This window comes from Nitrosomonas sp. GH22, from assembly GCF_009833115.1.
Lineage (GTDB): Bacteria > Pseudomonadota > Gammaproteobacteria > Burkholderiales > Nitrosomonadaceae > Nitrosomonas > Nitrosomonas eutropha.
Map to the genome: position 1 here is coordinate 1 of NZ_QRCA01000003.1, position 44731 is coordinate 44731.

General features: G+C 48.6%; 40 protein-coding genes, 1 tRNA gene and 2 pseudogenes. 18 read left to right on the forward strand and 25 right to left on the reverse strand.

Annotated features, from left to right (window positions below; translation table 11 throughout):
- From ABF86_RS00565 to ABF86_RS00595, 7 genes are all read right to left on the reverse strand, one after another.
- Positions 1-225 (reverse strand): helix-turn-helix domain-containing protein (locus tag ABF86_RS00565; protein WP_193565644.1); only part of this gene is annotated, 225 nt, incomplete at its 3' end.
- Between the two features lie 137 nt (positions 226-362).
- A tRNA-Arg gene (locus tag ABF86_RS00570) sits at positions 363-438 on the reverse strand.
- Between the two features lie 159 nt (positions 439-597).
- A complete protein-coding gene (locus ABF86_RS00575) occupies positions 598-825 on the reverse strand; it encodes a DUF3460 family protein (protein ID WP_011634723.1) in 228 nt (75 codons plus the stop codon).
- 176 nt (positions 826-1001) lie between these two features.
- A complete protein-coding gene (locus ABF86_RS00580) occupies positions 1002-1388 on the reverse strand; it encodes a SirB2 family protein (protein ID WP_011634724.1) in 387 nt (128 codons plus the stop codon).
- Between the two features lie 61 nt (positions 1389-1449).
- Entirely contained in the window at positions 1450-1794 is a 345-nt protein-coding gene (locus ABF86_RS00585) for an STAS/SEC14 domain-containing protein (protein WP_011634725.1), read from the reverse strand.
- 94 nt (positions 1795-1888) lie between these two features.
- Positions 1889-2755 (reverse strand): DMT family transporter, encoded by an 867-nt coding sequence (locus ABF86_RS00590; RefSeq protein ID WP_074685385.1) that lies wholly within the window; start codon positions 2753-2755, stop codon positions 1889-1891.
- A 20-nt stretch (positions 2756-2775) separates the two neighbouring features.
- Positions 2776-3882, reverse strand: a complete 1107-nt coding sequence (locus ABF86_RS00595; RefSeq protein ID WP_074456148.1) for an aromatic ring-hydroxylating dioxygenase subunit alpha — start codon at positions 3880-3882, stop codon at positions 2776-2778.
- Positions 3883-4251: 369 nt separating this feature from the next.
- Between ABF86_RS00595 and ABF86_RS00600 the strand changes: the two genes are divergently transcribed.
- Together ABF86_RS00600 and ABF86_RS00605 are read left to right on the forward strand one after the other, a co-directional pair.
- Complete coding sequence (locus ABF86_RS00600; RefSeq protein ID WP_074685387.1) at positions 4252-5637, forward strand: adhesin; 1386 nt, start codon at positions 4252-4254, stop codon at positions 5635-5637.
- 76 nt (positions 5638-5713) lie between these two features.
- The gene (locus tag ABF86_RS00605; protein WP_083341457.1) at positions 5714-7915 is read left to right on the forward strand and encodes a primosomal protein N'; all 2202 of its coding nucleotides are present in this window, start codon (positions 5714-5716) and stop codon (positions 7913-7915) included.
- A 67-nt stretch (positions 7916-7982) separates the two neighbouring features.
- On the opposite strand, the gene ABF86_RS00610 is transcribed toward ABF86_RS00605, so the two are convergent.
- From ABF86_RS00610 to ABF86_RS00620, 3 genes are all read right to left on the reverse strand, one after another.
- Positions 7983-8429: a universal stress protein gene (locus ABF86_RS00610; RefSeq protein WP_074456150.1), complete on the reverse strand. Its 447-nt coding sequence runs from the start codon at positions 8427-8429 to the stop codon at positions 7983-7985.
- A 118-nt stretch (positions 8430-8547) separates the two neighbouring features.
- Positions 8548-10197 carry a hypothetical protein gene (locus tag ABF86_RS00615; protein WP_074685391.1) on the reverse strand — a complete coding sequence of 550 codons (1650 nt, stop codon included), beginning with the start codon at positions 10195-10197 and terminating at the stop codon, positions 8548-8550.
- An 11-nt stretch (positions 10198-10208) separates the two neighbouring features.
- On the reverse strand, positions 10209-11348 hold the full coding sequence (locus ABF86_RS00620; protein ID WP_011634732.1) for a Do family serine endopeptidase: 1140 nt from the start codon (positions 11346-11348) through the stop codon (positions 10209-10211).
- Between the two features lie 37 nt (positions 11349-11385).
- Here ABF86_RS00620 and ABF86_RS00625 point away from each other — a divergent pair, with 37 nt between their 5' ends.
- Positions 11386-12132, forward strand: a complete 747-nt coding sequence (locus ABF86_RS00625) for a Nif3-like dinuclear metal center hexameric protein (RefSeq protein WP_074685409.1) — start codon at positions 11386-11388, stop codon at positions 12130-12132.
- A 67-nt stretch (positions 12133-12199) separates the two neighbouring features.
- Here the strand turns inward: ABF86_RS00625 and ABF86_RS12655 are convergent, their stop codons facing one another.
- Positions 12200-12496, reverse strand: a complete 297-nt coding sequence (locus ABF86_RS12655) for a hypothetical protein (RefSeq protein WP_240142176.1) — start codon at positions 12494-12496, stop codon at positions 12200-12202.
- Here ABF86_RS12655 and ABF86_RS00630 point away from each other — a divergent pair.
- Positions 12486-13595, forward strand: a complete 1110-nt coding sequence (locus tag ABF86_RS00630) for an MltA domain-containing protein (protein ID WP_256201581.1) — start codon at positions 12486-12488, stop codon at positions 13593-13595. The genes ABF86_RS12655 and ABF86_RS00630 overlap by 11 nt on opposite strands.
- 39 nt (positions 13596-13634) lie before the next feature.
- Here the strand turns inward: ABF86_RS00630 and ABF86_RS00635 are convergent, their stop codons facing one another.
- A complete protein-coding gene (locus ABF86_RS00635) occupies positions 13635-14348 on the reverse strand; it encodes a DsbC family protein (RefSeq protein WP_074685395.1) in 714 nt (237 codons plus the stop codon).
- Positions 14349-14393: 45 nt separating this feature from the next.
- Positions 14394-15560 carry a UbiH/UbiF family hydroxylase gene (locus tag ABF86_RS00640; protein ID WP_011634736.1) on the reverse strand — a complete coding sequence of 389 codons (1167 nt, stop codon included), beginning with the start codon at positions 15558-15560 and terminating at the stop codon, positions 14394-14396.
- 230 nt (positions 15561-15790) lie between these two features.
- On the opposite strand from ABF86_RS00640, the gene acs reads away from it, so the two are divergent.
- Both acs and ABF86_RS00650 read left to right on the forward strand, forming a co-directional pair.
- The gene (acs, locus tag ABF86_RS00645) at positions 15791-17758 is read left to right on the forward strand and encodes an acetate--CoA ligase (protein ID WP_074685397.1); all 1968 of its coding nucleotides are present in this window, start codon (positions 15791-15793) and stop codon (positions 17756-17758) included.
- 17 nt (positions 17759-17775) lie between these two features.
- Positions 17776-18750, forward strand: a complete 975-nt coding sequence (locus ABF86_RS00650; protein WP_074685399.1) for an MBL fold metallo-hydrolase — start codon at positions 17776-17778, stop codon at positions 18748-18750.
- A 103-nt stretch (positions 18751-18853) separates the two neighbouring features.
- Here ABF86_RS00650 and ABF86_RS00655 read toward each other — a convergent pair whose 3' ends face one another.
- On the reverse strand, positions 18854-20134 hold the full coding sequence (locus ABF86_RS00655) for an amidohydrolase family protein (RefSeq protein WP_074685401.1): 1281 nt from the start codon (positions 20132-20134) through the stop codon (positions 18854-18856).
- Positions 20135-20482: 348 nt separating this feature from the next.
- Entirely contained in the window at positions 20483-20707 is a 225-nt protein-coding gene (locus ABF86_RS12660; protein ID WP_049753115.1) for a hypothetical protein, read from the reverse strand.
- 350 nt (positions 20708-21057) lie between these two features.
- Between ABF86_RS12660 and ABF86_RS00665 the strand changes: the two genes are divergently transcribed.
- Both ABF86_RS00665 and ABF86_RS00670 read left to right on the forward strand, forming a co-directional pair.
- Entirely contained in the window at positions 21058-21984 is a 927-nt protein-coding gene (locus ABF86_RS00665; protein ID WP_256201582.1) for a fatty acid desaturase, read from the forward strand.
- A 191-nt stretch (positions 21985-22175) separates the two neighbouring features.
- Positions 22176-22277, forward strand: a pseudogene (locus ABF86_RS00670) (IS982 family transposase); the annotation flags it as partial.
- Between the two features lie 302 nt (positions 22278-22579).
- Here the strand turns inward: ABF86_RS00670 and ABF86_RS12665 are convergent.
- The 3 genes from ABF86_RS12665 to ABF86_RS12675 form a co-directional block, all read right to left on the reverse strand.
- Complete coding sequence (locus ABF86_RS12665) at positions 22580-22753, reverse strand: hypothetical protein (RefSeq protein ID WP_240142172.1); 174 nt, start codon at positions 22751-22753, stop codon at positions 22580-22582.
- Positions 22754-22910: 157 nt separating this feature from the next.
- Positions 22911-23249 carry a hypothetical protein gene (locus ABF86_RS12670; RefSeq protein WP_011634742.1) on the reverse strand — a complete coding sequence of 113 codons (339 nt, stop codon included), beginning with the start codon at positions 23247-23249 and terminating at the stop codon, positions 22911-22913.
- Entirely contained in the window at positions 23249-23527 is a 279-nt protein-coding gene (locus ABF86_RS12675; RefSeq protein ID WP_011634743.1) for a transposase, read from the reverse strand. The genes ABF86_RS12670 and ABF86_RS12675 overlap by 1 nt, the downstream gene beginning before the upstream one ends.
- A 475-nt stretch (positions 23528-24002) precedes the next feature.
- Between ABF86_RS12675 and ABF86_RS00680 the strand changes: the two genes are divergently transcribed.
- Genes ABF86_RS00680 through mnhG form a run of 6 tightly spaced genes read left to right on the forward strand, consistent with a single transcriptional unit; the run spans position 24003 to position 30090 of the window.
- Positions 24003-26921 (forward strand): monovalent cation/H+ antiporter subunit A, encoded by a 2919-nt coding sequence (locus tag ABF86_RS00680; RefSeq protein ID WP_011634744.1) that lies wholly within the window; start codon positions 24003-24005, stop codon positions 26919-26921.
- Positions 26921-27265 carry a Na+/H+ antiporter subunit C gene (locus ABF86_RS00685; protein WP_074456157.1) on the forward strand — a complete coding sequence of 115 codons (345 nt, stop codon included), beginning with the start codon at positions 26921-26923 and terminating at the stop codon, positions 27263-27265. Before ABF86_RS00680 ends, ABF86_RS00685 begins: the two co-directional genes overlap by 1 nt.
- A complete protein-coding gene (locus tag ABF86_RS00690) occupies positions 27262-28908 on the forward strand; it encodes a monovalent cation/H+ antiporter subunit D (RefSeq protein WP_011634746.1) in 1647 nt (548 codons plus the stop codon). The genes ABF86_RS00685 and ABF86_RS00690 overlap by 4 nt, the downstream gene beginning before the upstream one ends.
- Positions 28905-29390, forward strand: coding sequence for a Na+/H+ antiporter subunit E (locus tag ABF86_RS00695; protein ID WP_160803397.1), 486 nt, complete (start codon positions 28905-28907; stop codon positions 29388-29390). The genes ABF86_RS00690 and ABF86_RS00695 overlap by 4 nt, the downstream gene beginning before the upstream one ends.
- Positions 29387-29668, forward strand: a complete 282-nt coding sequence (locus ABF86_RS00700) for a K+/H+ antiporter subunit F (protein WP_011634748.1) — start codon at positions 29387-29389, stop codon at positions 29666-29668. The genes ABF86_RS00695 and ABF86_RS00700 overlap by 4 nt, the downstream gene beginning before the upstream one ends.
- A complete protein-coding gene (gene mnhG, locus ABF86_RS00705; protein WP_074456159.1) occupies positions 29665-30090 on the forward strand; it encodes a monovalent cation/H(+) antiporter subunit G in 426 nt (141 codons plus the stop codon). Before ABF86_RS00700 ends, mnhG begins: the two co-directional genes overlap by 4 nt.
- A gap of 156 nt (positions 30091-30246) precedes the next feature.
- Here mnhG and ABF86_RS00710 read toward each other — a convergent pair whose 3' ends face one another.
- Positions 30247-32751, reverse strand: a complete 2505-nt coding sequence (locus ABF86_RS00710; RefSeq protein ID WP_074685407.1) for an FtsX-like permease family protein — start codon at positions 32749-32751, stop codon at positions 30247-30249.
- A 123-nt stretch (positions 32752-32874) separates the two neighbouring features.
- Positions 32875-33591, reverse strand: a complete 717-nt coding sequence (locus ABF86_RS00715; RefSeq protein ID WP_074685411.1) for an ABC transporter ATP-binding protein — start codon at positions 33589-33591, stop codon at positions 32875-32877.
- Between ABF86_RS00715 and ABF86_RS00720 the strand changes: the two genes are divergently transcribed.
- A complete protein-coding gene (locus tag ABF86_RS00720; protein ID WP_143032859.1) occupies positions 33590-34285 on the forward strand; it encodes an arylesterase in 696 nt (231 codons plus the stop codon). The two genes, ABF86_RS00715 and ABF86_RS00720, sit on opposite strands and share 2 nt — an antisense overlap.
- 39 nt (positions 34286-34324) lie before the next feature.
- Here the strand turns inward: ABF86_RS00720 and ABF86_RS00725 are convergent, their stop codons facing one another.
- On the reverse strand, positions 34325-35311 hold the full coding sequence (locus tag ABF86_RS00725; RefSeq protein WP_074685413.1) for an RluA family pseudouridine synthase: 987 nt from the start codon (positions 35309-35311) through the stop codon (positions 34325-34327).
- A gap of 486 nt (positions 35312-35797) precedes the next feature.
- On the opposite strand from ABF86_RS00725, the gene ABF86_RS00730 reads away from it, so the two are divergent.
- Positions 35798-38347 (forward strand): Rne/Rng family ribonuclease, encoded by a 2550-nt coding sequence (locus tag ABF86_RS00730; protein WP_160803398.1) that lies wholly within the window; start codon positions 35798-35800, stop codon positions 38345-38347.
- Between the two features lie 131 nt (positions 38348-38478).
- Here the strand turns inward: ABF86_RS00730 and xerD are convergent, their stop codons facing one another.
- A complete protein-coding gene (gene xerD / locus ABF86_RS00735) occupies positions 38479-39396 on the reverse strand; it encodes a site-specific tyrosine recombinase XerD (protein WP_160803399.1) in 918 nt (305 codons plus the stop codon).
- A gap of 121 nt (positions 39397-39517) precedes the next feature.
- Positions 39518-40363, reverse strand: coding sequence for a cytochrome c biogenesis protein CcsA (ccsA, locus tag ABF86_RS00740; protein WP_160803400.1), 846 nt, complete (start codon positions 40361-40363; stop codon positions 39518-39520).
- Between the two features lie 142 nt (positions 40364-40505).
- Here ccsA and ffh point away from each other — a divergent pair, with 142 nt between their 5' ends.
- Together ffh and ABF86_RS00750 are read left to right on the forward strand one after the other, a co-directional pair.
- Positions 40506-41855 carry a signal recognition particle protein gene (gene ffh, locus ABF86_RS00745; RefSeq protein WP_160803401.1) on the forward strand — a complete coding sequence of 450 codons (1350 nt, stop codon included), beginning with the start codon at positions 40506-40508 and terminating at the stop codon, positions 41853-41855.
- 971 nt (positions 41856-42826) lie between these two features.
- Positions 42827-43324: a nucleoside deaminase gene (locus tag ABF86_RS00750; RefSeq protein ID WP_160803402.1), complete on the forward strand. Its 498-nt coding sequence runs from the start codon at positions 42827-42829 to the stop codon at positions 43322-43324.
- Between the two features lie 19 nt (positions 43325-43343).
- Here ABF86_RS00750 and ABF86_RS00755 read toward each other — a convergent pair whose 3' ends face one another.
- Complete coding sequence (locus ABF86_RS00755; RefSeq protein WP_160803403.1) at positions 43344-44354, reverse strand: YncE family protein; 1011 nt, start codon at positions 44352-44354, stop codon at positions 43344-43346.
- A 63-nt stretch (positions 44355-44417) separates the two neighbouring features.
- Positions 44418-44731 (reverse strand): annotated as a pseudogene (locus ABF86_RS12680) (transposase); the annotation flags it as partial.

Consider the following 44731-nt stretch of genomic DNA (forward strand, 5'->3'; position numbering starts at 1 on the left):
GGCTTCTATCCATTGCCGAATCTGCGCTTCCTTGTGCGCAATGCGGGATCGCCGATAACCTCCCATCGGCAAACTATGGCGCTGGCCTTCTTCTTTCCATCGCTTGCGTACCTGATACACCCACATGCGACTCACCTCAAAGCGCCGGGCAATTGCCGTTGGACCTTCGCCACGATCCAACGCACCCAGAATACGATCCCGAAGATCTTGTGAATAGGCATGCATAACCTTCCCCATCAGTTGTGATAGAGAATAGTCTATTACATGCATATATTTAAATCAAAAATGCTCTAGCTGGATTCCGGCTTAGTCGGATGACGTCGCTGACGTTCATTGCCAATCAGATTTACTATTGAAAGACATGGCGCGCCCAGCACGATTCGAACGTGCGACCCCCGCCTTCGGAGGGCGGTACTCTATCCACTGAGCTATGGGCGCGTGAGAAAAACGATCTGCTGACATGCCGTTTTATACTCCACCCAATGAGTTCGAAAAACGACAAATAACATTGGATGGAAGGTTATATGCCCGGGCATTATACTATTACCTTCTAATTACCGCTCGAACACATCAGAGATGAAGGCGCCGTAAATAGAATTACTCCTCCGTTTTTTGCTCCTGCCCCCTGGCTGGTTTCGGCCAGGAAAAATAGACATAACTCTTTTGTGGCGTTCTGGCTTCCTTAAAACGTTTTAGCGCTTCTCGATCAACTTCTTTGTCCCACCAGATTGCACGAGCTTCTTTCTGTTTCTCGATAAGGTCAGGCCGTTTTGCAAGCAACTCCCGCATGAATTTTGTATGTTCTGATTCGTAAGAATAATCCATATTGTCTATCCGTAAAATTATTAACTTATGAAATCTGCTCTTTTAATCTCCGGGTTACAGAATATTCTATCCATTATATCTGATTGTCGTACTGCATCCGCCCTGAGACAGATTCATTCACGACAATCCTTCAATAAAATTCCGCAAAGATTCACGATAGGATCATCAACCTGGTATTAAAACAGGAGGAGAGGATTTTTTGTCAGAGCAACTAACACGATATAGACAAACACAATTTGTGCCAGGATCCAGGCAGTTACCTTTCCCCGGCGGGTCTTAGCCAGTCTGAAAGCTGTATAACCCAACACAATATAGACTAGCAAACCAATAATCTTGGCCGCCAGCCAATGTTCAACAAGTGGATTCCTGTGCGCAACCACTGCCATCGTTACAGCACTCAGCAATAAAATTGTGTCGTTAACATGCGGTGCAATTTTCACCCAACGTTGCTGCAACAGCGGTGAAATACGCAACATCCATATTCCACGCAGCAGAAATAATGTGTAACTGGCCACAACACTCGTCACATGCACATATTTCAGCGCCAGATAGTCAATCACCATCCCTGCACCAAATCAGCCATACCTTCACTATCCAATTTTAAATGTGGCCACCCGTATCTGATCAGGCCTTGGCCCAGGCATACGCTTCATTGTAATCAGAAAAAACAACCACATCCGCATCAGTAAACAAATTGGAAACCCATGCACTCCATACTTGCCACTGGCTATCCGTCACTACCGCGACACGATTAATTTTGCTGCCGTGTTCACGCATAAACCGGATCTCTTCCCAGGCAACACCTACTGTGTAAGACACCATATCACGCCAATCCAGCAGTAAATTGGCTTCCCCATTGAAATGAAATTTGTAGAGCACCTCATCTTCAAATTGCTTGAAGTCATCCAGAGTAAATTCCCCGATAATTGCGACAACGATAAGATTGCCGGTCTCTTCAATATTGATCATTGGTCATAAGCTCCGAGTAATGAATGCTAAATCATAGATAAATGGTAGTTCTGATGCAATCAGGCTTTTCAACCAAGTTGTCGGCTACGGGATATCAGTCATCAAGGGTAACAATGTTTGTCCGTCGCGTTGATATTCCTCGAATGCTCAGTAACCCACCCACAACTATCAATCCCATTCCTATCCAGGCTGAAACGGGTAACCGGTCACCCCACAAGAACAGATCCATCAGGCCTGCAAACAATACCGTACTATAGGAAAGTGCCCCGACAATAATAATATTGCTCCTCCGGTGCGCACGAGAAATTGCCAATTGTGCCAATGTTGCCGTTACACCAATACCCAGCGCCAATATTAGGCTCTGCAGATTCACCGGGCTAAACGCAGTAAATGCCAGCCATATACCAGTAGTAATCGTACACACTAGCGTAAAATAGAAAACGATACGCCAATCTGATTCACCCTGTTCATTTAACTGCCTGACATTTAAATGTGCGATACCGCCAAACAGCCCAGAACCGACACCAATCAGCGCCATATACCATTGATCTTCAGCTAGAGTAGGGCGAAGCAGCATGACCACGCCAATAAAACCCACCGCTACTGCCACGATCAATACCCAGCTAAATTCCTTTTTCAAGAATATTACTGTTAAAAAAGCAAGAAATAAGGGCCAAGTATTATTCAGAGAAATAGCTGTTGCCAGCGGCAACTTCAAAATACAATAGAAAAACAGCAGCACCCCACCCAACCCGGCCAAACCCCTCCAAAAATGGGTTTTCCAATGTTTTGTTGCGATGGGTTTGCCATAAAAACGCATAACAGCAAACGTTGAAATCACCCCCACCAGTGAACGGTAAAATACCAGTTCAGCATTGGAAAAAAATGCAGCAGCAAGTTTTACCAGCTCCCCCATGCAGGCGAACATGAATCCCGCCACTAGCATCCATAATGAGGACATTCTGGCTGTAAGATCCAGATTTAGGGTAGATGCTGTTCTAGTTCTCGCCGGAGGAAATGATGAAAATGTTCCATCCCTGCTTCCATTGGCATCTGGTATGGACCTGTTTCATTTATTCCCTGCTGATACAATGCACGCCGGCCAGCCGTAATCCGTTTACATATTTCATCATCTTCCCTGGCGGTCTCCTGATAGGCAGCCTGCTCCCTCTCCACAAATTCTCGCTCAAACAGGATGATTTCTTCAGGGTAATAAAATTCAACCACATTCATGCATTGCTCTATTCCGGTTGGCAAAATGGTACTGACAACAAGGGTATCGGGGTACCATTCAACCATGACATTAGGATAATAAAGCAGCCAAATCGCACCATGTCGCGGCACTTGTTGATTATTATGCTGCAACACCTGCGTATGCCATTCCTGATATATCTCTGAGCCCGCTCGATTAAAATCACGGTTTACGCCGACAGTCTGGACGCTGTACCAGTCACTAAATTCCCATTCAAGCTGACTGGTGTCCACGAAATGACCCAGACCCGGATGAAAAGGATCGACGTGATAATCTTCCAGATAAACCTCAATAAAAGTTTTCCAGTTGCACTGGTAGTGTTCAATTTGCACACGATCCAGTGCATACTTTGAAAAATCCAATTTATCACGAACCTTCATTCCGGCAAGATCCTGATTCACATCACGCTTGCCAGCGAAAATCAGCCCGTTCCAGTGCTGTAAGGCTGTTTTACCCAGATTTAGGCATGGATTTTTGCTGAAATGTGGTGCGCCCAGCAATTTACCATCCATTGCATAAGTCCAACGATGAATCGGACAGACTATATTGCGGGAACTACCACGCCCCTCCAGAATAATTGCCTGGCGATGCCGACAGATATTCGATAGTAGTTCGATCCCGTTTTCATTACGAACCAGAACCTTGGCATTATTCTGCGCAGCCAGCACGTAATAGTCACCTGTTTCCGGCACCATCAGTTCATGTCCAACATAGCCCGGTCCCTGATCAAATAACAGCTGTTTTTCCAGCTCGAATATCCGTGGATCCAGATACCAGTCAACAGAAAGTTGTGGATGCGCAACAGCAATATCAGAAGTATGTACAAAGCCAGACATATATTTTCAGTATCACCCTGCAATCAGAGAATAAACCCTCAATCCAATCAAAAAAGAACCCGATTGATAGTAACAGGGTACCTTAGCAGCGAATATGATCTTTTTCCACAAAATCAAAAGATATTATTCAAACTCGGTAAAACACTCTGTTACAGGCATCACGGCATTGAATAACACCATAAATCTATCGGTCAGAGATTTTAAACCACGCTGCTTTATTCATAGACTATAATCGAATAACAATATTGGACTTACACTCATCTGAACTGTTAAAGCGATACCGCATTATGCTCCTTTGTCGCGGAACACTATTAACAACAGCTTAATTGTCATGCCACAAATGACTTAACTCGCAAAACCTCAAATACAATGAAAACGGATAACAAGCAAACAACTCTTCAGTTGCTCATCACGAGCATATTCGTATTAAGTCTAGCTGCTTGTGACAGCCAGCAAGAAACAGCAACAGCCAAAAAAGCAACTGTCCTTCCCCAGGGGCCTACCACGGGAATACTGGCTGATTCGGCAGTGGAAGGCGTATCCTACTCTGCCTCATCAGGTGCATCAGGTGTTACCGATACAACCGGCCTTTACAAATATACGCATGGTGACAATATTGAATTCAGTCTCGGCAAATTGAATCTTGGCAAAATTACCGGAACGGGGCTTACTACTCCGATTGAACTGGCTGCCGGTGATCAGAACAAACTACTAAATTTGCTGATCTTATTCCAGTCACTTGATGCTGACAATAATCTCTCAAACGGCATCTCCATCCCCCCGGCTGCTGTAGAGGCACTGGACGCTTCACTCGATCTGACCGTGGACCCGAGTATTTTTACCACATCCCCGGCACTGGTTTCTGCCCGGGAAGCCGCCAGCATATCCGGCAACATAAAAACAGCCGATGAAGCCAATGCTCATTTCTTATCACAAGCAATCAACCTATTGAGCAATTATCTCTGGGTAAACCAGGATGATAACAGCGTAAGATTTTTCCGTTTTTCAAATGATGGTAGTGGAGAATATCTGAACGGTGTGATCACACCGGATGACTCCTGTGATATGAACCGCGCCTGCGGCAGCAAACTGGTTTTCACCGCTGGAATAGAATATGGCACCACCCAGGCAACAGAATACGACGAACGTGGCTTTAAGCTTGCAAGCACACCTGAAATAGATACCAACATCCAGTCAGGACTATCCCATCCACGACCTAGCTGGCGTATTTATACCAATGGGAATGAGCTGATTATCTCTGACATTGTCATCGTACAGCGTGCAAGAGAACAGCCTGGCCTGTTTGATGAATTGTTCCACATTACAAAACCGCTCGAACTGAGTTCTGATGATGAAGTTGCCGAAACCACCGTTCAGGAGACCCGTTACCGGAAAATGGATAACTCGCAGGGCATCGTTGGCGCCTGGGCAGTAGACAAGGATACTGTCAAGTCACCTGTTTTTCTATTTTTCCCGGATAACCGCTATATGTTGATTGATCCAACTGGCAGCGCAGCTCATTCAACTCCTTCTGAATGCGCGAAACCAGGCGTCGAGCTTGCCACCTATTCCTTTGATGCAGGCAGCGGCACGCTCAAACTATCCAGCTTTACTTACAATACAACTGGTTGTGCCGGTCTGTCAGAATATGTTGGCAAACCGATTACCTTCAAAATAGATAATACAGATGCACAAAGTGCAGCTCTCTCCGGGGAAGGATTATCCTCTGTTACATTGCACCGCATCTCTCACTGATTGATTTTCCAAGAAACTCCGAAAGAATATCTGATCACGTTATTCTTTCGGAAAGTTGATTCCGGATATTTCCGGCATGACAGTCATTCATGTTGCGCTTGATGTCCCGGTTAACCGGTTGTTTGACTACCTTGCTCCGAATGCCGATTCAGCCGATATTGGCCGGTGCGTACGCGTTCCTTTCGGCAACCGGCAACTCTCTGGCATTATCCTGTCCGTCAGCAATTTATCGTCCGTTCCGGAGAGAAAACTAAAAACTGCCGGCCTGATCGATCAAGCAATCCCTCCCCTGCCCCAGTCGTTACTCGAACTATTCGAGTTTTGCAGTCACTATTATCACCACCCGATCGGACAGGTTGTCATGAATGGCCTGCCTGCTTTGCTGCGAAAACCTGGGTATACAACCAGCAGGATACCGAAACAGATCCAGGAATGGATACTGACTGATGCAGGCAGAATTATCACGCTTTCCGACATTCCCGCCAGATCCAAAACCAAACGTCAGCTGTTTTCCCTGCTACTGGAAAACGGAATTATTACAGCTGACATTTACAAAGCAATGTCACCTCATTCCCGCAAGCTGCTGCATGAATTCAAGGATTTGGGGTGGGTTGAACAACGCACTGCCTTACCGGGAAAATTTGCATTCAGTACAGTACCCACCCTAGCTCCAACCACAGAACAGGCGCATGCCATCGCCGAAATTCTCGCCAGAATAGGTACGTTTACCCCCTGGTTGCTTCATGGCATCACTGGCAGTGGCAAAACAGAAGTCTATCTGCAGGTGGCCGCTTCTCTGTTGGCCCAACAAAAGCAGATTCTGGTTCTGGTGCCGGAAATTAATCTTACTCCGCAACTGGAAGCAACTTTCCGCAAGCGATTTCCCAATACACCACTGGTTAGCTTGCACAGCGGATTGAATAGCAGCGAGCGTCTGCAAGGTTGGTTGCAAGCACAATGTGGGGAAGCCAACATTATTCTGGGTACACGCCTGGCAATTTTCACTCCCATGCCCAGGCCAGGCCTGATTATTGTCGATGAAGAACAGGATCATTCTTTCAAGCAGCAGGATGGATTGCGCTACTCTGCACGTGATCTGGCGGTGTACCGTGCAAGACAGGCCAACATACCCATCGTTCTTGGCTCAGCCACCCCTTCCCTGGAAAGCTATCACCAGGCGCGTATCGGCCGCTACCGGTTACTGCAGCTGCACGCGCGAGCAATCAGTCAGGCAGTACTGCCAGCTATTCATTGTATAGACATGCGTGTAACGCCCGCACAGGAAAGATTGTCGGAGCCCATACTTGATGCATTACGCCAATCTCTTGATCAAAAACAGCAAAGTCTAGTATTTATCAATCGACGCGGCTATTCCCCGGCACTACTCTGCAAATCCTGTCGCTGGATTGCCACCTGCAAACGCTGCTCCAGCCGCCTGGTTGTCCATTTGCGCAATCGACAACTGCGCTGTCACTATTGCGGTGATCAGCAGCCGATTACACCCGCATGCCCGCAATGCGGAGATCCAGATATTATGCCGTTTGGCCACGGTACACAACGGATTGAATCAGCGTTAATCAAACAATTCCCGAACGCGCGCATTCTACGTGTTGATCGTGACAGCATCCGCCACAAAACCGCCTGGCAAACCATGCTTGATACGATTCACCAGGGAAAGGTGGATATTCTGGTTGGCACCCAATTACTTGCAAAAGGACATGATTTTCCAAACCTTGCCCTGGTGTGTGTGCTCAACGCCGATTCATCCCTTTACAGCACTGATTTCCGCGCTGAAGAACATCTTTTTTCACAATTGATGCAAGTAGCAGGACGTGCCGGTCGCGCCCATATTCCTGGCACCGTTCTGATCCAAACTGAATTTCCGCAGCATCCGCTGTACTTGGCATTAATACGACAGGATTATGCGGCATACGCGCAAACGCAGCTGAAAGAACGCAAATCAGCCAGTTTTCCGCCTTTTGTCTATCTGGCAGTATTACGTGCAGAAGCCCCGGTACTCGCAGAAGCCTTGGAGTTTTTACACCAGACGGCGGCAATCGCCACTATTGCTAAAGAATACGCCCACATCCAGCTTTTCGATCCTGTTCCCGCCACCATGACTCGGCTCAAGGGGCTGGAGCGTGCACAGCTGCTGATTCAGGCTGTTTCACGCAAGTGCCTGCAAATATTTCTGAGTGATTGGCACCAGCGTATTTCTGCATTACCAGCTCGCAGCAAGCTGCGCTGGCATTTGGATGTTGATCCACTGACACTTTAAAAACAGCCCCCAGCACCGGGATCGGTTCGCTCACAGTGATTTTTCAGAGCACTCTAATTGTATTTTCTCAATCCCTGGTATCGCGAACCAACAATATGGGGATAGGTGCTATCCGAGCAATCCCTTCAGCCACACTGCCAAGCAATAGTCGACTGAAGCCCGAATGACCATGCGTACCGATCACAATCAGCTCTGCCTGCCAGCGCCTTGCTTCTTCCACCAAAATATTGGCAATTCGTTCGTTATTTGATGGAATCAAGCGCGTTTCAACCGGGATACCGGCTGTCTTTACTGTTGTTTCAGCTTCAGCAAGTATTTTTTCTCCACAATCGTGGATTGTTTTCTGCAATTCTTCGTAATTAAAGTAATTCTCATCCACCAGATAGATTGCATCTTCATAAACATGTACAAGCTCCAGACAAGCTCCCATTTGCTTTGCCAATTTAATTGCCTCCTGCAAAGCCAGGTTTGAAGTAAAGCTGCCATCAATTGGAACAAGAATCCTCTGGTACATCAAATATCTCCTGCAAACATTAACCTGATCAATATATCTCTGCCGCACATTCTCGCTCATCACCCATCTTATCCCGTATTACATCAGGGAATATTCTAGACGAGACGAGTCGGGCCAGTCAGGCACTGCGCAGATGAGAATATCTGATCGCCACTATAGCCAGCATGGGTAATATAAACCCTAAAATTGTCACTATAATCAGCAGAACACCCAATTCACTATAATCAGCCGGAACCAATATTTCACCAGTATCCACTTCTCTGACCTCGCGCGTGACCGTAAAAATCTGGTTGATATACTTGGTTGTCAGTTGCGAAGCAGATAAAGCCAGGTTGGTAAATGAAGCCATGACAGCAAAAAAGGTTGCTTTGAGTTTCTCGGGGGCTGAATTCGCGATCCACGCCAGCATTGGAATCATGGCGATCTGCCCCAGCGGTGATTCCAGAGCTGTATCAATTACCGCAATAAAACGCGCATCGATGATTCCGCCCGTATGTGCTGCAGTCCATACATGCAAGCCGAAGTACATCGAAATGATCGGCAGTGACAAAATGGTACCCGCTACGGTTAATGCGCCAATGACATAAGCCATTGATCGCTCGGCCATAAACCGACGAAAAATAAACATACCGGCAAGCGTCAGCACAGAGCCAATCAAAGAAAGTGTAGCCAGAAACTGCTGATCAAACCCCAGTTCATCAATCATCCACCAGGTCGAGCCCGCACCAGGTGTGGGAACGGCCCGGAATACAAACACCAGTAAGGCTGTTCCTACCAGAACATTGCGCGCCTCACTTTCCAGCTCGGAAGTCAGTTTCCAGATCAAAAACAGCACAATCGCCATCGACAAGCTAAAAACAATTTCTTCGGCACCGGAAATCTGCACAAGCCCGACTCCCAGGGAGACAACTGTAAAAACCAATCCGCCGCCCAGTATCCACCAATTGATTGGGGGTGTTTCGACATGAGCACCGGTTAATACTTCGATTTCTTTGATATTTAGCCCCTGAACGGAAAAATGTTTTATTTCACGCCATTTTAACCATCCGGCCAGCCAGATTCCGCACACTGAAACAAAAGGAATTACCAACGCAAGCTGGTATATCAGCAGATAGGCCTCACCCTTGCCAGCTTCGGAAAGAGTTGCAACATCTTTCATCAGCACAACGTTTGTCACTGCCACTAGAATACCACCACCAATAATGGCAACACGCCCCAATGTCTGCATCGTAATGTGCATCTGCTTGCGCGCTTCCAGATCAATCAGTTGTCCATCCGGGTTGACGCGTGGCACAGCCTCTACAGTCATGGCATCGGCCACTACATCCTGCAACACATAACCCACCGGTGCAAGCAACGCAGCCAGCACATACCACTGCGCCAGCGGCGCAACCTCACGCATCGCCTCGGTATGGCCAAGCAATCCGATCATGATGAAAAGACTAGTCGCGATCAATCCTGCCCCCAGATAGACCAGCAAGCTCTTCCAGCGCCACAGCAGATCCACCAGATGACCCATCGGCATTTTCAATGCCCATGGCAATGTCATCCAGAAGCCGAGTGCAGCCAAAAATTCTGCCGACAACCCCAGTCTTTCCTTCACGTAGAAAGTACCAACAATTCCTGTGAGGCTTGAAATACCGGCCGCCAGATAAACCATCAGGGGCGGCAGGTATGAAAGGCGCATTTCCCTGCCCAGAGTCAGCAAATTGAGATCAATCCACCGAAACAGTGCGGCGGGTAATCGTGTGGCAAATTCGATATTCACTCGGTATGTAGTCAGCCTGGACGTTTACCAATTTGCACCTGAATATCCAGCTCTTCTCCATTACGGAGAATAGTTAGCGTTGCTGCTTTACCTGGGGGAAGAGATGCCACAATATTCAGCATTTCGGAAGCATTGAAAACAGGCTTGCCATTCACTGCCGCTAAAATATCCCCCGGTTTGATTCCGGCATCATCCGCTGGCCCATTCTTAAGTACGCCCGCAATCAGAGCTCCATCAGTTTTCTTCAGCTTTAGGGACTCCGCCAACTCCGGCGTTATATCTTGCATACTCACGCCAAGCCAGCCGCGCGTAACGCTACCTGTTTCGATAATCTGCTGCATGATTTGTTTAGCCGCATCCACCGGGATAGCGAATCCGATGCCAAGCGAGCCGCCGGAACGTGAATAGATCGCGGTATTGATCCCGATCAAATTACCGGAAATATCGGTCAACGCACCACCGGAGTTACCGGGATTGATTGCCGCATCGGTCTGAATAAAATTTTCGAATGTGCTGAGCCCTACCTGGGAACGCCCCAGTGCACCGATAATTCCCATCGTCATTGTTTGCCCTACACCAAACGGATTACCGATTGCCAGCACGATATCCCCCACTCTAGCTTTTTCAGAATCGCCGAAGGCAATGCTGGGGAGCTTGTCCAGATCAATTTTCAGAACCGCCAGGTCACTCTCAGGATCCGAGCCAATCAAGTTTGCTTCGGCTTTTCTTCCATCCATTAACGCCACCTGAATCTCGTTAGCCGCTTCCACCACGTGATGGTTCGTGAGAATATATCCTTCCGGGCTGACGATTACTCCGGATCCCAAGCTGGAAGTGCGCTCAGTTCTCGGACTAAAACGATTGCCAAAAAATTGCTGAAAGACAGGATCATCCATAAACGGATGGGAGGGCACTCTTACCTCCTTGCTGGTAAATACATTCACCACGGAAGGCATCGCCACTTCCGCTGCTGTATGAAAACTACCAGTATCAAGTGCTTTTCCGCCATCAGCCTTGACTGCTTCACGGATGGTCGCCAGCTTGCCGCGCGGCGTCCACGGCAATAATTCCGGGCGCAAGGTTGAAACAACAAAAAAGATGGCGAGGAGAACAGTGATGGTTTGTGTGAAAAGCAGCCAGAGTTTTTGCATGGAAAATCCTACATCCCAAATGAACAAAAAAAGTATTATGCACCAAAATATACTGGAAAATTACCTGAATGATCTGCTGGACGTTCAGCAATTCCGTGATTATTGTCCCAACGGGTTACAGGTGGAAGGGCGAGCTTCGATTCAAACGCTCGTCAGCGGTGTAACTGCTTCCCAAGTTTTGATACAGGCAGCGCTGGATTTGCATGCGGATGCCATCATCGTGCACCATGGCTATTTTTGGCGCGGAGAAGATACCTGCCTGCGCGGCGTCAAGCGTCACCGTATCGCCACGCTCATCAAGCATGACATCAATCTTTACGCTTACCATCTGCCTCTGGATGCCCATGCTGATCTGGGCAACAATACCTTGCTCGGAAAAAAGCTGGGAATAAAGGAAGAAGGCCGTTTCGGCGAACAGAATATCGCTGCTTACGGTTATTTTCAAAAACCAGCCAGCCTTGACGAGCTGGATGGTTTACTGAGTTCAGTGCTTGGCCGGAAACCACTAATAATCGGCAATCCGCTTAAATCTATCCGGCGTATCGCCTGGTGTACCGGAGCAGCTCAAGGATATTTTGAGGAAGCTATCCGGCTGGGCGTAGATGCATTTATCACCGGTGAAATTTCTGAACAGAACGTGCATACAGCCAGAGAATCCGGCACGGCTTTCATCTCAGCCGGGCATCATGCCACCGAACGCTATGGAATTCAGGCGCTTGGTGATCATATCGCACAAAAATTCAGTATTGCACACCATTTTATTGATGCAGAAAACCCTGTATGACTAATCCATTAGCAATGCAGCAGAACAAAAACAGGCAGCCACTCTCAAATAGCAAACAAGGCATGATCTATTTTTTTTCATCCTTGTTATCCAGTTGTTCCAATGGTCTATTTTTTTTACGGGGGAGCGTCCACCAGACGAGAAAAATGAACAGACTCAACGCCAAGATTGCTTCAAGTGCTAAAATCCACATATTCTTCCCTAAAAAAATGTTTTTACAAAACAGATACTTTAACCGAAATCTGCTAAAAACCCAATTCATCACCCTGCTGATCTTAATCCCACTCGGATTAACCAGCTGCAAAACTGAAACTATTTCCACCCAATCTTCCACATCCCAAACACCTGCAAAAGTGGCTGCCATTCCCGCAGCGCCACAATCAGCAAGCCCTACTCAAGATACCAGGGACAAGGAAGATAAAAAGCTGCTTAAAGCTGCTAGTTGGTCAATGCTACCAGGCTGGCAACATGAAAGCCTTCTTCCGGCGTGGAATACCTTTATACAAAGCTGCAGATCTCTCGAACGACGCCCCTCCTGGCAGGATGTATGCACACAAGCTACAACCATTCGGCACAGCAGTGAACAAGCTGTCCGAAATTTTCTTGAAAATCACTTTGCACCTTATCAGGTGATCAATCCGGATGGCACCACCACTGGCCTGGCAACCGGTTACTATGAACCTCTGCTTAAAGGCAGTCGCAAATATTCCAGTCGCTTCCGCTACCCGATTTATTCCACTCCCGACAACCTGCTGGCAGTCGAGCTCAAAGACGCGCTGCCCGATGCAAATCAGGTAGCGCTACGTGGCCGTCTACAGGGACGCAAAATTATTCCTTACTACACCCGCGCGGAAATCGAGAACAACCGCAGTCTGCTGAAAGGAAAAGAACTGTTGTGGGTAGAGGATGAGGTCGAGCTGTTCTTTCTCCAGATACAAGGATCCGGCCGCGTCGTGCTGGAAAATGGTGAAACCGTAAAAATCGGCTACGCGGATCACAACGGTTATCCCTACCGTTCTATCGGAAAAATATTGATTGATCGGGGTGAACTGCCCGCCTGGCAGGTATCCATGCAGTCCATCAAACAATGGGGCCGACAAAACCCTGCCAAATTGAAATCCTTGTTGCAGCAGAATGCGCGTTATATTTTCTTTCGCGAACTGCCAGCCGATCTTGCCGGACCGATCGGTGCGCTGGGAGTCCCTTTAACGGCGGGCAGAAGTCTGGCTATTGATCCGGAGAGTGTCCCACTGGGTGCTCCGGTTTATCTTTCCACCACTTGGCCCAATACAGCACAGCCACTTAATCGCCTGATGGTTGCCCAAGATACAGGCAGTGCTATCAAGGGCGGGGTGCGTGCTGATTTCTTCTGGGGACACAGCCCGGAAGCTCAGGCCCAAGCGGGTAAAATGAAGCAGCAAGCCCAGATGTGGGTCCTGCTTCCCAAGCAGTACAGGGAATAAAGGACTCAAAAGGTAGCCACTCAGGCAGATAAGGTTGTATCACTTACTCGCGGCCTGATCCAGCCGCTTTTCGATTTCTGATTGCGGGATAAAACCCGGCACCACTGAGCCATCTGCAAAAATCAGGGTTGGTGTACCAGTTACTCTGTTCTGACGGCCTGATTCCAGCAGTATCTGCAGCGGTGCATCACAATTCTTACCAGTAGGAACGACTGATTTCAGCATAAAATCATCCCATGCTTTGACCCGGTCTTCAGAGCACCAAATGGCTTCGGCTGTTGTCATGGAGCCGTTAAGAACAGGATAAAGCAAGGTATAAATAGTGATATCCGTCACATTAACCAGCTCCTTTTCCAGCCTTTTACAATAAGGGCAATTTGGATCGGAGTATACAATCAGCGTACGTTTTCCGTTCCCTTTGACCATTTTCAGCGCATGTTCCAGCGGTAAAGTGTCAATTGCAATCCGCCGTGAATCCCGGATCTGCTGCATGCGCTCACTGGTCAAGCTTGCCCGCTTCTTAGCATCCACGATATGCCCCATGAAAAAATATTCAGCCTTCTCGTCCGTATAAAAAATTTCCCCGTCGATCACGGCCTCATACAACCCCAGATAAGGCGTCTGCGTCAGGCTTTCTATCTTGCTCCCCGGGAAATGAGCCTGAATCGCCTCTTTCAGATCAGCCTCATTCGCCTGAGCAATTCCAGTAAATAACAATCCCAGCAGGCCGAATGAATATAAAAACAAACGCATACCATTTCTCCAGTATAAAAATCCAGTAACCGTAAAAAGCCGAATTCAGCTCAGCGCATGACGCATCAATCTGTTTTTCAGAAGTGGAAAGCGATTGGTCATCCCGAGCCCCAGATTCCTGATGCGCATAATGGCCGCATCCTCGCTGCCAAACAGTTTCTGCAGCCCATCTGTCACCCATTGCATAGCAAGAATATCTTCCTTGCGATTACGTTCGTAACAGCGCAGCAAAGAAAACTCACCACAATCTCCCAGTTCGTCAAACTGCAAAAGAACATCGGCCAACTCACGGGCATCGCGCAATCCCAGATTAACTCCCTGGCCCGCCAGTGGATGAATCCCATGCGCAGCATCACCAATCAAAGCCAGCCTCGGTTTGACGAGTGATTTGGCTTGTACAAAGTTCAGCGGAAATCCACGTTGCGACGTAACCAGTTGCATCATTCCCAACTCATGCTCTGCCGCCCGTCCAACCTGTTCGCATAACACCTCGGGAGATAAAGTAAGCAACTCATCAGCCAGCACTGTATTCGCTGACCACACCATCGAAACCCGTTTTCCCGGCAACGGCAGCAGTGCAAGAACGCCATCACGGCGGAACCACTGATAGGCAATGTGATGATGAGGCCGCTCCACCTCAAAATTGGCGACCACCCCGGTTTGATAATAGCTATGACGATCCATCGTAATTCCCGCTTGTTCACGCACGCGGGAATTGACACCATCCGCCCCGACCAGCAGCGCCGTCTGCAAAACCGTGCCATCAGACAAGGCCAGCTCAACGTAGGATTCATGCCAAGTAAGTGAGTCATATTGCGCCGGACAAAACAGCTGCACATTTTCTGCCTCCGACAACGTCTCCCAGACAGCATGCTGCAGCTGGCGATTCTCGATGATGTAGGCAAGCTCCGGCACACCACTTTCATACGCACTGAAATCAATCCTGGCTGCACTGTCGTCACCATGCACCCGCATTTCATGGACAGGCGTCACCCGCGCCGCATCCATCTGCTGCCAGACCCCACAAGCATGCAAGAATGCTACACTGCCGGGGCTGATCGCATACACACGCCCATCCCAGCTGTCATCAGCTGGCAAAGGTGCTGGCGGCCGTGATTCAATCAACGCCAACCTCAGCCCGCTATCCTTCAAAGCAGCCAGCAAGCTGGCACCTACCAGCCCACCCCCAATCACTACAATATCGAATTTCATTGTCGGATTATACTAAGGAACCCCCACCCAGATCATTGTTTTCAAGCGCGTAGCAGAAAACAAACCCACAAGATTTTTTTAAAAGACAGAAGAATCTTATATTTTTAATCTCATAACTACACTATCTAACTCTCGAATCCTCTTTCCGTAAGATATACGAATAAAAGGGGCGAATGATACAATTAAACACTTTTCTTACTGGAGCGTTAGTCTGCCAAACAGGGAGTAATATGGCTACAATTGAATCTATTTTGCGTGAAAATCGGATATTTCCCCCTGCCAATGAATTTGTCAGGCATGCCAATATTACTGGGATGAAAACCTATGAGGCCCTGCGCCAGGAAGCTGAGCGCGATTACGCTGGCTTCTGGGCAAAACTTGCAAAACAGTACATTACCTGGCACAAACCTTTCACTCGTATTCTTGATGACACCAATCCGCCCTTTTACAAATGGTTTGACGATGGTGAACTGAATATCTCGTGGAACTGTCTTGATCGGCACCTGACAACACAGGCCAACAAAACTGCAATCATTTTTGAATCTGATGAAGGCGAAGTAATACGTTGCAGCTACCGTGAATTACACCAGCGAGTATGCCGTTTTGCCAACGGATTAAAAGCGCTCGGCATCCGTCAAGGTGATCGCATCGTCATTTACATGCCCATGCGGATTGAAGCCGTGGTTGCCATGCAGGCATGTGCGCGTATTGGCGTAATTCACTCAGTAGTATTTGGCGGCTTCTCGGTGAAAAGTGTATATGAACGTATCATCGATGCCGGTGCATCTGCTGTAATCACTGCAGATGAACAAACTCGCGGAGGAAAGCGCCATGCACTGAAAGCAACTGTAGACGAAGCATTGGCGATGGGCGATACAACTTCAGTACATAGTGTTATCGTTTTTCGGCATACCGGCACTGATATCCCCTGGCAGCCGGAACGAGACCGCTGGTGGCACAACCTCACCGCCAGCCAATCTGATGAATGCGAGCCGATATGGGTCAATGCCGAACACCCTTTGTTTACACTCTACACCTCGGGATCAACCGGAAAACCGAAAGGGGTACAGCATTCCTCGGCCGGCTATCTGCTTGGAGCGATAGTCAGCATGCAGTGGGTATTCGATTATCATTCGGAAGATATATTCTGGTGTACAGCTGACGTGGGCTGGGTTACCGGACATAGCTACGTTACTTACGGGCCGCTTGCCATTGGGGCAACCCAGGTAATTTTTGAGGGAACTCCAACCTATCCCCATGCCGGGCGGTTCTGGGAAATCATCCAGAAACACAGGGTCACAACCTTTTATACCGCACCCACCGCTATTCGCTCACTGATCAAGCTAGGTCCTGACTTACCTGAGAAATATGATCTCTCTTCATTGCGTCTGCTTGGATCGGTTGGTGAGCCGATTAACCCGGAAGCATGGATGTGGTATTACACAGTCGTTGGCCAGTCACGCTGCCCGGTTGTCGATACCTGGTGGCAGACTGAAACCGGCAGTCACATGATTGCCCCTATTCCTGGCGCAATACCAGCCAAACCAGGCTCTTGTACTCTTCCGCTACCCGGCATCGATGCTGCAGTGGTGGATGAAACGGGGCTCCCGGCAGAACAGGGAAAAGGCGGATTTTTGGTTATCAAGCGTCCCTTCCCCTCAATGTTGCGCACCTTGTGGAATGATCCTGAACGTTTCAGGAATACCTATTTTCCGGCAGATATTGCCGGCGGCCATTATTATCTTGCGGGGGATTCGGCTCATCGTGATCAAGACGGCTACTTCTGGATCATGGGACGAATTGATGACGTTTTAAATGTCTCCGGGCACCGCCTGGGCACCATGGAAATCGAATCCGCACTGGTAGCGCATCCTCTGGTTGCAGAAGCAGCTGTTGTCGGGAAACCGCACGAAATCAGGGGAGAAGTGATTGTGGCATTCGTTGTCCTCAGGGGAAAGTTGCCTGATGACCAGCAGGCTGCCGAAATTGCTGAAACTTTGCGCGAATGGGTTTCCAGCGAAATTGGCGCAATTGCTCGCCCCGAAGAAATCCGATTTGGTGAAAATCTGCCCAAAACGCGTTCTGGTAAGATCATGCGGCGCCTCCTGCGCTCCCTGGCAAGAGGCGAAACCATTACTCAGGATATTTCAACACTGGAAAATCTGGTGATTCTCGAACAATTTAGTCAGACGATATAACCGGAACCTGTCAACTTATGGAACAACTCCCAGCCATCATCGATTATCCGGATGGTATCAGCGTCATTGATGCTCGCTACCACCGGCCGGGCCGTGCTGCCATCCATCTGATCACGGAAGGAAATAAAGCCGCTCTGGTGGATACTGGTACCCGTTTTTCGGTTCCCGGCATTATGGCAGTGCTGGCACACAAGCAAATTGCTCCTGAACAGATCGACTATATCTTTCTCACCCATATCCACCTTGATCATGCCGGTGGTGCTGGTGAATTCATGCAGCAGCTGCCCAATGCCAGACTGGTGGTACACCCGCGTGGCGCATCGCATATGGTCAATCCTATGAAACTGATTGCTGGTGTCATGGCCGTGTACGGTGAATCAGAATTCCGGCGCATCTACGGTGAAATCCAACCGATTTCTGCAGAGCGCATCATCGAAGCACCTGACGATACGCTAATCAAACTGAACGGCCGCCCATTGCGATTGCTGGATACACCTGGACATGCGCGGCACCACTATTGCATTCACGATGCCGGCAGCGCATCCATCTTCACTGGTGACACCTTTGGTGTGTCGTATCGTGAATTCGATGCCAACGGACTGGAATTCGTTTTTCCGACCACTTCACCAGTGCAGTTTGACCCTGAAGCCGCACATGCCTCCATTAACCGACTCATGGCGTTGCGCCCGGAACAGGCATTTCTTACTCATTATGGGCACATCCGCAACCTTCCGCACCATGCATCACAGATGCACGCACTCATCGATGCCTTTGTCGGCATCGTACAACAAGCCGCAGAAATTCCAGATCGGCAACCTTTCATTGTAAAAGCATTGCAGGACTTGCTCTGGGAACGATTAATCACCCATGGGTGCACCCTCACCCGGGATGCTGTCCTCTCGATATTGCAGACCGACATCAGACTCAATGCACGGGGACTTGAAATCTGGCTGGAACAGACCCTCAGGCAACCAGGTCAGGCTGCAGGCTAAACGCTACATCTCTGGCAGGCTGTCCGCCGCTACAACCTGCATCCCCCGATCATCTCCTCGCAACAAAGACAATGCACGTAACGGATGACTCATCCGGAGCACCCTACTGCTGTGGGCCAAAATGGTTAACGATAACTTGTCCACCGGAAATCACCAGATCGGGATATTCCAGTCGCTTCAACTGCTGCTCAAGATTGCCGCGAATTGCGATCAAATCAGCCGGGGCGCCAGGTTGTATTGTCCCCAGCAGGGGAATACCCAGATACTGACCAGCTTTTGCCGTGGCTGCCCGCAATGCATCCGGCAGCTTCATTTTTGCCAGATGCATCAGATACATCAACTCTTGTACATCGATTCCCCAGGGAATATCGGGGTGAGCAATTTCCGCTCCGTACAGCAATTCACCACCAAGTTCTGCCCAAATTGCTGCATTGTGCGCGATCCCACCACATTTTGAGAGGGTATCAAGCGTACCGATGATCGTAACATTCTGTACTCTGGCCTGTTTCAGCAACGGCTCAGGAATTAGATCACAAGGCATGTGCGCCCATTCATCGACTCCGGCATTCAACGCTACCTGTACACCCGATGACTCCGCCACATGAGCCGATACCTTACGCTGATGCCGGTGAGCTTCATCGACAATAGCCCTGACAATGGGCTCTGACAACATGGGCCATGCCGACTGGCCATGCGAAGCGGCATGTGCGTGATGATGAGAGTCGGCCTGCACGGTATGCGCAGTATCATGGTGTGCGTGACCATGATGTGGAGACCAGGGCGCACCTGTTTCCCCGCCGGGTTCAAGTGCAATCTTAATGACCACTGCACCCTCACCAATCAGATGGCGTACGGCTTCCCGTGCTTCTGCTTCGCTGGCAACAGGAATCGCCAAATCCCTGACGCCCATCGTAATGATCGGGTATCCGTGCGGCGCGGTGATAATCTGTCCTGAAGTAAGCACACGCAAACCGCCATCTCCTCCATAAGGCTGGTGCACAGGACCACCCACATCTCGCACCGTGGTCACCCCATGCCTCAACACGATATCTACCGGCACTTTCTGAAAGGTCAAGTGCGCGTGTAATTCGATAAACCCTGGTAATAAGGTTGCATCACCCAGATCAATCTCAGTTGATGCATCACCCGCCTTGAATGAATGACGCAGCCCGATTCTTGCAATGCGTCCATCTTTTACCAGCACCGATAAACCACTGTGCATTTCATTTCCGTCAAAAACCCGCGCAGCGTACAGTAGCAAAGATGAAGGGTCGGTTTCCTGTGCATAAACCTGCACAGAAAAAAATATCGCCATCGTTACCGCAACCTGGAAACAGCGAACATGCTGCATGCGATTAGAAAAAACATCGGTAAAGTTTTGCATCCTTGTTTTCTATCCTTGATTGATAATGGGTATTTTTCAACAGTAAGATAAATTGATAATGCCTGTCCGTGCCGCAAGCGCCGCCATCAGAAAATCTCTCATCTCGACTTAATCATCTCCTCCCGGTTTAGTCAGATGCGATAACACCTCCCCCGGACAGACCGGCTGATCCAGCCTAATACGCTGCATGACAAGCTTAATCTAAGTTAATTTGTAGTGATCTAATTTAAACAGACACCTCGATAGGTGGATAAAATTCACTTTAAGAGGACATACTAATGAAAGCACGCAGGAAATTTGACACTCAATTTAAATTGAAAGTTGTTCACATGATCAAGGATCACAACCTTAGTGTGAGCGAGGTCTCCAAAACGATGGGGGTGGGGGAAACGGCGATTCGTCGTTGGGTCGCGCAGTATCAGGCAGATCTAAACCACCCTGCTGTTTGATAAAAGCAGCCACTTCCGATTCAATCATTGCTGCCAGCAACTTGCGCGCGCCTTCCCGCAAAACTACCCGCAGCGAGTCATTTTGTTCTGGATCGTTCAGTTCTAAAACAGTATCATCTGTCATTATGGTGTTTCCTTTCCAGTAGTTGATCCGCCAGATCTTTACCAACAGGTTACACCACTTCCTTTTTCTTTGTCATACACCAGATTTGATCATAGTTCCCAGCTGAATTAGGAAAAGCGTATTATCATCAACTGGAAAGGTCAGTCAGAATTGACTGACTCAAACTACCGAGTGCCCGGAGCGGCTCAGTTTCCACAGTCGAATCTATCCTCGTAGCTTCGTTGTAGTCAACTTACGGGAGGAATTTCACCTCCAAGAGAGCACCCGTGCCAGCCCACAAAACAAAAAGGTCAGAAATATTTAGACCCTCGCATGAGCAAAATAAGCTCCCACTCACTTTCAATAATTCCGTGGAATTAAAGCAACTCTATCTGCATCGTTGGGTACCAAATCTGAAAATTCCTCTTTTCTACGGGATTTGGATTGCACTAGGAATCATCGCCTGGAATTCAAGCTATTGGGCGTCGACCTGGGTATGCTACTTGGGAATGGGCTACATACAGATGGGGATTGTGACTTTTATGCACGACTGTACACACAGCACTTTGTTTAAAGTTCGCTGGAAGAATCAGGCATTCGGAATTTTCGCAATGATTCCACTCATTATTTCATTTACTTCCTTTAAGGAAGACCATCTTATTCATCATAGACATAATCGCACTTCGAAAGATCCGGATGCATTCACGATGGGAAAACGTGGAGTAGGCGATTTCATACTTTTCTATGCTTACGCAATCATTGGTGTGTTCTTGACTGCAATTCAGTTTACATTAATTTTTCCACTAAAGATTTTGCGTGGGAAGAAAGCGTTGATCCATTGGAGTGAGATAGCGCTTCACATAGTTGTAATGTGGGCCGTATTTGATTGGGCAGCCTCCCAAAGTATTACAAATCAAGTATTTAATGTGTGGTTTTGGCCACTTATTTTTTTTGGTTTTTTTAACAGCATGCGATTCATCGCTGAACATTATGGCTGTCCTTGGGATGCTGGACCATTGGTAGGAACTCGGACGATCATCAGTAATCAATTGAATTCATTTTTTTGGAATAACATCAATTATCACATCGGACATCATGCCCGCCCTGGTGTACCTTGGTACAACTTGCAAAAATTACACGCATTGCTGCTTCCTGAAATTGAGCGAGCCGGGGCACTGATTGATAAAAGCTATTTAGTAATTTTCATTCATGCGCTCTGGCAGGGTCCCGAGACCGCAGCCACAACAGAATCCCGGAATTCATCTTCATCCAAGTCCTTCACTAGAAATATTGATTAACCTGGAATGTTGACCAAAAGAAAGACCTGATTTGGGAGAGTATCCGCAAGAACATCTCCGCCCAACAGTGCGCTACGCGAACATAACTATTCTGCTTGTGTGCACCATGACTCAATAATCTGAGGCCTCGCACAGCGGGGTCTGCAGAATGCACCTGAATTAGCTGTGGGAGATGGTACACTGAAATTTAGCTCACTGAAACACTGGCCCAACAAGACCTTCAACTCATCACTCCCCTCAAGAAAAACATGAAGGCCGTACCCCGTACCGAGTTCGAAAAGGCTATTCTGAAGTGTCCGTAAAATCGGGATAGAACCCCGTTGACCGAATTATTAGGCTGCACTCTGGCTACCCTCACTCAAATGTAGCAGCGGGAAAGGCATTCCTTGAGAATCAGTTAGTGAGCAACCAGATAACAGACCCATTGGATAAATAAAATGCTGCTGCACGCGGGTTCTGCTCATTTACATCTCAAGACCTCTGCATAACTCTGATAATTTTGTTGTAGTAGCGAAGGGGATTTCCAAATGATACTCTTGTGCGCTTTTAACAGAAAAATGAAGTTTTATTCATTCTTCAAAGGAGTTTTTCACCCTTATGCTGCATTGAGGCGGACTACTCCCCTTTTGAATGGCTCATCCACAAAAATTTTGTTGGCAGCTTTTTTCAGATTCATGCAGATGCTTTTCAGCACGACTTGGGCATTGACTTTTATCGTGCCGAAGTAGCTGGCGCGCCCCCATTCCAAATAGGCGTTTGGCCGTGCCAAAACACTGTTTGACGATATAGCGTTTTTTTACTGATCAATTTGTTTACCAGCTTCTGTCGTGCCGAGAGTGGCTTATTCTTGTATGCCCAGTGCATAATCGCGCTTTTGATTTTGTATTCTTTCAGAAACTGCCGATTGGCGTTGGCTTACTGAACCTTTATCCACATACACTCGATTCGCCTCGATGTGCGCGCCAACGATGATTGTTTCGAAATGTACCATTTCGCTCTGGTTGGCAGGAGCGGTATGCACCCCGCGCACGTAGCACCACCATGTAACTGCGGTAGCCAAAATGCGATTTTTTACCTTTTTTGAGCCAGGTCGCATCCGCACTCTGTTCTTCGATATAGGTGATTTCCGGCTGGCTACCATCCTCAAACTGAACAGTCTTACCTTCGGCATCCACCTCCAGTGTGATTGTGATGATCTTTTTAGGACCCGCCGCTGACTCAATGAGTGTGGCATCAATCACCGCACCCGTCGTACCCTTGACCATCAAACGACCATCAAACCGTGTGATTGAATCTGTTCATTGATAGAGGCCAGAAGACCATCCAGCCTGTCGTTGACCACCAGGCGGTTGCGAAACCGACACAGAGCGGTTTCATCCGGTATCGCATCCGACAAACTATGCCACTGACCAAGCAGAATCGCCTTCAACATCATCAGCATGCCAAATGGTTTCTGCCCTCCACCATTTGATAGCTCGCGCTTGTATAAACCAGTAAGCATCGGACGTAACGCTCCCCAGTCAGTCAACGCGCCAATCTTCATCAGCACGTTGTTTTGTTTCAGACGTTACGCCAGTTTCAGGAATCCAAAACTCATCTGCATCTTCTATTCCTCTCACCTTTTACCTTTCGCCATTTTAGTTGTTTATTTGGCTAACGTGGGGAGGTGGTGCAGGAGTCTTTCTACTTGTAGTTCACCTTCCAATTTTATTTTTTGTGCCACAGCATTGATGCTTTCTGCATAAACTGGCCAGATAAAAATAAAACTGAATCGGGAAGTTATTTTTAATCTGGCAGCTGTTATCAGATTATCATTAGTATAATTTCCGGAAATTTGTAGCCATCACGAAGTCTCTATCTGCGATACTGCTAACAATTTCCAGCATGTCTGATGTTTGTTCCGGTTGCTACATACGGTTGTTTTATTGGATACCGCTCTATGCACCATGCGGTAACTGATAGCCATATTTAATTCTGCTAGTATTCCCGGCAGTGCCATTTACATTGTTTACCTAAAGATGAACAGCGAGAACCTCCTTTTTCTCCTGATACTGTTGCCCTTTGCCGGAAGCGCTCTGGCAGCCCTGTTGCCAGCCAATGCCCGTAATACGGAAGCATGGTTATCAGGGTGCGTAACGATCGCCTCATTTGCAATCGTTGCTTACCTCTATCCATCTATTTCAACGGGAGAAATACTCCGTAACGAAATCGAATGGCTGCCCGGATCGGATCTGAATTTCACACTCAGGATGGATGGTTTCGCCTGGATGTTTTCGATTCTAATTACTGGTATTGGTTTTCTCGTGGTGCTCTACGCACGCTATTACATGTCTCCCGAAGATCCGGTTCCGCGTTTTTTCTCCTTTCTACTGGCTTTTGCCGGTGCCATGCAGGGGATCGTCATCGCGGGAAATTTAATCCTGTTGGCGATCTTCTGGGAACTCACCAGTATTTTTTCATTTCTACTGATCGGTTATTGGCATCACAATGCAGCAGCGCGTGATGGCGCACGCATGTCACTGATCATCACCGGAACCGGCGGGCTCTGTCTGCTTGCCGGGCTGATTCTCATCGGTTACATCACTGGCAGTCACGATCTCGACAATGTACTGGCCTCTGGCAACACAATCCGGGAGCATACGCTCTATGTTCCTGTGTTGGTACTCATCCTGCTGGGTGCACTGACCAAAAGTGCACAGTTCCCATTTCATTTCTGGCTACCTAATGCAATGGCAGCACCAACACCAGTATCCGCCTACCTGCATTCAGCAACCATGGTAAAAGCGGGTGTGTTTTTGCTTACTCGGTTATGGCCGGTATTATCCGGCACCGATGAATGGTTTTTTATACTGGGGCTGGCTGGTATGGGTTCGTTTCTGCTCGGCGCCTACTTCGCTATCTTCCAGCAAGATCTCAAAGGGTTGCTTGCCTATTCGACCATCAGTCATCTCGGCCTGATTACGGCCTTGCTCAGTTTTGGCAGCCCGTTGGCTGCGGTGGCTGCAATTTTTCATATGATGAACCATGCTATTTTCAAGGCTTCTCTGTTTATGGCTGCCGGCATCATTGATCATGAAGCGGGCACGCGTGATATGCGCAAACTGAATGGGCTTTTCAGCTACATGCCGATTACAGCTACGCTCGCTATGGTGGCCAGTGCAGCCATGGCAGGAGTACCACTTCTCAATGGTTTTTTATCGAAGGAAATGTTTTTTTCTGCAACACTCGGGCAACATTCCGGCTCTGTACTGGATAGCGTACTCCCCTATGCAGCCACGATTGCCGGTGCCTTTTCGGTCACCTATTCCGTACGCTTTATTCATACTGTCTTCTTTGGTCCCAAACCTTCGGAGCTTCCCCGAGAACCTCATGAACCTCCCCACTGGATGCGGCGACCAATTGAATTTCTGGTACTCGCCTGTCTCATTATTGGCATAATCCCTAGCATAGCCATCGGCCCTTATCTGCATACCGCTGTGACTTCGGTATTGCGCGAATACACGCCACTCTATAGCCTCGCCGTGTGGCACGGTATCAACACGCCTCTGATCATGAGCATAACGGCGCTTGTCAGTGGCACACTGCTCTACCGGGCTCTACAAAATTACCTCGCCCAAAGCGAAGATGGCCCGCCTGGCATACGGCAATTCAAGGGCCAGCGAATTTTTGAGCGATCACTGGTTGCACTCTCCTGGCGTTGGGCACGCTGGATGGAGGAAACATTCGGCACACAACGTTTGCAGCCACAACTGTTTCTGGTTATTTTCATCGCGTTAATTGCGGGATGCTGGCCATTCCTCGAAACAGATCCTGATTTCAGCCTGATAGCGGTTGCCGGGATTGATCCCGCTTTTGCAATACTCTGGGGAATTGGAATCGCTTGTGCACTCGGAGCCGCGTATCAGGCCAAATATCACCGGCTGGCTGCACTGATCCTGATGGGGGGGGCGGGCCTTGCCACCTGTATCACTTTTGTCTGGTTTTCCGCACCTGATCTGGCGGTTACTCAACTGCTGGTTGAAATCGTTACCACTGTGCTGATCCTGCTTGGCTTACGCTGGCTACCAAAAAGGATGGAACAAATTGACAATGCGACAACACTGATTGCGCGGACACGCAGATTGCGTGATTTTGTACTCGCCGCCAGCTGTGGAGGAGGAATGACACTAATTGCCTATAAAATAACGACCAACGTCGAACTGCCGGAAACCATTGCTGGATTCTTTCTGGAACGGGCCTATTCAGAAGGCGGCGGCAACAATGTTGTCAATGTTATTCTGGTTGATTTTCGTGGCTTTGATACGTTTGGAGAAATTACGGTACTAGGTATTGTGGCACTTACTGTTTATGCGCTGCTGCGGCGCTTCCGCCCTGCACCGGACAGTATTGAAATTCCGGAGCAACAACGTATGCAAAATGACTTTGATGATCGTCAGCCTGATCGCAAGGTTGGTGAGACTGTGTACGATTACCTGATGGTACCCACCGTGCTCATGCAATGGATGTTCCCGTTCATTATCCTGCTGGCTATCTATTTATTTCTGCGTGGCCATGATCTGCCGGGAGGTGGGTTCGCCGCTGGCATCACCCTAGCTATCGGTCTCCTGCTGCAATATCTCGCCAGTGGTACCCGCTGGGTGGAAGATCGTTTGCACATCCTGCCAATCCGCTGGATTGGCCTTGGCTTGCTGCTGGCGGCATTGACTGGGATGGGATCCTGGTTGTTTGGATTCCCCTTTCTGACTTCTCATTCCACTTATCTGGAGATACCACTGATCGGCAAAATACCTATTGCTACTGCATTGTTCTTTGATCTGGGTGTTCTTTTGCTGGTGGTCGGCGCAACCGCCCTGATGTTAATCGCTATTGCACACCAGTCGATCCGTAGTTACCGTGCGCGTGCCATTGAATCTGCCAAAACCGGAGAGGACAACTGATGGAGCTAATTCTATCGCTTGGTATCGGAATACTGGTTGGATCAGGTGTCTGGCTACTGCTGCGTCCGCGCACTTATCAGGTCATTATCGGGCTAGGATTGCTCTCTTATGCCGTCAATCTGTTCATTTTCAGCGCCGGTCGGCTGATAGTGGGCAGGCCACCCGTTACACAGACCGGTGTCCGGGTTGATCCGGCCACCTTCGCTGATCCAGTACCCCAAGCACTGATTTTGACGGCGATTGTCATTGGCTTTGCTACAACAGCGCTGTTTCTGGTTATTCTGCTAGCTTCGCGCGGCCTGACAGGTACCGATCATGTAGATGGCGAGGAATCGGACCGATGAAACTGTCTCCAGAACATCTTGTTATCGCACCTATTCTGATTCCACTCATCGCTGGTGCATTACAACTTTTTCTTGATGATCGCGGACGTAAGCTGAAGGCTTCCCTATCCATTCTGTCAACTGTTGCTCTGCTGGCAATCTCGGTTCTGCTGCTACGTTTTACTCACACGGATGATGAAGCAAGTGGGGGTAAAATTGCTGTCTATCTGCTCGGTAACTGGCCGCCTCCATTCGCTATCAATCTGGTACTGGATCGCTTGTCCGCCATGATGCTGGCCCTGACTGCCACGCTTGCTCTGCCCACTTTAATATTTTCAATGGGGCGTTGGCACAAGGCTGGAGTGCATTTTCATACGTTGTTCCTATTACTGTTGATGGGGTTGAATGGTGCATTCCTGACCGGGGACTTGTTCAATCTCTTTGTGTTTTTTGAAGTCATGCTGGCTGCATCCTACGGATTAGTATTACATGGATCGGGCTTGCTCCGGGTAAAGGCGGGGTTACACTACATCGCCATCAACCTCGTCGCTTCACTCCTGTTCCTGATCGGGGTCGCTCTGATTTATGGTGTTACCGGCACCCTCAATATGGCTGATCTCGCCATACGCATCCCACAGATCAATGAAACAAACCAAACGATGCTGGAATCCGGGGCAGCCATTCTGAGTGTGGCCTTCCTGATTAAAGCGGGCATGTGGCCATTGAGTTTCTGGTTGCCCGAAACCTACGCCGTAGCGCCGGCACCATCAGCTGCCATCTTTGCCATCATGAGTAAAGTTGGTATTTATGTGTTGTTACGCTTGGCACTACTTTTTTTTGGAAGTGATCCCGGTTTTTCAGAAGGGCCAGGAGCACAGATACTTTTGTATGGTGGTCTGGCAACCATTGGCTTTGGCACCGTCGGTGTCCTCGCTTCACAGACTCTGGGACGATTTGCTGGTTTCTCAGTGCTGATCTCATCTGGCACATTGCTAGCAAGCATGGGTCTGGTACAAGCCGAGGTGACTGCCGGCGCTCTGTTTTATCTCGTGAGCTCCACGTTGGCAATCAGCGCATTATTCATGCTCATCGAACTGGTTGAAAGAGGGCAAAACCTGGCAGCTAGCGTGCTGGCCGTTACCATGGAAGCTTTCGGTTATCAGGATGAGGAAATAGAGAATGAGGAAATTGTAGGAGTGGCCATCCCTCGAACGATAGCTGTTCTCGGCACTTGCTTTGCAGCTTGTGCCATTTTGCTAGTTGGCCTCCCCCCTCTTTCGGGTTTCATTGCCAAATTCGTCATCCTCTCCGCTATATTTAGCCCTGATATAGCAAGCCAGATAGATATTATCCCGGCAACGTCCTGGTGGTTCATGGCACTACTGATTCTTTCCGGATTGGCTACACTGATTGCCATGAGTCGCTCTGGCATCCATGCTTTCTGGGCACCCTCGGTCGACACCACGCTGCCACGGGTACTGTTTATCGAAATCATACCGGTTGCTGTGTTGCTATGTACAACGCTTGTATTGACTATACAAGCAGGGCCGGTAATGCGTTTCATGGAAGCAACAGCAATCAGCCTGCATGCACCTCAGCCTTATATTGAAGGTGTAATGAATGCGCCAACCATGCTGCCACCGCCAATGGAGGTAGTAGAATGAGCAGACTATTCCCTTATCCACTGCTTGTTGTTTCGTTGGTTATCACATGGCTGATGCTGGCTGGCTTCTCACTCAATCAGTTTTTACTGGGTTTGATAACCGCCCTTATTGCTGCGCTGGGGTTGGCGGCACTGAGCCCAGTAAAACCACGACTCAGGCGATGGGATCTACTCCCCAAGCTATTTGCAATTGTGTTTTATGATATTGTGCGTTCCAATATTGCTGTCGCCGGCATTATTCTGCATGGAGGTAAACGGATCGGGAAATCAAGTTTCATGGCTATTCCGCTTGATCTGCGCGACCCTACCGGATTGGCTATCCTGGCTGTCATTATAACAAGCACCCCCGGCACAGCCTGGATCGACTACAACTCCACGCGCAGCATCCTGATACTGCACATCTTTGATCTGGTCGATAAAACCGCCTGGTTAAATCTGATCAAAAATCGCTATGAATACCTGTTACGGGAGATATTTGAATGAGTGCCACTATACTCTTCTGGGCCGCCACTATCGCACAGATCGCGCTGGCAATTGCCATGGTGCTAGCATCAGTTCGCATGATCAGAGGGCCGCGTGCCCAGGATCGCGTACTGGGATTGGATGCACTCTATAGCAACTCGATGTTGCTGCTGCTCGTTTTTAGCATACGTACTGGAAATCCACTATATTTTGAAATTTCACTGATTATTGGAACTCTGGGTTTTGTGGCAACAGTGGCACTTGCTAAATTCATAATGCGCGGAGAGGTAATTGAATGAATCAAGCCAGCGATTTGCCCCTATGGGCCGCGTTACTCATTGCCATCTTTCTGCTTATTGGCGCCGGATTAACTCTGATTGGTTCTTTCGGGCTCTATCGTTTGCGCAGCTTCTACGACCGTATTCATGCGCCCACACTAGGAACAAGCTGGGGGACAGCTGGTATTGTTATCGCTTCGATTGTCTATTTCAGTGTAGTGGAATCACGGCTCATTCTGCACCACCTGCTGATCGGCGCATTTGTAACCGTAACTACGCCGGTAACGCTTATATTACTGAGCCGCGCCGCACTGTATCGCGATCGTGCAGAAAACGGTCCTGATATTCCCCTCCTGGATCCACCCAATAATCCATCCGAAGTATCAAGCACGGAGAAAGAATCAGCTGATTCTCACAATAACACTCACACCATAGAGAAGTAATTACGCAATACTGCTTTCCATCGATTTGTTACGGGAGTTTTGTGCGGGTTATTTGCATAGGCTGCTCCTGGCTCTTTTTATAGAATAGAAGCTTCGTTACGTCCTCTGACTTTGGCAGCCACTACCCAATTCAAAATCAGATGTCGAATAACTACACTATTTTCTCAGGACCTGTAACGGTGGCTGGGATAAGGTTGTACGTGTTCCAATCACGCCAAATGCTGTCACGCTGATTATACTGACCAGTACGCCGATTACCCAAATCCATGGGCTGGGTGAATAAGTAATGTGCAATGCATATTTGCCAATCAGGTAACCAAGTACACTAGCCCCTGCTGCCGCAAAAAAACCTGCCAGCGCCCCGAGTACTGCAAATTCCACTGCCCACGCACGCGCAAGCTGCTGCTTTCTTGCTCCGAGTGTGCGAAAAATTGCGGCTTCATAAATTCTTTCATCCTGAGTTGAAGCAATCGCAGCATACATCACAGCAAACCCCGCTAGCAGAGTAAATAGAAATACAAATTCAATTGCGTGCGTTACTTGCCCAATCATATTTTGTACTCGTTCAATCACACTTGCCACATCAATAATCAGGAAATTTGGAAAAATACGAGTCAGCTCCTGCATGATTTGGATCTTATCAGGGGGCAAATAAAAACTGGTGACGTAACTTGCAGGGTAATTGTCGAGCAATCCCGGACGAACTACAGCAAAAAAATTCACCTGGAATGTATCCCAGTCCACCTTGCGCAAACTCGTAATTGTTGCCGAGAAATCCCCGCCCCCCGTATAAAAACTCAGACGATCTCCCAGTTTGAGGCCAAGTGTCTCGGCAAACCCTTCCTCCATTGATAACTCGTGTTCAGAAGGGATCACTTCCTCGCTCCACCAGCGTCCAGCCACAATTTCATTATCCGGTTGCAACGTATCTGTCCAGGATAAATTGAATTCACGATTGATTAGCTGCTTTGCCCGTGGATCAGGATAATCTTCGAGATTTACTGCTCGATCATTGATCTCTAACAACCGACCACGTACCATCGGAAAAACTTTCGGTCGTGGAATAGCATGTTCATCGAAAAATACCATCAACCTCTCCTGCTGATCCGGCTGAACATTAACCAAGAACCGATTGGGTGCATTCTCTGGCAGACGTGCTTGCCAGTCCTGGAGTAGATCATTGCGCGTTAGCGTCAATGTCAGTAATGCCATTAGCCCCAGCCCCAGTGCAGTAGCTTGTACCAGACTGGGAATAGCCCGCCTTCGAATATTGGCCAGCCCGTAACTCCACGGGCCAGAACCCGGCGGGCGGGTCAGCAGAAACAGTCTGATCAGTAGCCAGCCGAACAGGCCAAAGAAGATGACCGCCAGCAGGAAGCCCAGCATGATCATGATTCCCAGCTTGAATGATCCAGCCTTCCAGATGAACAATATGGACAGTATGACTATCCCGAACCCATAGCCAGCCAGACTGTGCATATTGGCCAGTTCCAGATCACGCCGGATCACGCGTAATGCAGGTACTTGTCGCAAATTCAGGAGTGGCGGTAAAGCAAAACCCAGCAACAACACCATACCAGTCAACATCCCCTGGATAGCAGGCAACGTACTCGGTAATGGCAATGTAACCCCGATCAACTCCTCCAACCAGTATGACAAAAATTCCTGGGTAAGCACGGCAAATATGCATCCCAACAGGCTTGCAGCCAAACCCAGCATAATGAAGTAGTAAGAATACAAGCGTAGCAGATCAGATTCAGTCGCACCCAGACAACGCATGACCGCACAGCCATCCAGATGACGTTGAATGAAACGGCGAATAGCCAGGGCAATAGCAGCTGCTGCTACTACCACGCTGGCCAGGGCTGCCAAATTGAGAAATTTGCCAGCGCGATCAAGCGCCGAACGGATTTCTGGACGCGCTTCCTGAATACTCACTATACGTTCGCCTGGAGACAACCTGTCTTTGACCCAGTGCCTGAATTCTCTTACCTGCGTCTCATCTCCTGCTACTAAAAGCTGATAGTTAATCCGGCTACCAGGCTGGATCAGCTGGGTGATAGCCAGATCTTTCTCATTCATCAGCAATCTGGGATTCATGCTGACAAAACCGACAGAATGATCCGGCTCACTTTCTACCATGGACATCACTGTCATTTCAGCAGCCCCTACCTCAATCTTGTCACCCAAAGTCACTTTTAATGCATTAATCACCTTCTCATCCACCCAAACTGTTCCAGGTTTAGGGATTCCCTGGGCAATCCTGATGGATTGGGCAATATTTTCTTCTGTCGGTGGATTGGCCAGCTTCAGTTCCCCCCGCAGCGGATAACCTGGCGCGACTGCCTTGATACTTGTCAGAAGGCTATTGTCACCAAAACTGACCATACTGGGGAATCTGACCAGATGAGTAGTCCTTAACCCGATCTGCTTTGCGTGCTCAGCATAAGAGGGTGGTACAGGACTATCGGAAGTTACCAACAGATCTCCGCCCAATAACTGATTACTTTCCAGCACCAGTGCTTTTTGCACCCGATCTGAAAAAAAACTGACGGTTGCTACACTGCTCACCGCTATAACGAGTGCAAGCGTAAGGATATACAACTCTCCCGCTCGCCAGTCCCGCAGCAGCATGCGCAAAGAAAGCCTGATCATGTTCATTTCAGGGTGACCTCGGACAGATAATTCAAAACAAGAATGACTGGAAGCCAGGGTAGCTGATTCACATCAGGATACTTCTAAAAAGCAGTCTTTCAGGAAAATCGTGGTGTTGCATGGTACCCATCAATCAACTGCCCGACCGGCGACCAGTTCGATAACCCGGGAGCACCGGGCAGAGAGATTTTTGTCATGCGTCACCAAAACAAGTGTGGTTCCCTGTTCTCGATTAATCTGGAACATCAGATCAATAATCTGGGCTCCAGTTGCCACATCCAGATTACCAGTCGGCTCATCGGCAAACAACATTTTAGGATGAGTGACAAAAGCCCGTGCAATCGCCACACGTTGTTGCTCCCCTCCAGAAAGCTGTCTGGGATAATGGCCAACTCTTTCTTCCAACCCTACCCGCACCAGCCAGTCATGTGCGATATCACGGGCATTGTCAGCACCTGATAGCTCCAGTGGCAACATGACATTTTCAAGCGCAATCAGTGACGGCAACAACTGGAATGATTGAAACATGAATCCCAGTAGCCTGCCACGCAAACTGGCGCGTTCATCCTCGTCCAGCTTGAAAATATCTTCTCCATCCAGAAAAACAGTACCATGGGTTGGCACATCCAGCCCTGCCAGCAAACCCAGCAAGGTCGACTTTCCCGAGCCGGAAGCGCCAACCACAGCAATTGATTCTCCCGCACTGACTTGCAGATTGATATCCTGCAGAATAATCAGCCGCTCTCCCCCTGTTTCAACCTCTTTAGTTAAATTGCTAGCCTGTATGATAGGCTGATCATTACCATTTGCAGGAACCAATTGTTCAACAATCAACTTTCTAGCCATGAAAAAACTATTGTTTGTCATATTATGTTTATTCGGTACCTTTCCATTCAATTCAGCCTGGTCGGGAACAGACACCAAAATCATGGTGCTGGGGGACAGCCTGTCCGCAGGATATGGGCTGCCACCGCAATCCGGATGGGTAAATCTGCTGGAACGGCGATTACAAAGCCAATCCGCTGGTTACAAGGTGATAAACGCCAGTATCAGCGGGGAAATCACCTTAGGCGGGCGCAAACGGATAGAACAGGCACTTAAAAACAATAAACCGGATATCGTCATCGTTGCACTGGGAGCAAATGACGGTTTGCAAGGCCGTTCAATCTCATCCATTTACGAGAATCTGGAAGCGATTATCCTGACCTGCAAACAGTACAACGCCACCCCACTCTTGATCAGCATGCAATTACCGCCCAATTATGGCATAAGTTATACGCAAAAGTTTCGTGATATCTACCCGCGCCTGGCAAAGAATCAGCAATTACAACTGGCTCCATTCCTGATGGAAGGTTTTGGCGATCAAACCGGATTTTTTCAGGCGGACGGTATACACCCCACTGCCCAGGCGCAGGAAAAAATGCTTGATAATATCTGGCCTGCACTGGTTTCCGTGTTGAAGTCACAACAAACACAGACATCCACTGCCAGCAAAAATCTGATTGATGGAACTGATACAACAACCGGATTGCTGCACTAAATTTGTATAGAGATAACCCCCAATTTCTTGATAAAAACATCAAGGTATCTTGAAATACGGATCCAGACTTCTCAAAAATACCCGTAACTCATCCGGAAGGGGTGCTTCCAGGCGCAAAAGTTCGCCGGTTACCGGGTGTGTGCAGACAAATACCGAAGCATGCAGAAACATACGCTTTAATACCAGACCACTTCCATCATCCTTCTGTAATTGCCTGTTCAACCCGAAATCACCATATTTATCATCCCCGGCGATGGGAAAACCGAGATGCGCCAGATGCACCCGAATCTGGTGGGTGCGTCCGGTTTTAAGTTCGGCATCCAGCAGACTGAAAGCTTCCCAGGTTTTTTGTAGAGCAAATAGCGTATAAGCCTGCTGCACTTTGTCATGATCATTCCTGCCGGTAGCTATTGCCACACGCCGCTCTCCTTCTGCAGTCAAATATTTATACAAAGGTAAGCGGACATTTTGTAGCGAATTTTTCCATTTCCCACGAACCAGTGTCAGGTAATGTTTACGGACTGTCCCTTCGCGGATCTGTTTATGCAGCTCCAGCAAAGTTTGCCGTTTCCGGGCAAGCAGCAGCACACCTGACGTTTCACGATCAAGGCGGTGTACCAGTTCCAGAAATTTCCAGTCCGGGCGCTGTTTGCGCAACTGCTCGATCACACCATAGCTGATGCCACTGCCTCCATGAACTGCGGTTCCGGCTGGTTTATTGATCACTAGCAGATAATCATCCTGATACAGAGTATCAAATTGTTCTGCCCGGTAAGGCGCCTGCCGGGATATTGGCTTTGCCAGCTTGAGAACGGGTGGAATGCGCACCTTGTCATTCAGCAGCAAACGATAGCCTGCATCAATGCGCTTGCTGTTAACACGCACCTGCCCGCTGCGCAGCAATTGATAAATATGACGTCTGGGTATATCCTTGAGAGCTTTGATGAGAAAATTGTCAATACGTTGGCCTTCGGCTGTTTCATCAACCTGTTTAACAACCGCATGTTCCGATATAATGCCCGGCATAATTTTCTCTTTACCGGGCGCCCCACTTTTACCTATACTTTTCAAACTCAAATTCCTGTAAATCTGTTTTTTCACCATGAAGCGATTGCGTGGTCTATTAAGAAGTCATATACCCGGAGTTTCGTTTTCATACGCTGGATGAATCCAGTTTCCGGCTGGTTAATGTCGCTCACCATATTTAAAAGTAGCGATGGTAATTAATTTACGCGCTCGACATATACATAGATTCAAGTTCCTGATCCCATACCCAACCATACAAGGTATGTTCTCTGCCGGCCCTGTGTCTCACTCATTTTTGACCCGGCCAGCCGGGGATCAAAATGCCGAGTGACAGTTATCGATTGATCTATTTCAACAGGATATCGAAACCATTATCTGTACCATGTCCAACACTCTGGCCACAGACAAATCTGTGCAAAAATACCAGGATGCCACACTGACAGTGAACGAAAGGTTTACCCGTACACCGAGCGCGGGAGACACTAAATGAAACGCATGTTATTCAACGCGACCCAGCCCGAAGAGCTGCGTGTCGCTATTGTAGATGGGCAGAAGCTCATTGATATTGATATTGAAACCCTGGGCAAGGAACAACGCAAAAGCAATATTTATAAAGCTGCTGTTACCCGCCTTGAACCAAGCCTTGAAGCGGCTTTTGTTGATTATGGCGCCGGGCGCCATGGTTTTTTACCCTATAAGGAGATCGCTCCCACCTGTTTTGACAAAAATACCGAACGATCCAGTCACCGTATCGGTGAACTACTGCGCGAAGGCCAGGAGCTGATTGTACAGGTTGACAAGGATGAACGCGGAAATAAAGGTGCTGCGCTCACCACCTATATCTCACTGGCTGGTCGTTACCTTGTTCTGATGCCCAACAACCCGCAAGGGGGAGGTATTTCACGCCGTGTCAGTGCGGAAGAACGGGCAGAACTGCGTGAAGTAATCAACCATCTTCAGGTGCCCGATGGCATGAGTATCATTGCGCGTACCGCTGGTATTGGGCGCAACGAAGAGGAATTGCAGTGGGATTTGAACTATCTGGTGCAACTCTGGCGTGCAATCGAGGGAGCAGCCAGTAGTGAGCGTGGTGTCTTTCTGATTTATCAGGAAAGCAGTCTCGTAATTCGCGCCATTCGTGATTATTTCCATGCGGAAATCGGCGAAATTCTGATTGATAACCCTGAAATATATGAGCAGGCATACCAGTTCATGGCCAATGTCATGCCGGCAAACGTTGACCGGCTAAAGCTCTACCAGGACGATATTCCTCTGTTTTCTCGTTTTCAGATTGAGCACCAGATTGAAACAGCCTATTCTCGCCAGGTCACACTGCCTTCCGGTGGCTCGATTGTGATTGATCATACCGAGGCACTGGTTTCAATTGACGTTAACTCGGCGCGCGCCATACGTGGCTCTGATATAGAAAACACTGCACTCAACACCAATCTGGAGGCTGCTGACGAAATCGCCCGGCAATTGCGTTTGCGCGACCTGGGAGGCTTGGTGGTCGTTGATTTTATCGATATGGAAGTCACCCGCAATCAGCGGGAAGTGGAAACCAACCTGCTGAAGGCATTGCGCCTGGATCGTGCGCGCGTCCAGATCGGCAAAATTTCCCGTTTCGGATTGCTGGAATTATCCCGTCAGCGTCTGCGGCCTTCTCTCGGGGAAGGCAACTACATCCCCTGCCCTCGCTGTCATGGTACCGGCCATATCCGGGGAACAGATTCATCTGCGCTGCACATACTCAGAATTATCCAAGAAGAAGCCATGAAGGAGCAGACTAGCATGCTGCAGGTGCAGTTGCCGGTTGATGTCGCCACATTCCTGCTGAATGAAAAACGATCAGAAATATACCGGCTTGAAGCACGCCTGAAAGTTGGCATCATCCTGATCCCCAATATCTACATGGAGACACCCAACTACACGATTAACCGGCTGCGTCATGAGGATGTCAAATCAACAGAATTGCCGCCAAGCTATGGAATGGTGGAGAAAATCACTGAAGAAATCACACTGCCATCTACTTCACAAGAACTCAAGGCAATCCGGCCAAAAGCTGCCGTAACTGGTATCAAACCCGAACAACCCGCACCAGTCCCAGAAGAAAAACCCCGGGAACAACTTTCATTCCTGGACAAATTTTTCAGTCTGTTCAGACCGGCAAGCAGCAGTCGGGTAGAACCTGAACAGACAGCAGAGGAGTCCCAAGCTAGACCTCTCCGTAGCGAACGAGGCCGAAACAGGCGCGATCGAGGTCGCAACAAGCGTACAAAAAACAATATTCCGGGAACAACAGCAAGCGAGACATTACAGGAGGCAGGCAATCTGCCGTCACTTGAACAATCAACTGGACATCCCGTTGAAAGCACGAGCAACGATGATCATCATCATAAAGCCAGCCGGCAAGGGCAAGATCAGTTACAAGAATCGGGAGCGGAAAGTAATCTGCCTGATGCAACGACAACCGGAGAAGGCACAACGCCTGCAGGGGATTCTGTCAGTGAAAGAAAAACAGATAGGAGAGGCCGTTCACGCCGTCGTCGTGGAGGTCTGCATCGTGATCGGGAAGAGCGGACAGATGCAAATAAAACCACTGAACAGGGAGAGGTAACCCAGATTACAAGCAGTGAAAATAATGAGCCAGTTGTACCTTCTGCTGATGGCAAGGAAGATAGGGAGCTTTCATTCCTGCCCCCCACAGAACCGACTCAGCATATTACGTCGATAGCATCAGTCGACGATATTACAGCAGAGCAGGAAGTGGCCTCTGCCAAGGTAATCGAGCCAATAAATACCGATGCTGAATCAAATACTGGATCACAGGCTGCTTCGGAATCCCGTCAGCCAATCGAACTACCTGATCTCACCCAAAGTGGACTGGTCATGATAGAAACAGCCCCGGATAAAATAGCCGAAGTACCAGAAGAAGCCTTGGCACCAGTCAAAAGGCCGCGTATCAGACCCAGCTACTTAGCGGAACCGGATACAACAAGTTCTGAACCTCTGGTACAAATAGAAACCAGAGATTGATACGCAACAGCTAAATGGCACTTTTAAAATAAGTGTGTCTATGATGACGAACGCGCCGACTGTAATAGTTAGCGTGTCCGTCATTGTGCGGCCCATAAGACTGATGGGTCCACTGTAGGGCGCCGTTGCCGCTACAATTTTCCCCTTGGATGATGGCGGGCATGCAATTGCCTGAGTCGTTCACGTGCAACATGCGTATAAATTTGTGTAGTAGAAATATCGCTGTGACCTAACAACAGCTGGACCACTCGCAAATCAGCACCATGATTCAGTAAATGGGTAGCAAATGCATGACGCAACGTATGTGGCGACAGTTGTTTTACAATCCCTGCCTGTCGCGCATGGCGCTTGATCAGATACCAGAACGCCTGGCGAGTCATGGCATCTCCCCGGGTTGTAACAAACAACATATTGCTGTGCTTACTAGCCAGCAGTATCGGACGCGCTTCTCGCAGATATAAATCCAGCCAGTACAGTGCCTCATCTCCCAAAGGAATCAGGCGTTCCTTGTTGCCTTTACCCAAAATACGCACCACCCCCATATCCTGGCGGACTTGAGAAATGGCCAAACTAACCAGCTCGGAAACACGCAACCCTGCAGCATAAAGTATCTCCAGCATGGCACGATCTCGCAATCCGAGTGGTTGCTTGATATCCGAGACTGCCAATAGCGCTTCTACTTCAGATTCAGCCAGGCTCACGGGGAGATGACGAGAAACTTTCGGGCTATCTATATTTACAGCAGGATCGATAAGAATCTTTCCCTGGCGCAGCAGATACCGGTAAAACCGTCTGATACAGGCTAATGCCCTGCTGGCAGTGCTTGCTTTCGCCCCTTGCGCAATCCTGTCGGACAGAAATGCCAATAAATCAGCCTGCGTTACGTCATTCAATAACCCATTTGTCTGTTCCCGCCGACTGAGCCATTCAACCAGCTGCATCAGATCAGCCCGATAACTGGCTAGTGTATTACGGGACAAACCATCTTCCAGCCACAAGACATCCGTAAACTCATCCAGCATCCGGATATTGGCTTCAAAGGTATTCATCAATTACAAGGTGCTTTATTGACAGGAAACCCATAGTTATGGGCACAAGCAAGTTCGGTTAATTGATAATTCCTATCAATAACGGCAGAGCAGGAATTTTTAAACTATTCCACAAATCCGATCAGCGATTGAGGATAATTTCCAGTACAAACTTGCTACCAATATAGGATAGAACAAGCGCAACAAATCCAGCCAACATCCAGCGGATGGCAGTACGTCCACGCCATCCGTACAGATGTCTACCAGCGAGCAGGGCTGCGAATATTCCCCAGGAAATGAAACCAAATAATGACTTGTGCGTAAACGGTACCGACTTGCCAAACAGCTCCTCTGAAAACACGATACCGCTAAGCAAAGTGAGACTAAGTAGAATAAACCCGATCCATACCAGGCGGAAAAGCATTTTATCCATCACCAGCAGCGGCGGCAACTGTACAAAGAGCGAGGACACAACAGAATGATGCAGGCGACGCTCAAGAAGCGTCATAAGAGCTGCATGCAGGGCAGCAATCGTAAACAGACTGTAAGCGAGCATTGCTGTCAGCAAATGCGCCTTGAAAGCCGTCATCCCGGCATGTGCTAGCGGATGGACGGAGGGCAGTAACAGTGGAATCAGAACAGCGATCGCCGCTATGGCAGAAATCGGCGCGATGAGATTTTGTAATCCCTGCAGCGAGGATAAAAAACCTGATACCCAATAAATCAAGGCAGTCAGCCATACAATAGCTGAAATGGCATTGCCGACACCAAAGCTCAGCATATCATCCATAAATACCGAACGGTAAAGCACTACGCCATGCATCACCAGAGGAATGAGCATCATAAACTGCTGTAACTTCACATTCGGAACCGTTCCTGCAGCATTCGCCTGCAACGCTGGCGCAACTGTACGCAAGGTTTGCCAGAAATACCATCCGGCAATCCCGTAAAGCAATGAAGTACTGAGATAAGTTAGAATACTGGGCATTGGCAATCTATCTGAACAATTGGTGGAAAACAACCAGTCTACCCTTCGTCCGGATAAAGCTGAAGTGCTGTTTGACAGTTTCCATGAAGTTTAGCATAGGGAACAACTCTCACCAGCGGATACCGTTTCAACAGGAGCCTACATGTTTGACAATTTAACCGAACGACTTTCCGGCGTCATCAAAACTCTGCGTGGTGAAGCACGCCTGACCGAAAGCAATATTCAGGAAGCCCTGCGTGAGGTGCGCATAGCCTTGATTGAAGCCGATGTCGCCCTGCCTGCAATTAAAGTATTTATTGAACAGGTCAAACAACGCGCCATTGGCCACGAAGTACTGGGTAAACTCTCTCCCGGGCAGGCTTTCATCGGCGTTGTCCATGAAGAACTGATGGCCATCATGGGTGGAGACAAAGCGGATATCAATCTGAATGTTGCTCCACCTGCCGTCATTTTAATGGCAGGCCTACAGGGTGCCGGCAAGACCACCAGCAGTGGCAAGCTGGCAAAGTGGCTGATGGAACAGAAAAAAAAGAAAGTGCTGCTGGTATCCTGTGACATTTACCGTCCAGCCGCAATTGAACAACTGGCACTTCTGGCCGAGCAAACCGGAGCCGATTTCTTTCCGGTAAAAACCGGCCAGCAACCAGCTGAAATCAGTACTGCTGCTCTAGACTTCGCACGCAAGCATCATCATGATGTAGTAATCGTTGATACCGCTGGGCGACTGGGTATCGACGAGGCCATGATGCAAGAAATCAGCCAGCTGGAACAATTGCTGAAACCGGTTGAGACACTGTTTGTTGTCGATGCCATGCAGGGACAGGATGCAGTCAATACCGCCCGGGCTTTTGCGGAAGTGTTGCCACTGACCGGGGTGATTCTTACCAAACTTGATGGTGACGCACGCGGAGGGGCGGCACTGTCCGTCCAGCACATCACTGGTAAGCCGATTAAATTTGCCGGTGTTGCTGAAAAACTTACCGGATTGGAGCCCTTTTATCCTGATCGCATGGCCTCGCGTATCCTAGGCATGGGAGATGTGCTCGGATTAATCGAGGAAGCACAACGCACCACTGATCAGCAAGAAGCAGAGCGCCTGATGAAAAAAATGAAATCAGGTAAAGGCTTCGATCTGAATGATTTCCAGCAGCAATTTCAGCAAATGAAAAAAATGGGGGGCATGAGTGCCATGCTGGATAAATTGCCGCACCAACTCAGTCAAGCTGCCCAGAACATGAATGTGGATGAGAAAGTTATCAATCGTACCGAAGGCATTATCAACTCCATGACGCCTCAGGAACGAGCCAAACCGGAAATCATCAAAGCCTCCCGCAAACGCCGTATTGCTGCAGGTTCCGGTGCTTCTGTACAGGAAGTCAATCGTTTACTTACGCAGTTTGAGCAGGCACGCAAGATGATGAAAATGATGAATAAGGGAGGAATGGCAAAAATGATGAGAGCAGTCAAGGGAATGCTCCCCGGTATGCGGTAGAACTACGTGTTTAGTCCCACTTTGTAGTGGGACTAAAATGTCCAGCCCTGGATAATTGTATAGATAAAACTTGCTAGAAAATAATGGGCATGACAGACAGATAGGGGTTGCTTTGAATATAGAAATTGAAACGATAGCGAAGATTGTATCTCCATTGCTGGTGGCTATTTCTAGCTTCTTCCTTAGCCGATACTTGGAGACTAGACCTAAGCTGATCTCCTATGTTGTGCATGCATCAGAGTTTCCACCTTTGAACGAAAACTCCAGTGCAGTCAGAACGCACGGAGTTGTAATACGGAATGCGGGCAAGCGCACTGCTCATAATGTAAGAATCGGCCATGTTGTTTTTCCTGCTAGCTACCAGATTTATCCATCTGTCACTCACAAAGTTGGGCATAGCCCCAGCGGCTCAGCAGAGATAGTCATTCCAACACTCGTTTCAAACGAACAAGTCACACTGTCATATCTATATTTTCCGCCATTGTTCTGGAACCAGATAAACTCCTACACCAAATCAGATGAGGGTATGGCAAAAGTTATCAATGTCATCCCAAGTCCTCAGTGGCCGCAATAGCGGATCAATTTACTTTGAGGGCTTGTTTTCGTCGGAGCATCAACCGTGTTGTACTGGATCGTTTTGGCCCTTTTCTATTGAGTGCCCTAAAAGTTTCTAACCAACGGCTGCACGGCGACCGGTTATCCGCTGTTCATGGCGCGAGCTGTCATGAGAGCGCTGATTTCCTCAAACCATCCGAGAGAGCCATGAAATGATAATAGTTTTGCATAAGAATGCTCGTACTACACCAGCGATACGGGCTGAAATTACCGCAAGCGTTGACTCTGCTGTGGTGTGCTGTATACCAAATCAGCATAGCGGGTTTATGCTTTGTTACGCTGGTGGCGCAGACGCAAGTGAAATTGTTGTTCGGATTGGATAAGCCAGCTGTGACGAAACAAGGAAATAATACTTAATGGCAATAAAAGAAACAGATTTACATTTTTTACGGCGCTGTATTGCACTGGCGGAAGAAGCGCTTGAGACCGGCGATGAGCCGTTTGGTTCTGTGCTGGTTTCCGGTGAAGGTGTCGTACTCCTGGAAGCCCGTAATCAGGTAAGTAGCGGAGATCAGACACGTCATCCGGAATTTGAAATTAGCCGCTGGGCAGCGACACATATGACGCCGGAAGAAAGAAACAAAGCGACAGTCTACACTTCTAGCGAACATTGTCCGATGTGTTCCGCCGCGCATGGCTGGGTTGGATTGGGGCGGATTGTGTATGCCAGCTCAGCCCGACAGTTATCAGATTGGTTGGCAGCGCTTGGCGCACCACTGCCTCCTGTCAGCCTGTTTCCAATTCAGAAAATTGTACCGGATCTGATCGTCGAAGGGCCTGTAACAGAGCTGGCTGAGCAGATGCATGCGCTGCATATTCGCCGCTTTCATCGTACACATCGCCCCTCGGAATAGCAAAAACAGTGTGTGCCGTTTATGGATTGCTGGATACAGCAAGCCAAAATGGGAATTGGCCTTGCGTCGGCAGTTGTTTCACGACTTCCAGTGTTTGTGTATCTATCACTACGACCTGGCTGGGGTTCGTGACGCCGACATAAACCAGACGTCCGTCATGGCTGGCACGCACGCCATGTGACCCCTGTCCGACATCAATCCGTTTGACAACTTTGAACGTTATAGCATCAATGACATCGACCATAGGGTCAGCCGTTGCACCGGTAAAAACATACTGGCTGGCAGTCACGGCATCTATACCGGCATGCCCCCGGCCAACAGGAATTACCGCCAGTATTTTTTGCGTCAAGAGATCAACAGCGGCGACTTGACCAGTGAAATCACGAATCCAAAGTGTCTTCCCGTCGTCCGATAGATCAAGATTATGCGGCTGATCAATGCCAGGTAGCGAAAATTCATCTGTTTTTTCCAAGGTTCGCATATCGAGTACAGCAATGCTGCCGCTGCCTTGCAGGGTGACATACGCCTGTGTGCCATCGGGCGTGAAACGTACGTTGTGAGGTGCTTTGCCAACAGGAATGACCTTACCCACTTTTTGCGTAGCAAGCTCAATGACAGTGACCGTTCCATCTCCGGCTCCGACAGCCAAGCCCTGTTGGTTATCCGGACTAATCGCCACTCCCTGTGCAATTGGACCAACGTCAAAAGTTGACAGGAGTTTGCCACTGGTTGTATCCAGCAGATAAATATTGGATGAACCTGCTTCGCTGACCAGCAGATGGCGGCCATCAGAACTGACAGCGTGGTAATGGGCGCCAGGCACGCTCCAGGTGGTTCCTGTCTGTAGGTTTTCCACCACACCATCTGTCTGCAAGGTGACGTAAACCGGAGTGGAAAATAGTGAATGAGGTTCAACCGCATCGGCCGTATTGATCATCAAGGCGGCAAAAACCAACCCTGTCACACAACGGAAAACAATCCAATACAGTTGCCGCAAGGAAAAAATAAAAGGAGTTATTAAAGTGATCATGTGATTCTCCTGAATGTAAATATACTTTATGTTACTGCATTACAAATATACTAGATAATGTAGTCACAAGATATCTGCCCAGAGGGCGAGACATCTAATTTGTACGGCGGCAAGGAAAGAAGAGGTATCTTTGTGGCGTATCTTGTAGCAACACCACCTTTTGAGATGAAGGAAAGTATTTTCGGCGAAATACCTCAGTTTATACAGCGCTTGATCATGATGTCTTTGCGTCTTCCGGTTCTTCTTTGGAGGAATAACAACCTCCACTCCCCGTTTTTCTGCCTGTTCAATAATGGCATTACTGTCATGCCACGATCTGCCAGCAGATGATCTGCATCCATCCCTTCGATCAGGCGGCCAACTTGCGTGTAATCAGC

Excerpts from the sequence above, each read along its gene's own strand:
- ABF86_RS00575 (WP_011634723.1), bottom strand. The coding sequence starts at position 825 with ATGGATTATTCTTACGAATCAGAACATACAAAATTCATGCGGGAGTTG.
- ABF86_RS00580 (WP_011634724.1), bottom strand. The coding sequence starts at position 1,388 with ATGGTGATTGACTATCTGGCGCTGAAATATGTGCATGTGACGAGTGTT.
- ABF86_RS00585 (WP_011634725.1), bottom strand. The coding sequence starts at position 1,794 with ATGATCAATATTGAAGAGACCGGCAATCTTATCGTTGTCGCAATTATC.
- ABF86_RS00590 (WP_074685385.1), bottom strand. The coding sequence starts at position 2,755 with ATGTCCTCATTATGGATGCTAGTGGCGGGATTCATGTTCGCCTGCATG.
- ABF86_RS00595 (WP_074456148.1), bottom strand. The coding sequence starts at position 3,882 with ATGTCTGGCTTTGTACATACTTCTGATATTGCTGTTGCGCATCCACAA.
- ABF86_RS00600 (WP_074685387.1), top strand. The coding sequence starts at position 4,252 with ATGAAAACGGATAACAAGCAAACAACTCTTCAGTTGCTCATCACGAGC.
- ABF86_RS00605 (WP_083341457.1), top strand. The coding sequence starts at position 5,714 with ATGACAGTCATTCATGTTGCGCTTGATGTCCCGGTTAACCGGTTGTTT.
- ABF86_RS00610 (WP_074456150.1), bottom strand. The coding sequence starts at position 8,429 with ATGTACCAGAGGATTCTTGTTCCAATTGATGGCAGCTTTACTTCAAAC.
- ABF86_RS00620 (WP_011634732.1), bottom strand. The coding sequence starts at position 11,348 with ATGCAAAAACTCTGGCTGCTTTTCACACAAACCATCACTGTTCTCCTC.
- ABF86_RS00625 (WP_074685409.1), top strand. The coding sequence starts at position 11,386 with ATGCACCAAAATATACTGGAAAATTACCTGAATGATCTGCTGGACGTT.
- ABF86_RS12655 (WP_240142176.1), bottom strand. The coding sequence starts at position 12,496 with ATGGCAGCCACTTTTGCAGGTGTTTGGGATGTGGAAGATTGGGTGGAA.
- ABF86_RS00635 (WP_074685395.1), bottom strand. The coding sequence starts at position 14,348 with ATGCGTTTGTTTTTATATTCATTCGGCCTGCTGGGATTGTTATTTACT.
- ABF86_RS00640 (WP_011634736.1), bottom strand. The coding sequence starts at position 15,560 with ATGAAATTCGATATTGTAGTGATTGGGGGTGGGCTGGTAGGTGCCAGC.
- acs (WP_074685397.1), top strand. The coding sequence starts at position 15,791 with ATGGCTACAATTGAATCTATTTTGCGTGAAAATCGGATATTTCCCCCT.
- ABF86_RS00650 (WP_074685399.1), top strand. The coding sequence starts at position 17,776 with ATGGAACAACTCCCAGCCATCATCGATTATCCGGATGGTATCAGCGTC.
- ABF86_RS00655 (WP_074685401.1), bottom strand. The coding sequence starts at position 20,134 with ATGCAAAACTTTACCGATGTTTTTTCTAATCGCATGCAGCATGTTCGC.
- ABF86_RS12660 (WP_049753115.1), bottom strand. The coding sequence starts at position 20,707 with ATGACAGATGATACTGTTTTAGAACTGAACGATCCAGAACAAAATGAC.
- ABF86_RS12670 (WP_011634742.1), bottom strand. The coding sequence starts at position 23,249 with ATGGTCAAGGGTACGACGGGTGCGGTGATTGATGCCACACTCATTGAG.
- ABF86_RS12675 (WP_011634743.1), bottom strand. The coding sequence starts at position 23,527 with ATGAAGATTGGCGCGTTGACTGACTGGGGAGCGTTACGTCCGATGCTT.
- ABF86_RS00680 (WP_011634744.1), top strand. The coding sequence starts at position 24,003 with ATGAACAGCGAGAACCTCCTTTTTCTCCTGATACTGTTGCCCTTTGCC.
- ABF86_RS00685 (WP_074456157.1), top strand. The coding sequence starts at position 26,921 with ATGGAGCTAATTCTATCGCTTGGTATCGGAATACTGGTTGGATCAGGT.
- ABF86_RS00690 (WP_011634746.1), top strand. The coding sequence starts at position 27,262 with ATGAAACTGTCTCCAGAACATCTTGTTATCGCACCTATTCTGATTCCA.
- ABF86_RS00695 (WP_160803397.1), top strand. The coding sequence starts at position 28,905 with ATGAGCAGACTATTCCCTTATCCACTGCTTGTTGTTTCGTTGGTTATC.
- ABF86_RS00700 (WP_011634748.1), top strand. The coding sequence starts at position 29,387 with ATGAGTGCCACTATACTCTTCTGGGCCGCCACTATCGCACAGATCGCG.
- mnhG (WP_074456159.1), top strand. The coding sequence starts at position 29,665 with ATGAATCAAGCCAGCGATTTGCCCCTATGGGCCGCGTTACTCATTGCC.
- ABF86_RS00710 (WP_074685407.1), bottom strand. The coding sequence starts at position 32,751 with ATGAACATGATCAGGCTTTCTTTGCGCATGCTGCTGCGGGACTGGCGA.
- ABF86_RS00720 (WP_143032859.1), top strand. The coding sequence starts at position 33,590 with ATGAAAAAACTATTGTTTGTCATATTATGTTTATTCGGTACCTTTCCA.
- ABF86_RS00715 (WP_074685411.1), bottom strand. The coding sequence starts at position 33,591 with ATGGCTAGAAAGTTGATTGTTGAACAATTGGTTCCTGCAAATGGTAAT.
- ABF86_RS00725 (WP_074685413.1), bottom strand. The coding sequence starts at position 35,311 with ATGCCGGGCATTATATCGGAACATGCGGTTGTTAAACAGGTTGATGAA.
- ABF86_RS00730 (WP_160803398.1), top strand. The coding sequence starts at position 35,798 with ATGAAACGCATGTTATTCAACGCGACCCAGCCCGAAGAGCTGCGTGTC.
- xerD (WP_160803399.1), bottom strand. The coding sequence starts at position 39,396 with ATGAATACCTTTGAAGCCAATATCCGGATGCTGGATGAGTTTACGGAT.
- ccsA (WP_160803400.1), bottom strand. The coding sequence starts at position 40,363 with ATGCCCAGTATTCTAACTTATCTCAGTACTTCATTGCTTTACGGGATT.
- ffh (WP_160803401.1), top strand. The coding sequence starts at position 40,506 with ATGTTTGACAATTTAACCGAACGACTTTCCGGCGTCATCAAAACTCTG.
- ABF86_RS00750 (WP_160803402.1), top strand. The coding sequence starts at position 42,827 with ATGGCAATAAAAGAAACAGATTTACATTTTTTACGGCGCTGTATTGCA.
- ABF86_RS00755 (WP_160803403.1), bottom strand. The coding sequence starts at position 44,354 with ATGATCACTTTAATAACTCCTTTTATTTTTTCCTTGCGGCAACTGTAT.